Origin of the sequence: Streptomyces sp. 4F14, assembly GCF_048159485.1 — a bacterium.
Lineage (GTDB): Bacteria > Actinomycetota > Actinomycetes > Streptomycetales > Streptomycetaceae > Streptomyces.
Genome location: NZ_JBLRVY010000017.1, coordinates 1 through 57,671 on the forward strand (window position 1 = coordinate 1; position 57,671 = coordinate 57,671).

Below are 57,671 nucleotides of genomic sequence, written 5' to 3' on the forward strand. Positions count from 1 at the left end.
AGGACGGTCACGACGACGTCCACGACCAGTGCTGGAAGTACGACAACGCCCGTCTGGTCCTGAACGGGAAGTCGAGCCGGCTGGTCAAGGTCTCCGAGAACGACGACGACAAGAGCAGCGTCTGGCGGATGGAGAACGACGACGCGTCCAGGGTGACGCGCACGCTCGGCGCGGACAACAGCGACAGCGACGGCGAGCACTGGACGGTCGTCACGGGTGACGGGACGACGTACGAGTTCGGTCTCAACAAGCTTCCGGGTGCCGACACGGAGCGCACCAACTCCGTTGCCACGGTCGCGGTGTTCGGCGACGACGAGAAGGAGCCCGGCTACGACAAGGGGAGCACCTTCGCGGACCGGTCGCTGGTGCAGGGCTGGCGCTGGAACCTCGACTACGTCAAGGACCCGCGGGGCAACGCGGCCACGTACTGGTACACGAAGGAGTCGAACTACTACAAGAAGAACAAGTCGACGACGGCCAACTCCTTCTACACGCGCGGTGGTTACCTCGACCGCATCGAGTACGGCCTGCGCGCCGACGCGCTGTTCACCGACAAGGCCGATGCCCGGGTCACCTTCGGGTACGCCGAGCGCTGCACCGCCTCGGACTGCTCCAGCCTGACCAAGGACACCGCCGACAACTGGCCGGACGTCCCCTTCGACGCGATCTGCGCGAAGGACGCCGACGACTGCAACTCGACCGGGCCGTCGTTCTTCTCCCGCAAGCGCCTCACCGGCATCGCCACGTCCTCGTACAACGCCACCACTGGCGGCTACGACCCTGTCGACTCCTGGGATTTCACGGGGAAGTACTTGAAGGCAGAAGACCTGGCCGACCCGTCCGACCGGGTTCTCACGCTGACGTCCCTGAAGCGGACCGGCAAGGCGGGTGACAGCAGCATCGGGCTCACCCCGATCGGCTTCACCTACGGGATGCTGCCCAACCGTGTCGATGCCGTCGATGACATCCTGCCGCTGTCCCGGCCGCGTATCTCCACCGTCACTTCGGAGACCGGTGCGATCACGACGGTCACGCTCTCCGGGGAGGAATGTGTCCGCAGCGAGGTCCTGAGCGCCGCCCCGGACACCAACACCCGCTCCTGCTACCCCCAGTTCTGGCACCCCAACGGGGTCAAGGACGCGCAGATCGACTGGTTCCACAAGTACCGGGTGCTGGCCGTGACCGTGTCGGACCCGGCCGCGAAGAACGAGACCGTCGAGAACGCCTACTCCTACAGTGGCGCCGCCTGGCACCACAGTGACGACCCCTTCACCCCGAAGGACGAGCGGACCTGGTCGGACTGGCGCGGCTACCGTCAGGTGACCGCCTGGACCGGCGCAAAGAACGTCACTCGCTCCCGCACTGTCTCCCTCTACTTCCAGGGCATGGACGGCGACAAGAACCAGACCGGTCCCGCCGACTCAGTCTCCCTCGCGCCGCTGGCGGAACCGGCGCTCGGCGTGGCCACGGTCACTGACAAGGACGAGTACGCCGGCCAGCTGCGCCAGCAGGTCACCTACGACGGCAACACGGCGATCTCGGCGTCGGCGAACGACCCGTGGTCGAAGCAGACCGCCGCCCAGGACGCACCTGACGCGGCAACTCACGTCGCTCGCTACGTCCGCACCGAGAGGACGCACAACTACACGTATCTGACGGCCCCCAAGACGTGGCGCGAGAGCCAGACCGCGACCACCTTCGACAGTTACGGCATGCCGGTCACGAGTGAGGACTCCGGCCAGATCGGCAAGACCGGCGACGAGACCTGCACCCGCACCTGGTACGCCCGCGGGGGTGACTTCACGTCCCTGGTCTCCCGCGCTCGCACGGTCGGCCGCACCTGCGCGACGGCGGACAGCGGACTGAGCCTCCCCGCGTCGATGAGCCCGACCGCCCCCGCGCGCGGTGACGTCCTGGCGGACGTGGCCACCGTCTACGACACGGCGAACGCGACCACCTGGGCCGCCGACCAGACCCCCACCAAGGGCCTGCCGACCTGGACCGGCCGCGCCACCGGCTACCCCGCCACGGGCGACCGCGCCCCCTCCGGCTGGCAGAAGCTCTCCGCCACCACGTACGACACCCTGGGCCGCCCCGTCAGCGTCAGCGACGCGTCCGCGAACCCGGCCAGCACCATCGCCTACACCCCCGCTGCCGCCGGCCCGCTGACCCAGACGGTCACCGCGAATGCGAAGCAGTACAAGACCACCAGCTTCCTCGACCCGCGCCGCGGACTCGCCCTGCGCGTCTACGACCCCAACTCGAAGAAGACAGAGAGCACGTACGACGCCCTCGGCCGCCTCACCCAGGTGTGGCAGCCCAATCGGGCGACGGGTCAGGCCCCGAACTTCAAGTTCGCGTACAAACTCAACACCAGCACGCCCTCCTGGGTGTCCACATCGACCCTGAAACGGGACGGCGAGACCTACAACACCAGTTACACCCTGTACGACTCCCTCCTGCGCCCCCTCCAGGCTCAGTCGCCGACCCCGCTGGGCGGTCGCCTGGTGACGGACACGCGGTACGACACCCGCGGTCTCGCCTACGAGTCGTACGCGGAGGCATTCGACTCCAAAACCTCACCCGACGGCACATACAAGCGTGTCGAATACGGCGGATCGCCTGTCCAGACGCAGACCATATTCGATGGCGCGGGCCGTGCGACCGGCAGCACCCTGTACGTCTTCGGCGTCAAGAAGTGGGCGACGACGACGGGTTACACCGGTGACTCGGTCGCCACGACCGGACTCGACGGTGGTTCGGCCAAGCGCGTGATCACCGACGTACGTGGCCAGGCGACGGAAACCCGCACCTACGCCGGCCCGAGTCCCGCCGACGCGGCGTACGGCACGGGCCCGGGAACCTCGTACACCACGACGAAGACGGGCTACGAGCTCGACGGCAAGCAGAAGACGCTCACCGGACCCGACAACACGACCTGGTCGTACACCTACGACCTGTTCGGCCGCCAGGCCAAGGTCTCCGACCCGGACAAGGGGATCTCGATTGTCGAGTTCGACGTCCTCGACCGCCCCGCGAAGGCGACGGACTCCACCAGCACGTCCGTCCTGACCGGGTACGACGAGCTGGGCCGCGTCACCGGCACCTGGAAGAACACCCGGACCGACGCCAACCAGCTCACCGGCTACACCTACGACACCCTCCTGAAGGGTCTGCCGACGTCCTCCACCCGTTACGTCGGCGGCAAGACGGGCTCGGCGTACACCCAGACGGTCACGGCCTACGACACCCTCGGCCGCGCCACCAACACCAAGCTCCAACTCCCCTCCACCGACCCGTTCGTGACGGCCAAGCAGCCTGACACGCTCGCCTTCGAATCGCACTACAGCCTCGACGGCACCCTCCAGCAGACGAAGGAACCCGCCCTCGGCGGACTGCCGTCCGAGAACATCGACTACGGCTACGACGACCTGGGGAACCTCAAGTCCGTCGGCGGTGCCACCGGCTATCTCCTGGACGCCTCCTACTCCGCGACCTCCCAGCCGCAACAGCTCACCCTCGGCACCGGAGGCAGCGGCAGCAAGGGCGTCTACGTCACCAACATCTACGAGGAAGGCACCGGCCGCCTGACCCGCAGCAACGTCACGGACCAGACCCACCCGTACATGTTGCAGGACCTCAACTACACCTACGACCAGACCGGCAACGTCACCAAGATCAGCGACCCGACCCTCCTGGGCGGCAGCAGCACCGCCGACAACCAGTGCTTCGTCTACGACGGCTACCAGCGCCTCACCGAAGCCTGGACCCCGACCTCGCAGAACTGCACGGACAACCGCAGCGCCGCCAGCCTGTCGGGCCCGGCCCCGTACTGGTCGAGCTACACCTACAACACCGCCGGCCAGCGCACCAGCGAGACCGTCCACAAGAGCACCGGCGACGCCAAGACGACGTACTGCTACACCAAGACCGCCCAGCCACACACCCTGAGCGGCACGACCACGGGCACGGACTGCGCCGCGCCGCAGAAGACGTACCAGTACGACACCACCGGCAACACGGTGACACGGCCCGGAAAGAGCGGAACCCAGGCCCTGACCTGGACCCCCGAAGGCAAGCTCAACAAACTCACCGAGAACAGCGTCGCGACCGACTACCTCTACTCGGCCGACAACACCCTTCTCATCCGCGCCACCCAGAACGGTGAACGCGTCCTCTACGCCGGCGCCACCGAACTTCACCTCCGCGCCGACGGCACGGTGTGGGCACAGCGCATGTACGCCGGCCACGCTCTCCGTTCGAACGAGACCGGCACCAACAAACTCACCTACCTCACCAGCGACCACCACGGCACCTCCTCCCTCTCCCTCAACCCCGACACCGCCCAGACCTTCACCAAGCGCTACACCACCCCCTTCGGCGCCGACCGCGGCACCCCCCTCTTCGGCCCCTGGCCCAACGACAAGGGCTTCCTCGGCAAGACCCGCGACGCCACTACAGGGCTCACGCATATCGGGGCCCGCCAGTACGACCCCGTAATCGGCCAGTTCATCAGCGTCGATCCGATCCTGGATCCGGCCAACCCGCAGACCCTCAACGGCTACAGCTACGCCGCCAACAACCCCGTCACCTTCAGCGACCCCACCGGCCTCTGGCTCGACGACGGCACCGGCCGCAACGAACCCCGCCCCGACGGCAAGGGAGGCGGCCGAAACCCGAAACCGGGCATCCCTGCCGGCGGAACCGGGAAGAACGGCTGCTACTACACCTGTGCTCCTGCCTACACCCCCGGAGTCGGCAGCGGCGCGCACTCCGGCGTCACAACTGGCTCTGGGAATACAGGAACCCCGGGCACGGGCGGAATCATCCTCGGCTGCAACAGCAGAACCCAGACCTGCCAGACAACAGTCGGACAGGACCCTTACTGGGACGAGGTATCGGGTGCCGGGTCCTCTCATTTCGAGTGGTCATGGTCGGCCGTGAAGGAAATCGGTCTTGCAGGTTGCAGTTGGGTTCCCGGCCTGGGCGCTGGTTGTGATGCCTATGACTTGAAACGGTCATGGGATGAGGGTGATACCTTCGGGGTGATCGCCGGAGGCATTGGATTTCTGCCAGGTGGTGACATATTCAAAGCGCCCAAACAGCTGGACAACATCGGAGATGCGGGCAAAACCGTAAAAAAGGTTGCCAGTGCCTGCAAATGTTTTCTCGCCGGAACTGATGTCCTTTTGGCTGACGGCAAGGCCAGGGATATCGAGGACGTAGAACTTGGTGACAAGGTCCTGGCGACCGACCCTGAGACTGGCGAAACCGGCCCTCGCGAAGTCACCCGCCTCATCCGAACCGAGGGCGACAAGTACTTTAACGAACTCTCCATCGCCACCCCGGACGGCATCGAACACCTCACTGCCACCCACGAACACCCTTTCTGGTCCCCCTCCGAGTTGGACTGGGTCCCTGCACGACAGCTCGAGCCGGGAATGACACTGCGTACGGATGGCGGCTCCACCGTCATTGTGACCAAGAACAAGAGTTTCACCAAGCAGGCACGCACCTACAACCTCACTGTCGACGACCTGCACACGTACTATGTACTGGCAGGAGGGACCGCGGTACTCGTTCACAATTCGACACCGTGTGGTCCGTCAGTGGGGCCAGGTGCCGACTTGGCTAATCTGAATGGGTCTGAAAGGGCGCGAATTCAGAATGCTGCGAACAGAATTGGCCATCCAATCTCTGTAGTTGGTAGCCGTGCTTCTGGAACGGCAGGTCCGGAGTCTGACTGGGATTACGTGATTACGGGAATTAACAGTCGGACGAAGCATTCGGTCTCTAGTTCAATCCCTATGGCTGATGTCACACTTGGGGTCGGCCGAAGGCAAGACATCTTTACTGATGTAGAAGTTGACAAATCGTCGCCATATATCACCTTTTATCCGCAAGGGTGAATTGGTGCAACCTTTGGCATGATTGTCTAGCGTGATCGGTGGCGGCTGGATCCATGGCCGCCACCGGTCCTGTTGTCTGACGATGGTGAGATGGGAAGGGTAGGTTATGGACAAGGGTTCTGAGCGCGTCTCCTCGTGGGGGCGATTCCTGTATGAGCGTCAACGAGATCCGATTTTGTGGGCGGGGGGAGTGCTTCAAGGTGTTGCGGATGTCTTGGGGCTCGATGGTTCGCCGCATATCCAATCCGTGTTGCGTTTGGTCTCAGAAAGGAGTGAATGGTGGGGTGCCCGTGCAATTTTCGATCAAATTCGCCAGTATCGACTGAATGAAGGGAACTCCCTTGCGATTGGCGAGGATCAGTTGCTGAGGCTCGCGGAAATAGTGGCGAAGCTCGCGCATAATGCATCCGGAGAGACTCCTCTATTTGACCGCGAGGCTGGCTGGCAGATTGGTCCGATTGTTTACCGTATCGCTTCGGAAGTGCCGGAGGTTGCGCATCGCGCCCTCTTGGCTTCCGTCTTGGGGGGATGGCCCGTCGAGGAATGACGGAGCTTTGTTTGGGCGGGTCGATGCTGACGGATTGGGTATTGGTCTGCTTCGATGGCATAGTGTAACGCTGTTGGTTATCGTTCACCGCAATGGCGTAATCCCGCTCCGTGAACCGCATCCGCAGCTCCTGCTTGAAGGGACCTTTGGGTGAGCCTGGAGTGTTCAGGGAGCGACTGTTCGTTGTCGAAGAGAGGCAGTAGAGGCCGCAGAAGGGGTGCGCGGTGTAGGACCTTTCGGAGCTTCACCACCATACGGTCCAGAGATTCCCCGTCCGCGTCGACCGAAGAACAACTCCCCGGTGTATGGCGCGATCCTGCTCATCTGGAACGTTAGATCGGCGGCGTTCCGTACAGTTCGCGAACCGTGTGGTAGCGATCGGAGGGGCGTCGGGTGGTTCGGGCCGCCATCTGCGGACTTGGAGGGGGTGCGGCAGGCGAACCGTCGACGAAGAAAATATCATCCCCCGTGTCGGAAGCCCAGGAATCGGAGGTCTTCATCGGTAATTGTGAAGAGTTCTCCGCTATGGCCGAGCTGGTCTTATTGTTGATTTCGTGCCGTCTTCTTCTGTGTTGAACGATGTGGCGATAATTTATTCTTGGGAGCGGAGAAGCGTTGTCGTTGGGCTAGGGGTGAGGAAGAATTGGTACGTCGTGGAATTTTCTCCATTCGATCAGTTACTCGATGTGAGGGGTGAAGTGGGAGCGGCAGGTGCGTGGGGTGTCGGCGCGCGGATCGGGATGTTCTGTGGCGGGGTGACCTCGGTCGTTTCGGCGGTTGTCATCGGGAGGGTATGGGCCGCCTGTGATGTCGGGGTCGGTGCATCGGCGAATTCGTTCGCGCTGGTGATTGTTGTGCCTGCCGTCTGGGTGGCCGTGGCTCTCTCGTGGGTGTTCGTCTTCGGAGTGGCCGGCAGGCTTCATCGCGGTGCGGCATGGGCGGCAGGGGCGGCGCTCAACACGTGGCTTCTCTGGTTCACGGTCGTATGGCTGGGGATCCTGGACTCCTACCCCGACCCCGTCTGCCCCGGAAACGTCCCACCCTGGTGGCCCGCCCTCATCCCCGTGTAGCTCGAAGGTATACCTCCGCCACCACCATCAACTCCGCCCCCATCGCCGCGACTTGCTCCCCGGGCACCACCCTCCCCTCCACATCGGACTCCCGCCCCTCAAGCTCCACCGCCACCACCTCGTCCACCCCCAGCACCGGACTCTCCCACCCCGAGAACCGCACCCGAAGCCCCTGCTCGAAGGCCCCCGGCAGATGCCACAGGAACAGTTGGTCGTCGCCGAAGAGGAGATAGCGGAGGCCCTCAAGAGGGTCAAGGCGCTCCCGGTACAGGACCTTCCGCAGCTCGACCGTCATATGGCCCAGGGATTCCGCGTCGACATCCATCCGCCCGAAGAACAACTCCCCGGTGTACGGCGCGCTCTCGCCCACCCGGAACGTCAACTCGGCGGCGCTGCCGTACAGTTCCCGGGCCGTCCGATACAGCTCGGACGTCGGCTGCACCCGGACCACCGTCTGCTCCCCGCCCGTTCCCAGCCGCACGGCGTAGACGGTGTCGAGCCCCAGCAGCAACCAGTCGCTCACCACTGCAACGCCCCATCAGGATCAGGCGACTTGGGAAGCCGCCGGCAGGCGAACGCGGCGATGAACACATCGTCCGGCGCGGTGTCGGAGGCGACGGCGGAGGACGCGGTCATCTCGTACTCCTGGTCGCGGATGGCGAGTTGGGATCCGTAGGAGAGGACTTGGATCTTCACGAGCTTCTTGCGGCGGGTGCGGACGGCGAAGACGGCGCCGGGGGCGAGGTCGGTGCCGGGGATGGGGGCGTCGCGGTAGCGCAGGCGGTCGAGGGCGCGTCCGTCGAGGCCGTCGTAGTCGACGGCACCGAGGAGGACGAGGCCGGTGTCGGCGCCGGGCGCGAGGCGCGCACCGCTGCCGTCGCCGGTCCACTCCCAGCGGATGGACGCCTCGTCCATGCCGACTTCGAGCCGCCAGGTGTCGAAGTCGAAGGTGGTCATGGGCGGCCAGGTGTTCTCGGAGGCGGCGGCGGGGGAGTAGGTGTGGGCCTCCCGGGTCAGATGGACGTTGCGGGCGAGCGCGATGGACTCCACGTACGAAGGGCAGCGCCCCTGGGGCGGATCGCCGCCGTCGCTCAACTCCCGTACCCCGGAGGAGAATCGCCAGGCACGGGACCCGAACAGGTCCATCGGCGGATCCAGCCAGGGCCGTACGACGGACACCACCCGGTACTCGAAGGCGAGTTGGAAGACGGACGTGTCGGTGGCGCGGTGCCCGAGCGCGGCGGAGAAGGCGGCCGGCGCCTGGTCCGCGAGGGTGAGGAAGAGCTCGCGGGTGAGCCGGACCTCGGTCCAGGGGGTGTCGAGGGCGGCGGCGGGGGAATAGTAGGTCGGCGCGTAGAGAAGGCCGTTGGGGGCGGTGGAGAACTGCCCGGGCGCGTTGGGGTTGAAGGCGTCGCGGTGGCGTTTCCAGGTGGCGGACGGGGACTTGGACGCCAGCTCGGAGGACTCGCGCAGCGCGTCCTCGACCTCGGCCTTGCGGCCCGCCGTCTGCCACGCGTCCAGTGCGTCGTCCCGCTTCTGCCGCAGGTCGGGTTCCTCGATCCGGGCCCAACGGTCGTGCGCGGCGGGGTCGGTGGACATCCGGGCCGCGTCCTCGGCCCGGCGGTACTCGCGGTCGGCGTCCGTCCAGTTCTGCCGGGTGGCGCGGTAGGCGCGCAGCGCGGCGGAGGGCGCGGGATCGCCGGTCGAGGGGTCGGGGTCGTAGAGGTAGTCGATCGCCGTGTCGTACCGGGTGCGTTCCTCGGGGGTGAGGGAGCTGCGCGCCAGGTCGGCGGCGAGGACCTCGCCGTACACGTCCCACAGATGCGGAGTGACCGGCGGGGTCCAAATCGGGTGGGTGGGGATGCGGTTGGCGAGTTCGGAGAACTCCGCGAGGACGGCGGCCCGCCGGGCGTCGAGGCCGCCTTCGAGACGGAACTCGGCGTCCTTGTAGACGAGCGGGGTGACCGGGAGGGAGACCAGGTGGTCGGCGTCGGTCAACTGGCGCCAGAAATGGGCGCCGAGACCGAAGAGGGACGCCGCGTCCACGGGGGACGCGGCCCACACGTCCAACTCGGCCATCAGACCAGGGAGTCCGGGTCGATGCCGTCGAGCAGGTTCGGTGTCTTGCCCAGCAGGTGGTTGACGAAACCGATGATCTGCATGCCGGGGATGGTGATCGTGGAGCCGTCGTTCTCGTAGTGGTAGCGCCGGTCGGACTCCTGGTGGCTGTAGCTGCCCCGCGCGCTGAACGGCCCGAAGCCCACGCTGGCGCTCGCCGAGAACGAACTGTCGTGCGTGCGCAGGGCGGAGGCGAACGACGCCGAGCGGATCGCGACGTCCTTCACGAAGATCGCCTGGAGCGGGTAGCCGATGAACCGGCCCTGCGGCGGCCTGCCCCCGTCGGACGGCATCTGGTCGTAGTTCCAGCCGTGCCCCTTGCGCAGATCCCAGCCCCGGTTCTCCAGGAACTCCGGGTAGAACCACGGCCGTACGATCTGCACCTGCGCGAGTTTGAACGACATCGCGAAGTCGTCCACCGCGTAATTGGAGTCGTACGTCGTCGAGTTGGACTTCACCCCGGCGTTCGCGCTCCAGAACCCGAATCCGAAGCCCCCGCCCGCCGACCACGACGTGTTCTCGGTGTGCTGATGGGAGTCGACCTGGGTGTGGTAGATGGAGTAGTCGGTCCAGCCGCTCGCCGTCGCGAAGTCCCCGGGGACGACGGTCGTGTAGTAGAACTGCTGGCCCGGACCGGCCGCGCCGGTGACCGTGCCCTGGTCGTAGAAGAACTCCAGGTTGCGCTTCCACAGGAGCATCGACTTCTCGGTGGTCTGGTCGACGAACGCGTGGATGGCCTCGACTTCGTTCTTGTAGCCGCCGGTTGTCCAGTTGTCCATCGCGGCGGCCACCTGCATCCCGTACAGCTGCGCGTTGTTGGACCAGTCGGCGACGGCCTGCATGCCCGCCTCGCCGGTCGCGGTCTGCGCGGCCGTCCGCTTCGCGTTGTACAGCATCGCGGCCTGGATGTACGCCTGCATCCCGGCGTTGTACGCCTTCTGCATCGGCGAGTCCTCGGTGACCTGCTTCTCCTCCTCGGTGATGATGTCCTTCACCGTCTTGGTGACCCGCAGCAGCCCGCGCATCCTGTCGAGCCGCTTCTGCTGCTCCGGCGTGAGCTGGTCGTCGATGACCTTCGAGAACTTGAGGATCTGCCCGTAGATCTCGCTGAGCCGCGCCCCGCTCGCGTTGCGCCACACCCCTTCCTGCCGGTCGGTGGAGTACGCGGAGGTCACGTCCGGGATGTAGTCGATCAACGACGCGAAGTTGAACGCCTGTTGGAGCAGCAGCCGCTGTTCCGCCACGTTCTGCCCCGACGCGATGCCCTCCGCCGCGAACCTGAAGTCAGCGGGCTCGTACGGCAGTCCGGGCATGCACCAGGTGATGAACGAGTCCTTCGCCGGCGGTACGGTCCCGTCACCGCCGGTCATGATGGAGTAGAGCTGGTTGCGGAAGAGGTTTCCGAGGTCGGCCAGTTTGTACGCCATGGCGTGTCCGCCCTTTCCGGGTTACCGGTGCGCCGCGATCGAGCGCATCGTGCTCGCCAGCACGTCGTAGTAGTTCGGGGCCGACGCGTACCCCGCCGAGGCGACCGCCCGCGCGAACGCGTACGGATCGTCGGTGTGCTCGAAGGCCGGTGCGTAACGGCCGTTGTCGCGCAGGAAGTTGCCGTGCGCGGAGAACGACTCCTCGGGGGACGCGTACACCCGGAACCAGTCGCGCACGTCGTAGTCGTACTTGCCGTCGGCCCGGGGCGTCACCGAGATGACCTCCGGGAACGGCACGTCCGGACGGCTCAACACCTCATGTGTACGGACGAGTTGACGCGTCTCGGATGGATCGGACGCCTTCGCCTTCACGCCGAAGAAGTTGTTGCCCGGCGCCTTCTCGCCCCACCCGGACTCCAACGCGGCCTGCCCCAGCGTCACCAGCGCCGGCACTCCGGTCGCCGTCTCACTGGCGTCCGCGTAACCCCCGTACCGGGCAACGAAGTCACCCACCTTCGAGGGCGCGGACGCCGCCGCCGACCAGACCGCGTCGTACGGCCCGACCAGGCCCGCCCACTGCTCCGACACGGTCTGCGGGACGCCGTCCTGCCGTTTGGTCGCCCAGTCGACACTTACGTACTGCGTGCCCTTGAAGAAGTAGGCATGCCCGTTACCGGGGTTGAGCGCGCCGTCGAGACCGGTGCCGACCCAGGAGGGGTCGACGCCGGACCAGCCGTCGGCGATCGCCTTGGGGTAGCCGGGGTCCTGCCGGTCGCCCGGCAGGTCGTAACGGGCGTACTGCGCACCGCAGAAGAAGTAGAGCTTCCCGTCGCCCCAGTTCATGACGGCGTCGATCGTCTCGAACGCGAGCCCCGCCCAGTTCCCGCTGATCGGCAGCGGATAGTCGGCCTCGACCTCGCGCGTCTCGTACGGGATCCGGACGTACTCGGTGCCCCGGAACACGTACAGATACCCCTGCCCGAGGTCCACGGCCCCGTCGATCCCCTCCTCCCAGCCGGGCGGCAACCCCGCCCAGGTGTCGGTGAGTTGCTGGTCGAAGTCGGGGTCGGCGGAGTCCGCGTCGATGTTGAAGGTCCGCACCGTCGAGCCGGTGAGGAAGTACGCCTCGGGGATGCCGCCCATGCCGCGCCCTTTCGTCGGTAGGTTGTGCACTCATTTCTAATGACATGCGCGAGGTGAGCGCTTGAGGTGCTGGTCCCGTTCCTGTCCCGTCCCTCTGGGGTCTCGGTCCCTGCATGTCTGTCCCGCCGGCCGTCACCTCCTGTCCCCTCCGGCGTTCTCGTTCGAGTGAATGCGAAAGGCCGGTGCCCCCCGACGAGGACACCGGCCGTCTACGGCGTTCAGGCCGCCAACTCGGCCTCCACCTCAGCCCTCTTGGTGCCGTCCCGCATCACCAGCACCGCCACCACGGCCGCCACCAGCACCCCCGCCGCACTCACCGTGAACGTCGTGCCCATCGAGTCCGTGAACGCCTCCCGCGCGGCGGCCAGCACCCCGGGCTCGGTGGCGCCCGCGATCGACTGCCGGGCCGCCTCCGGTGCCTCCTTCGGCATCCGCTCCGTGTACCCGCTGGTCAGCAGCGAGCCGAGGATCGCGATCCCCAGCGCCGTACCCGCCTGCTGGATCGTGTCGTTGAGCGCGGAGCCGACGCCCGCCTTGTCGGCCGGGATGGTCCCCATCAGCGCGGCGACCGCGGCCGGCATCGCGAGCCCGGCGCCGAGCCCGAGAAGTCCCAGCGAAACGGCGGGAGTTGTGAACCCGCTGCCCGCGTCGACCGTCGTCATCAGCGCGAAGCACGCCACCATCACCAGCATCCCCGCGAAGATCACGAACCGGTTCCCGTACCGCGCCGACAGCTTCACGCCCACCCCGTTGCCGACGAGGGCCGCGACCGCCAGCGGCAGGAACGCGAGCCCCGCCTCGACCGGCGAGTAGCCGAGCACGAACTGGAGGTACTGCGTCAGCACCAGCAGCAGACCGCCGTTGCCGATCTGGACGAGCGCCAGCGAGAGCGAACCACCCGTGAAATTACGGTGCTTGAAGAGGACCAGCGGGACCATCGGGGAGGCGGTGACGTTCTCCCACACGACGAACCCGGCGAGGGCGAGCACCGCGACGGCCACGGTGAGCGCCGAACGCCCTTCGAAGGCACCGTGCTTGGGGATCTCGATGATCCACCACACCAGCGCGGTCATCCCGACCGCCGACAGCACGGCGCCGATCGGGTCCGCCTTCTGCCAAGGCGCCCTGGACTCCGGCATCAACGTCACCCCGGCGACCAACGCCAGTGCCACGACGGGGACGTTGAGGAAGAAGATCGAGTGCCAGGAGAAGTGGTCGATCAGGACACCGCCGAGGACCGGGCTGCCGACCAGGCCCAGCATCGACACCGACCCCCACGCGGCCATCGCCTTCGGCCGCTCCTCCTCGTCGAAGACCGTGATCAGGATCGACAGCGTCGACGGCATGATCAGCGCCCCGCCGACCCCCATCGCGATCCGAACGGCGATGACCTCGGCGGGAGTTGTGCAGAACGCCGCCGCCAGCGAGGCCGCCCCGAACAGCACCAGGCCGATCAGCATCACCCGGCGCCGCCCGAACCGGTCGCCGAGGCTGCCGGAGGTGAGCAGGAGGCCCGCGAAGACCAGGATGTAGGAGTCGAGGATCCACTGCGTGTCCTGCGCGCTCGCCCCGATGTCCGAGGTCATCGACGGCACGGCCACGGTCAGCGCCATGCTGTCGATCGTCAGCACGACCGTGCTCAGGCAGAGCACGACCAGAATCCACCAGCGCCGCGCGCTCCTGACGTGTCCGTCCATCGGGTTCCCTCCCTTGCGAACGCCGTGCGCCTGGTGCGTACGGTGTTCTCGCCGTCGTTGCGCACACTGTACGCCGCGCGGAACGGTGTGCGCAAGGCTGTGGTGATCGCCACAGCCTTGATCGATTCGGAGGTATGTGAAACCTCAAGAATTCCAGGTAAGAATGCGGTATGAACGATCGGAAAGCGGTTTCCGGTTCGCCCCCCACTCAACCCCTGCCACCCCCACCCCTGCTCCCCACCGACCGCACTGTCCTCGGCCTGGCCCCCGAGTTCGCGCGCTGGCAGGCCGAGAAACCGGTTGTCCGCGTCCGCCTCCCCGACGGCAACCAGCCCTGGCTGGTGACCCGGTACGCCGACGCCCGCACCGTCCTCGCCCACCCCGCGTTCAGCGCCGACGACACCCGCCCCGGCTTCCCCGGCACCCGTGCCAAGGCCAGACCGCGCGGACCCGGACAGTTCCAGCTCATGGACGCCCCTGACCACACCCGTCTGCGCCGAGCCCTCATCCCCGAGTTCGCCCACCGCCGCATCCAGAGTCTGCGCGGACAACTCCAGCGGATCGCCGACGAGTTGATCGACGCCATGACCGCCGACGGCACGACGGACGCCGACCTCGTCGCCGCCTACGCGCTGCCCATCCCCATGCTCACCATCTGCCGCCTGCTCGGAGTGCCGTACGAGGACAGCGCGTTCTTCGAGGCGAAGTACCGCGTCGTCACCAGCCTCGACACCGAGCCCGCCGAAGCCCTCGCCGCCCGGGGCGAGTTGTACGGCTACCTCCGTGAACTCCTCGACAGGCGGCTCTCCGAGCCCGCCGACGACCTCGTCTCGCGGCTCGCCGCACGCGAGGAGATCGCGCCCGAGGAAGCCGTCGGGATGCTGTCGCTGGTGCTCGCCGCCGGCCACGACACCACCGCCAACATGCTCTCCATGGCGGTCATTTCACTGCTCCGGGACCCCGCCGGGCTCGCCGCCCTCCAGGCGGACCCCGCGCGCTGGCCGGACGCGGTGGAGGAACTCCTGCGCCAACTCTCCGTCATCCACGCCGGGTTGCGCCGCGTCGCCGTCGAGGACACCGAGGTCGGCGGGGTGCTGATCCGCGCGGGGGAGGGTGTCGTCGTATCGCTCCAGATCGCCAACCGCGACCCCGCCGCCTTCCGGGGTGTCACCGACACCCTCGACCTCGCCCGCGGGTCCCGCCACCACCTCGCCTTCGGGCACGGCCCCCACCAGTGCATCGGCCAGTCCCTCGCCCGCGTCGAACTCCACGCCGGGCTCTCCACGTTGTTCCGCAGGCTGCCCGGCCTGCGGCTCGCGGCGCCGGCCGAGAGCCTCGAACTCTCCCGCAGCGCGGTGCACGGCGTCCGCACGCTCCCCGTCTCCTGGTGACCTCCCCGAGCCTGACGATCCGTCACCAGGCAGTGCCATCAAGGCAGTTGGTCAACCCCCCTACATTCAGGAGTGCTTCAGCCATGAATGACGTCCAGCTGAACGAGACCGTCCGCAGGAACTCACGTCCCACCGTGAACGCCTGGCTCTCCTCGTTCGTCGAACGCCACGGCGGGTTCGTCGGCAGCGTGCACCTCGCCGAGCCCGCCGAGGAGGGCGAGATCGTCCTCGTCGCCGCGCACAACCTGCCGCCGGGGGTGGTCAACGGCGCCGCCGTCGTCGTCATCGGCAAGGGCATGGCCGGGGTGACCGCCGAACGCAAGGAGGCGATCGGCCTCGCCGACCTCCAGACCGACACCAGCGGCGTCGCCCGCCCGCCGGCCCGCCTCTCCGGCTCCAAGGGCTCCGTCACCCTCCCCGTCTTCGACCCCGGCACCCCCGGCAGACTCCTCGCCGTCGTCGGCCTCGGCTTCTCGGAGATCCGCGAGTTCACGGCCGACGAGATCGAGAGGTACGGCAAGGACGCGGCGACCGTACTGGACGCGGTGTGAGGTGACCGCCGGGCGGTGAGGCGGGCCGGAACCTGCCCAGCCTCCGGCGAACTCGGCGCCCCTCTCCTTCGGAGGGGCGCCGAGCCCGTTCACGGCACCGAACGCCCCCTCCCGCCCCGGCACACATCCCCCCACCTCAGTCGCCGCCACCCCCCACCCGAGTTGCTGAAGCGACGACACCCGCCACATGTGACTCATTTCACACCGCTACTTGGCCGATCGCAGACGCTTGAGCGTTGAAGAACCCCCGCTAAAGTCGACCGACACGGGTGTCCCCGCACGGCCCCGCCGACGGGCACACGCCCCGCGCGGCCACGCCCAGTTCCCGCGCAGCGCCTCGCACCATCCCGCACGACCTCCGCACCAACACCCGCACGGCGTTCGAAATCCCGGGCAGGCCGCAGCAGTCGGCGGCCATGTCACCGACACTCGAAGCAGCCAGGAGGTCCCCCGACCATGCCTCTGCGCCATCTCACCCCCCATGACCAGCGGCTCTTCATGCTCTACGGCACCGGCCCCACCGCCTTCGTGCCGGACCCGCTGATCCACCGGGCCGTCGCCCGGCACGCGCGCACCACCCCGCACGCCCTCGCCGCCGAACACCGGGGCGGCACCCTCACGTACGCCCAACTCGACACGCTGGCCGAGTCGTTGGCGGCCCGCCTGCACGCGGAGGGCGTCCGCCCCGGCGACCACGTCGGCCTCTTCGTACGCCGCTCCCTGCCGATGCTCGTCGGCCTGCTCGGCATCCTCAAGGCGGGCGCCGCCTACGTCCCCCAGGACGTCGGCCTCGCACCGCCCGCCCAACTCGCCCACGTCGTCCGCACCGCCCGCACCCGGGTGATCCTGACCCTCGCCGAACACGCGCACCGCGTCCCGCGCCCGCCCGGTCACCAACTCATCGACCTGGACGAGCCGTTGGTGCCCGCGAGAGTCCAACTCCCGCCGCCCGGGCCGGACGACGGCTGCTACGTCCTGTTCACCTCCGGCACCACCGGCCGCCCCAACGGCGTCAAGGTCACCCACCGCAACGTCGCCAACATCCTGCTCACCGAACCCGGCTCCCTCGGCATCGGCCCCGGCGACCGCGTCGCCCAACTCCTCAACATCGCCTTCGACATGGCGGCCTGGGAGATCCTCGGCTGCCTCGCGCACGGCGCCACCCTGGTGATCCGCGACCGCGACATCGCCGCCACCGCCCGCACGGCGACCGTCCTGATCGCCACCCCGACGGTCCTGTCCGGCATCGACCCGGCCGACTGCCCGAGGGTGCGCGCGGTCGCGGTCGCCGGAGAACCCTGCCCCCGCCCGCTCGCCGACGCCTGGGCGAGCCGGTCCGCGTTCTTCAACTGCTGCGGCCCGACCGAGACGACGATCGTCAACACCATGTCCCGGCACGACCCGAGGAACCCGCTCCTGACGATCGGCCGCCCCACCCCCAACAACACGGTGTACGTCCTGGACGCGGAGCGCCGCCCCCTGCCCATCGGCGAGGTCGGCGAGATGTGGGCCGGCGGCGACTGCGTCTCGGCGGGCTACCTCACCGACGACCCCAACAACCGCTTGAACAGCGAGCGTTACGCCCCCGACCCGTTCCTCGGCGGCGGCCGGCGCATGTTCCGCACCCGCGACCTCGGCCGCTGGACCCCGGACGGCCGCCTCGAACACCTCGGCCGCACCGACGACCAGGTGAAGGTGCGCGGCTTCCGCGTCGAACTCGACTCCGTCTCCTCGGTGCTGGAGCAGGTGCCGGGCGTGGTGCGCGCGGTCACGCTCAAGCGCGACGACCGCTCGCTGGTCTCCTTCGTCTGCCCGGCGGACGTCGACCCCGGCACGGCCCGCCGCGCGGTCGCCGACGCGCTGCCGTACTACTGCGTACCCGAGACTGTCATGCCCCTGACATCGTTACCGGAGACCGACCGGGGCAAGATCGACAAACCGGCGCTCCTCCAACTCGCCCTGGACCGCCCGGCGGTGGCCCGATGACGACGGAACTGAGCCGCACCAGCACCCCCCTCCCGCCCCGCACCTCCCTGCCGCGCCGCCTCCTGAAGCACCCCCGGCTGATGCACTACAACCGGCTCGCGGCAACGGTCTTCCTGGTGAACGCGGTCTGCCTGTACGCGAGTTGGCCGGTCACCGAGCAGGGCATGGCACACGCCGTCCTCGCCAACCTCACGCTGGCGATCCTCATCCGCCAGCAGTACGTCATCAACTTCCTCTTCCGGACGGCGACTTCCGCCCCGGTCAGTTGGCCGCTGCGGGCCCGCTGGACGCTGGGCAAGGTCTACCACTTCGGCGGACTGCACGTGGGCGGCGCGCTCGCGGGCACGGCGTGGTTCGCCGCGTTGACGTTCACCACCGACAACACAGCGGTCCTGACCGTGAGTTGGGTGCTGCTCACCCTGCTCCTGGTCATCGTCGCGACCGCGCTGCCGCCCTTCAGGTCCCGGCACCACGACCACTTCGAGAAGATCCACCGCTTCGGCGGCTGGGGCGCCCTCGCCCTCTTCTGGACGCACACCCTCCTCACGGCGACCGGACCCGTCGAACCGGCGGTCCTCGCCCTCGCCACGTTCAGCGTCGCGCTGCCCTGGCTGCGGCTGCGCAAGGTCGACGTACGGGTCGAACGGCCTTCCAAACACGTGGTGCTGGCCCGCTTCGACTACGGCGAGACCCCCTTCGCCGGTTCGTCCACGGCCGTCAGCCGCAGCCCGCTCACGGAGTGGCACTCCTTCGCGAACGTCCCCTCACCGGGCAGTCCGGGCTTCCGCCTGACCATCTCGCGGGCGGGCGACTGGACCGGGAAGTTCATCGACGACCGTCCGACGAAGGTGTGGGTCAAGGGAATTACCACTGCGGGCGTCGCCAACATCGAAGTCCTCTTCAGCAAGGTGGTGTACGTCGCCACCGGCAGCGGCATCGGCCCCTGCCTGCCCCACCTCCTCGCCGCCGAGGTCCCCTCCCGCCTCGTCTGGGCCACCCGCGACCCCCGCGTCACCTACGGCGACGCCCTCGTCGACGAGATCCTCGCCGTCCAGCCCGACGCGGTCGTCTGGGACACCTCCCGCCACGGCAAACCCGACATGGTCGCCCTCGCGTACGCCGCCTACCGCGACTTCGGGGCCGAGGCGGTCATCTGCATCTCCAACAAGAAACTCACCTGGCAGGTCGTCCACGGCCTCGAACAGCGCGGCATACCCGCCTACGGCGCGATCTGGGACTCGTAGAAAGGATGGTGACGATGCGTCACATCAAGACCGAGCGGTACGAGGGTGTCGTGCTCGTCCGCCTGCACCGGCCGCACGTCCTCAACGCGCTCAGCTCCGAGCTGCTCGCCGAACTCCTCGACACCGTCCGCCCGTTGGAGTCCGATGAGGAGGTCGGCTGCGTCGTCCTCACCGGCTCCGAGCGGGCCTTCGCGGCGGGCGCCGACATCAGGGAGATGGCCGGCAAGAGCGCCGCCGACATGCTGGCGGAGGACTACTTCGGGGCGTGGGAGGAGTTCGCCGACCTCCGCGTCCCGAAGATCGCCGCCGTCAACGGCGTAGCCCTGGGCGGGGGTTGCGAACTCGCCATGATGTGCGACCTGGTCATCGCGGGGGAGTCGGCGCGGTTCGGCCAGCCCGAGATCAGGCTCGGCGTCGTCCCCGGCATCGGCGGCACCCAGCGGCTCACCCGGCTCGTCGGCCGCGCCAAGGCGATGGACCTGGTCCTCACCGGCCGCACGATGGACGCCCGCGAGGCGGAGTGCGCCGGACTGGTCTCCCGGGTGGTGTCCGACGACCGCGTGCTCCCGGAGGCACTGGAGGCCGCCGCCACCGTCGCCTCGTACGGCCGCCTCGCCGTGCGCACCGCGCGCGACTGCGTCGACCGGGCGCTGGAGACCGGCCTGCGCGACGGCGTCCGCTACGAACGCCGGGCGTTCCACGGCCTGTTCGCGACCCACGACCGGGCCGAGGGCATGTCGGCGTTCCTGGAGAAACGCCCGCCGCGCTTCACCGGGCGCTAGCGAGCGCCCGCGTGATCCCCGGTTCCCGCGGTCCCAGGAACCGGGGATCCGGCGTGAACACCGCGTCCAGCGCCGCCTTGCCGGCCGCGAACACCTCGCGGGCACCGCCGTACAGCCACGTCGCGTCGTGCTTCTCGGCGACGCCGACGCCGTACGACTCGATGCCCGCCGCCTCGCACAGAGCGACGGCGCGGCGGATGTGGAAGCCCTGGCTGATCAGGACCGCGCTGTCGACGCCGAAGATCTTCTTGGCGCGCACGCAGGAGTCCCACGTGTCGAAACCCGCGTAGTCGCTCACCACGTGGTCGTCGGGGACACCGTGGCGCGTCAGGTACGCGCGCATCGCGTCCGGCTCGTCGTAGTCCTCGCGGCTGTTGTCGCCGGTCACCAGGACGACCTTGACGCGGCCCGCGCGGTACAGGTCCGCCGCCGCGTTCAGCCTGCCGCGCAGGTACGGCGACGGCTCGCCGTTCCACAGGCCCGCGCCGAAGACCACGGCGACGTCCCGGCGCGGGGCGTCCGCCGTCGTGCCGTACCGGCCGGACGTCGACACGAACAGCCACGTCGACGGCAGCAGCGCCAGCACGCACACCGCGACCACGGTCTGTACGAGTCGGCGCTGACCGGCGCGCGTACGCGGAAGCCGTGGTCGACGCAGCGACACCCTCCGCATGGACACCCCTCCCCGGCACCTCCCCAGGCACCTGTCACCAGGCAAGACGGGCTGAGTGGCACATTGGTTCAGCCACCCGCCCATGTCGATCACGCCCCGCCCTTTTCGACGCTCCCCGGACCCGCCCAGCCCCGGCACCCCGTCCCACCCCCGGACCCCGGCCCGCCCCCGGACCCCGGCCCGCCCCCGCACCCCGACCCACCCCCGAACCCCGCCCCGCCCGCCGCGCGCCCCTCACACCACCCCCACCCCCGCCGTGAACCCCCGGAAAACACCCGTGACGGTCACGCAACCGCCCCGCAACGCCCCCGCGCGAGGATCGCCCCATGTCCAGCCAGCTCAGCCGCCTCCGCCGGCGCCCCGCCCAGCCCGCCCTGGTGGTCGTCGCCCACGGCAGCCGCGACCCGCGCGCGTTGCGTACCGTCGGCACCCTCCTGGACCGCGTCCGCGCGCAGCGCCCCGGACTGGACGTCCACCTGGGCCACATCGAGCTGAACGAACCGCTGCTCACCGACACGCTCGCGCGCGTGGACACGCGGGACGTCGTCCTGGTCCCCCTCCTGCTGGGCCGGGGCTACCACATCAAGCGCGACATCCCGGAGCTGGCGGCACCGACCCACCCGCACGCGCGCGTGGCGGGCGCCCTGGGCCCGCACCCCCTCCTGGTGGATACCCTGGTGGCCCGCCTGGACGAGGCCGGCTGGCCGGGGGACGGGGACGCCGGCCACCGCGAGACCGCGATCGTCCTCGCGGCGGCGGGCTCCCGGGACCCCGACAACGCGGCCGACACCGAGCGCACCGCCCACCTCCTGTCGGCCCGCCTCGGCGTCCCGGTCGTGCCCGCGTACGCCTCGACCGCCGAACCGGCCGTCCCGAGGGCGATCGCCGGCCTGCGGGCGCGGGGCTACGCGCGCGTGGCCGTCGCCTCGTACTTCACCGCCCCCGGCCGCTTCGCCACGGAGTGCGCCCAGGCGGCGCCCTGGCTCGTCTCGGCCCCCCTGGGCGCGCACGAGGCGATGGCACGGCTCGTCCTGGCCCGCTACGACGAGACCGCGACGGCGAACGGCAGCAGCAACGCGGCCTGACCCGAGGGGTGCGAGCGAATTGTCAGTGCCTGCCCGTACTGTCGAACCATGGAAGGCACCGACCCGAGCACAGCCCCCACCACCGGCCACGCCCCCGCGGCCCCCGCCGCGACCACCCCCGCCTACCCCCCGTCCGCCGCCGACCGCTGGGCTCCCGAACCCGACAAGCGCCCCGGCCGCACCGCCTTCCAGCGCGACCGCGCCCGCCTCCTGCACTCCTCGGCCCTGCGCAGACTCGCGGGCAAGACCCAGGTCGTCACCCCCGGCACCCAGGGCCCGGTGTGGGACGCCAGCCCCCGCACCCGCCTCACGCACTCCCTGGAGTGCGCCCAGGTCGGCCGGGAGCTCGGCGCGGCCCTCGGCTGCGACCCCGACCTCGTCGAGGCGGCCTGCCTGGCGCACGACCTCGGCCACCCGCCCTTCGGCCACAACGGCGAACAGGCGCTGAACGACTTCGCGAAGGACTGCGGCGGCTTCGAGGGCAACGCCCAGTCCCTGCGCCTGCTCACCCGCATCGAGCCGAAGCGCTTCACCGAGGACGGCTCGGTCGGCCTGAACCTGACCCGCGCCACGCTGGACGCGGCGACGAAGTACCCCTGGCCCAGAGGCGAGCACCCCACGGACCCGAAGTCCCCCAAGTTCGGCGTGTACGACGACGACCGCCCGGTCTTCGACTGGATCCGCAAGGAGTCGCCCGGCACGCGCGCGTGCTTCGAGGCCCAGGTCATGGACTGGTCGGACGACGTGGCGTACTCGGTGCACGACGTGGAGGACGGCCTGCACGCGGGCCACATCGACCCGGCCTGCCTGTCCGCGCGCGCGGACCGCGAGGAGATCTTCCGCGTCGCCATCGGCCGCTACGTCCCCGGGGACACGGATCCGGCCGAACTCGCCGAGGCCCTGGACCGCCTCCTGGCCGAGGAGTGGTGGCCGCACGGCTACGACGGCTCGGCGGTCGCCCAGGCCCGCCTGAAGGACGCCACGAGCCAGCTGATCGGCCGCTTCTGCCTGGCCGCCGAGGGCGCCACCCGCGCGAGGTACGGCAGCGGCCGCCTCACGCGCTACGCCGCCGAACTCGTCGTCCCGCGCGGGACCCGCCTGGAGTGCGCCGTCCTCAAGGCGGTCGCCGACCGGTACGTCATGCAGCGCGCCGAACAGGAGCGCCTGCGCGCCGACCAGCGGATCGTCATCACGGAACTCGCGCAGGCGCTCACCGCGCGGGCGCCGTACGGACTGGACCCGCAGTTCCACGCGCTGTTCGTCAAGGCCGACGACGACCACGCCCGCGAACGGGTGATCGTGGACCAGATCGCGTCCCTCACCGACGCGTCCGCGAGGGCCCTGCACGCACGGCTGACGGGCCGCCCCTGAGATCGCCCCGCCGGGGTACTACCCCTTCCCCCCGAACGTTGCGTGCGGGACGCTCGCATGTGGCGACACCCTTACGAGGAGGCATCAAGTGGTCGACGCGGATCAGACGTTCGTCATCGTCGGAGGTGGCCTGGCCGGTGCCAAGGCGGCCGAGACGCTCCGTGCGGAGGGCTTCACCGGGCGCGTGATACTGATCGGCGACGAGCGCGACCACCCCTACGAGCGCCCCCCGCTCTCCAAGGGCTACCTCCTCGGCAAGGACGACCGCGACAGCGTCTTCGTCCACGAACCCGCCTGGTACGCGCAGAACGACATCGAGCTGCACCTCGGCCAGACGGTCACCGCGATCGACCGCGCCAAGAAGACCGTCCGCCTCGGCGACGGCACCCTGATCGCGTACGACAAGCTCCTCCTCGCGACCGGCGCCGAACCGCGCCGCCTGGACGTCCCCGGCACCGGCCTCGCGGGCGTCCACCACCTGCGCCGCCTGGCCCACGCCGAGCGCCTCAGGGGCGTCCTCGCCGCCCTCGGCCGCGACAACGGCCACCTGGTGATCGCGGGCGCCGGCTGGATCGGCCTGGAGGTCGCCGCGGCGGCCCGTACGTACGGCGCCGAGGTCACCGTCGTCGAACCCGAGCCGACACCCCTGCACGGCGTCCTGGGCCCCGAGCTGGGCCAGCTCTTCGCCGACCTGCACGCCGAGCACGGCGTCCGCTTCCACTTCGGCGCCCGCCTCACCGAGATCACCGGCCAGGACGGCATGGTCCTCGCGGTGCGCACCGACGACGGCGAGGAGCACCCGGCGCACGACGTCCTCGCGGCGATCGGCGCGGCCCCGCGCACCGGCCTCGCCGAAGCGGCCGGCCTCACCCTCGCCGACCGCGCGCACGGCGGCGGCATCGAGGTCGACGCGAGCCTGCGCACCTCCGACCCGGACATCTACGCCGCCGGTGACGTCGCCGCGTTCCCGTTCGCCGACGCGCGCCTGCGCGTGGAGCACTGGGCCAACGCCCTCAACGGCGGCCCGGCGGCCGCGCGCGCGATGCTCGGTAAGGACGTCACCTACGACCGGGTGCCGTACTTCTTCTCCGACCAGTACGACCTGGGCATGGAGTACAGCGGCTGGGCGCCGCCGGGGTCGTACGACCAGGTCGTCATCCGGGGAGACGCCGGGAAACGGGAGTTCATCGCGTTCTGGCTGAGCGAGGGCCGGGTCCTCGCCGGGATGAACGTGAACGTGTGGGATGTCACAGAGCACATCCAGCGGCTCATCCAGAACGGCGCCCCGGTCGACCCGGACGCTCTCGCGAACCCCGCCACACCACTGGACTCCCTGGTCGCCTGAGCCCGTACGGGGGCCGCCTCGGCACAGGAGTGTCGGTCGGCCCCCGTAGAATTCCCGCGTGGCAGGACGGATCAACGACGAGGACGTGAAGGCGGTACGGGACGCGGTCCCGATCGACGCCGTGGTCTCCGAGTACCTGCAACTGCGCAGCGCGGGCGGCGGCAACCTCAAGGGCCTGTGCCCCTTCCACGACGAGAAGTCCCCGTCGTTCCAGGTCAGCCCCAGCAAGGGCCTCTTCCACTGCTTCGGCTGCCAGGAGGGCGGCGACACCATCACGTTCGTGATGAAGGTCGACCACCTCACCTTCTCCGAGTCGGTGGAGCGCCTCGCCGCGCGCGCGGGCATCACCCTCAGGTACGAGGAGGGCGGCTACAACCCCACCCACCAGCGCGGCGAGCGCATCCGCCTGGTCGAGGCCCACAAGATCGCCGCCGAGTGGTACGCCGAACAGCTCGCCACCAGCCCCGAGGCCGACACCGGCCGGATGTTCCTCGCCGAGCGCGGCTTCGACCAGGCCGCCGCCGTACACTTCGGCGTCGGCTACAGCCCCCAGGGCTGGGACCACCTCACCCGCTTCCTGCGCGGCAAGGGCTTCAGCGACCGCGAACTCACCCTCTCCGGCCTCTCCCAGGAGGGCCGCCGGGGCCCCATCGACCGCTTCCGGGGCCGCCTGATGTGGCCCATCCGCGACATCGGCGGCGACGTCGTCGGCTTCGGCGCCCGCAAGCTGTACGAGGCGGACACCGGCCCCAAGTACCTGAACACGCCGGACACCCCGATCTACAAGAAGTCCCAGGTCCTGTACGGCATCGACCTCGCCAAGCAGTCGATCGCCAAGTCCAGCCGCGCGGTCGTCGTCGAGGGCTACACGGACGTCATGGCCTGCCACCTCGCGGGCGTCCCGACCGCGATCGCGACCTGCGGCACGGCCTTCGGCGGCGAGCACATCAAGATCCTGCGCCGCCTCCTGATGGACAACGGCAGCGCGCGCGTCATCTTCACCTTCGACGGCGACGCGGCGGGCCAGAAGGCCGCCCTGCGCGCCTTCGAGGACGACCAGAAGTTCGCCGCCGAGACGTACATCGCGATCGCCCCCGACGGCATGGACCCCTGCGAGCTGCGCCTCGCCAAGGGCGACGCGGCGGTCGCCGACCTCGTCGAACCCCGCACGCCGCTCTTCGAGTTCGCGCTGCGCCAGATCGTCGCCCGCTACGACCTCGACACGCCGGGCGGCCGCGCCGCCGCGCTCGACGAGGCCGCCCCCGTCGTCGCCCGCATCAAGAACAGCGGCGCCCAGCACGAGGTCGCCGTCCAGCTCGCCGGCCTCCTCGGCATCCTCGACACCCAGTTCGTCGTCAAGCGGGTCGCCCAGCTCGCCCGCTGGGCCAAGGGCAAGGGCGAGGCCCCCGCACCCGCGGGCCGCCGCCCGCAGTCGTACGAGGAGACCCCCCGCCCCGCCGTGAAGGGCCCCGCCCTCCAACTGCGCAACCCCGTCTACGCCACCGAGCGCGAACTCATCAAACTCGCCCTCCAGCGCCCCGAGTTGGTCGCCCCGGCCTTCGACGCGTACGGCGTGGACGAGTTCACCTGCGTCCCCTACGCCGCCGTCCGGCAGGCCATCCTCGACGCGGGCGGCGCCGAGTACGGCATCGAGGACGCGCAGGACTACCTGATGTGTGTGCGCGAGGTCGCCCCCGACGACACGGTCCGCGCGATGGTCACGGAACTCGCCGTCGAGGCGATCATGCGCCGCACCGTCGACGACGTGTACGCGGGCGCCCAGCTCGTCACCGTCCGCCGCCGCGCCGTCGAGCGCCGCATCCGCGACATCCAGTCCCAGCTGACCCGCCTCGCCACCGCCGGCGACCCGGCCCAACTGGCCGCCGTGCAGAACGAGTTGTGGGTCCTCCAGGAGTACGACCGGGCGCTACAGGCGCAGGGAGTCGCCGCCCTCTGAGGCGAACGTCGGCGCCACCGCCCGCAGCAGCCGCCGGACGAACTCGCCCTCGGCGTCGGCGAACTGCGGGAACTCGGCGACGAAGTGGCCCCATTCGACGTACCGCAGGGCCTTCGCGACGTCCTCGTGGCGCACGTCGTGCCGGGGGTGGGCCGGCCACTCGCCGCCCGCCTCGAACACCGCGTGCAGCAACGCGTAGGGCAGCGGGTGCCGTTCGGCGAGCAGGACCGCGTCGTACAGGTCCTTGCCCTGGGAGTACATGTCGAGGGTCAGCCACAGCAGCTTCCACGCCAGCGACAGTTCCGGGGTCGCCCCCAACAGGACGGCCCCGCCCGGGAGTTCGACCGGCACGGGCTCCTGCGGCAGCCGCTCCCCGAACACGAAGTCGAGCTGGACGTGCCCGCCCGGCAGCCCCGGCGCCGTCCACGGCAGGACCAGCCGCCGCCCCGGCACCCGCTCGTACGTCCAGATGTCCTCCGCAACCGCCCCCGCCGCGTCGAAGCCCTGTGCGGCCTCCTCGGCGGCTCTCGCGATGCCGTCGAGCATCCCGGCCGTCCGGGGGTCGTCGAGGCCCCAGGAGTGCGGTACGACGACGAAATCGAGGTCACCCGGCTCACGCGCCGCCTCGCCGAACCAGGCCGCCATCAGCATGCTGCCGCGCAGGACGAGCGAGTCCGCCCACTCCGAGTCGCCGATCACCCGCAGCACCGTCTCCAGCGCCCGCCGCCGCGCCGCCCGCCACGCGTCCGTGCGCGCCGGGTCGGCGAAGGCGGGGTCGGCGGCGCGGTAGGCGTCCCGGAACTGCTTCATCGACGGGTCGAAGACCAGCTTCTGCGCGACGCCCTCCCCGGGGACGGTCCGCAGCGTGGGCGGCAGATCGACGTACCGCGAGTCCCCGTCCGGCGTCATGCCAACCACCCCTCGTCCAAGGACTCGTCGCTGTCGTACAGCACGAACTCCCGCTCCACGGACAACACATCACGACCGGCGAGCGCGTCCAGCAGTTTTCCCAGGGCGAGTCGGGCGCCGTCCGCGTCGGTGCCCCGGCAGCGCTGCGTCACGAACCGCTCGCCCTCCCGCCGCACGTTGCGCGACAGGTGCGCCCCGAACGGCACGACCAGCGCGGCGAGTTCACCGAGGCCGGTCCCCTCGGCGAGCCGCAGCTTCACATGGTGCTCGAAGTAACGCCCGTCCCCGCAGGGCCCGTTCGGCACCTCGGGAGCCCACGGCACCGTCTCGACCTTCACCCGGACCGGCACGAACCCCGCCGCCCGCAACGTGCCCGCCACCTCCCGCGCACGGGCACGCTGCGCGGCGTACGTGTCACCCCGCAGCGTCAGCATCGGCTGCAACGGCGTCCGCCCCCGCGCGAGTTCGATCACCGTCAGTTTCAGGCCCGCGGCACCCGCCCACGCGCGCAGGCGCTCCAGGTCGGGGCGGTCGACGGTGAGGTGGGTTTCGTACAGGAGTGCGGGCACCGGGCGATTCTTCCAGGTCGGCACGGGCGGGTCACCGGCCGGTCACGTCCCGGACTCAAAAAGTCACCGCACGCCCCTCGTGGCGGTGATGTGTCGTACCCCACACTGGGTGGCGGTGCCTGAGTACTCGGAGCGCGGCCGATCCGTCCCCCACGGAGCCCCCACTCACGCCGACGCTCATCGCGTACGGGACGGACAGCGGCGAGGCCGTCCACTCCGCCCCCGAAGTACCGCTGCCGTCCCCCTGGCAGCGATCACCCTGGAGGTCGCCCCCGTGCAGACCCAGACGCTCACCCAGACCGACGTCAGTACCGAAGCGGAGTCCGACGCCGAGGCCGACGCGCTGGCCGCGGTGCCCGCGCAGGGCGTCGCCGCGCGCCATCCCGAGGCGGGGCCGCCGCCGGAGGGGATCGACGAACCCCCCGAGCGGATCCGCCCCGCCGACACCGGCGGGCCCTCCTCCGACCTGTTCCGGCAGTACCTGCGCGAGATCGGCCGCATCCCGCTGCTGACCGCCGCCGAGGAGGTCGAGCTCGCCCGGCGCGTGGAGGCCGGGCTGTTCGCCGAGGAGAAACTCCTCAACACCCCTGACCTGGACAGCCAGTTGGCCCTGGACCTGGACCGGCTCGTCGTCATGGGCCGGATGGCGAAACGGCGCCTCATCGAGGCGAACCTGCGGCTCGTCGTCTCCGTCGCCAAGCGGTACGTCGGCCGCGGCCTCACCATGCTCGACCTCGTCCAGGAGGGCAACCTCGGCCTCATCCGGGCCGTCGAGAAGTTCGACTACGCGCGCGGCTACAAGTTCTCCACGTACGCCACCTGGTGGATCCGCCAGGCCATGTCCCGGGCCCTCGCCGACCAGGCCCGCACCATCCGCGTCCCCGTCCACGTCGTCGAACTCATCAACCGCGTCGTGCGCGTCCAGCGCCGCATGCTCCAGGAGCGCGGCTACGAGCCGACGGCGGAGGAGGTGGCCGCCCAGCTCGACCTCGCCCCCGAACGCGTCGGCGAGGTCCTGCGACTCGCCCAGGAGCCCGTCTCCCTCCACGCACCCGTGGGCGAGGAGGACGACGTGGCCCTGGGCGACCTCATCGAGGACGGCGACGCGGCGAGCCCCGTGGAGTCCGCCGCGTTCCTGCTGCTGCGCGAGCACCTGGAAGCCGTGCTGTCGACGCTGGGGGAGCGCGAACGCAAGGTCGTCCAGCTCCGCTACGGCCTCGCCGACGGCCGCCCGCGCACCCTGGAGGAGATCGGCCGGATCTTCGGCGTCACGCGCGAGCGGATACGGCAGATCGAGTCCAAGACCCTCAACAAGCTCCGGGACCACGCGTTCGCGGACCAGCTGAGGGGCTACCTGGACTGAGGCGGGGTGCCGTACCCCCAAGGCGGCACCCCCAACCCCCGTACGGATCAGTCGACCTCCGCGACCGCCTCCGCGAACTGCGCCTTGTACAGCCGCGCATACGCCCCGCCCGACGCCAGCAGCTCGCTGTGCGAGCCCTGTTCGACGATCGACCCGCTCTCCATGACGAGGATCGTGTCCGCGTCCCGGATCGTCGACAGCCGGTGCGCGATGACGAACGACGTCCGCCCGTGCGCCAGTTTGGCCATCGCCTTCTGGATCAGCACCTCCGTACGGGTGTCCACCGAGGACGTCGCCTCGTCGAGGACCAGGATCACCGGGTCGGACAGGAACGCCCGCGCGATGGTGATGAGCTGCTTCTCACCGGCGCTGACCCCGCTGCCCTCGTCGTCGATGACGGTGTCGTACCCGTCGGGCAGCGTCCGCACGAACCGGTCCGCGTGCGCCGCGCGCGCCGCCTCCTCGATCTCCCCGCGCGTGACGTCCCGGGAGGCGCCGTACGCGATGTTCTCCGCGATCGTCCCGCCGAACAGCCACGTGTCCTGGAGGACCATCCCGATGCCCGCGCGCAGGTCGTCGCGGGACATGCGGGCGATGTCGACGCCGTCGAGGGTGATGCGCCCGCCGGAGACGTCGTAGAACCGCATCAGGAGGTTGACCAGGGTCGTCTTGCCTGCGCCGGTCGGGCCGACGATGGCGACCGTGTGGCCGGGTTCCACGACCAGGGACAGGTCCTCGATGAGCGGCTTGTCGGCGTCGTACCGGAAGGAGACCCCCTCCAGCGCGACCCGCCCGCGCAGCTCGGCCGGCCGCTCGGAGTCCGCCGCGTCCGCCTCCTGCTCCTCGGCGTCGAGGAGTTCGAAGATCCGCTCGGCCGACGCCACCCCGGACTGCACCAGGTTCGCCATCGACGCGACCTGCGTGAGCGGCATCGAGAACTGGCGCGAGTACTGGATGAACGCCTGCACGTCCCCGATGGACAGCGACCCGGACGCCACCCGCAGCCCGCCGACGACCGCCACCAGCACGTAGTTGATGTTGGACACGAACATCATCAGCGGCTGCATGATCCCGCTGTTGAACTGCGCCTTGAAGCCCGCCTCGTACAGCGCGTCGTTCTGCTCGGCGAACTGCTGCGCCGACTCCCGCTGCCGCCCGAACACCTTCACCAGGGTGTGCCCGGTGTACATCTCCTCGATGTGCGCGTTCAGCTGGCCGGTCGTCCGCCACTGCTGCACGAAGTGCGGCTGCGAGCGCTTCCCGACGCGCGTCGCGACCACCGCCGACAGCGGCACCGTCACCAGCGCGACCAGCGCCAGCAGCCACGACACCCAGAACATCATCGCGAGCACCCCGATGATGGTCAGCACCGAGTTGATGAGCTGCCCCATGGACTGCTGGAGCGTCTGCCCGATGTTGTCGATGTCGTTGGTCGCCCGCGACAGCACCTCACCGCGCTGCCGTTTGTCGAAGTACGACAGGGGCAGGCGCGACAGCTTCGTCTGCACGTCCTCCCGCATCCGGAACACCGTCCGGTTCACGGCCCGGTTGACGAGCCGCGTCGCGACCGCCATCAGCAGACCGGCGACCACGAACACGCCGACGGCGATCCCGAGGACCTCGCCCACGGACCCGAAGTCGATGCCCTTGCCGGGCGTGAAGTCCGTCGACCTGAGCATGTCCGCGACGGACGACTGCCCGTTGTCGCGCATCCCCTGGAGGACCTGTTCCTTGGACTCACCGGCCGGCATCTGCCGCCCGATGATCCCCGCGAACACCAGGTCGGTCGCCTTCCCGAGGATCTTCGGGCCGACGACGTTCAGCCCCACGCTGATCACGACGCACACCAGCAGCGCGTAGACCGTGAGGCGCTCCGGCTTGAAGTACCCGATCAGCCGCTTGCCGGACACCTTGAAGTCCAGCGACCGGCTGTCGGGTCCCGCACCGGCCATCATGCGTGCCGCAGGCCCGGCCATCAGGCAGCCTCCGCTTCCGTGAGCTGGGAGAGCACGATCTCCCGGTAGGTCTCGTTCTCCGCCATCAGCTCGTGATGGGTGCCCGTCCCGACGACCCGGCCCTCGTCCAGGACGACGATCCGGTCCGCGTCCCGGATGGTCGCCACGCGCTGCGCGACGATCACCACCGTCGCCTCAGCCGTCTCACGCGCGAGCGCCGCCCGCAGCGCGGCGTCCGTCGCGTAGTCGAGCGCCGAGAACGAGTCGTCGAACAGGTAGATCTCCGGCCGCTGCACCAGCGTGCGCGCGATGGACAGCCGCTGCCGCTGGCCGCCCGACACGTTCGTCCCGCCCTGCGCGATCGGCGCGTTCAGCCCGCCTTCGAGCCGCTCCACGAACTCCTTGGCCTGCGCCACCTCCAGCGCGTGCCACAGTTCCTCGTCCGTCGCGTCCGGATTGCCGTAGCGCAGGTTCGTCGCGACCGTCCCGGCGAACAGGTACGGCTTCTGCGGGACCAGGCTCACCGCCTTCGCCAGCAGTTCCGGCTCGATCTCGGCGACCGGCACGCCGTCCACCAGGACCTCGCCGTCCGTCACGTCGAACAGCCGGGGCACCAGGCCCAGGAGCGTGGACTTGCCGCTGCCCGTCGAGCCGATCACGGCCGTCGTCTCGCCCGGCAGCGCCACCAGGTCCACCGCCTTCAGCACCGGCTCCTCCGCGCCCGGATAGCGGAAACCCGCCCCCCGCAGCTCCAGATGCCCGTGCCGCCGCAGCTCCCGTACGGGCGCGAGCGGCGGAACCACGCTCGACGACGTCTGAAGCACCTCCTGGATCCGCTCCGCGCACACCTCCGCGCGCGGGATCATCATGAACATGAACGTGGCCATCATCACGGCCATCACGATCTGCATCAGATACGCGAGGAACGCCGTCAGATCACCGATCTGCATCTGCCCGCCGTCGATCCGATGGGCCCCGAACCAGACCACCGCGATCGACGACAGGTTCACCACCGTCATGACGATCGGGAACATCAGCGCCAGCAGGTTCCCCGCCTTGACGGACACGTCCGTCAGATCCGTGTTGGCCTCACGGAACCGCTCCTCCTCGTACCCGTCCCGCACGAACGCGCGGATCACCCGGTTGCCGGAGATCTGCTCCCGCAGCACCCGGTTGACCGTGTCCAGCCGCACCTGCATCGACCGGAACAACGGCCGCAGCTTCAGCACGATCAGCGTCACACAGACGCCCAGCAGCGGGACCACGGCCACCAGGACCGCCGACAGCGGTACGTCCAGACCGAGCGCCAGCACGATCCCGCCGACACACATGATCGGCGCGGACACCATCAGGGTGAACGTCATCAGCACCAGCATCTGGACCTGCTGCACGTCGTTCGTCGTCCGGGTGATCAGCGACGGCGCCCCGAACTGGCCCACCTCGCGCGAGGAGAACGACTGCACCCGGTCGAACACCGCCGCGCGCAGGTCCCGCCCCAGCGCCGACGCCGTCCGCGCGCCGTAGTACACGGCACCGATGTTCGTCACGACCTGCGCCAGCGAGATGCCGACCATCAGGGCGCCGTAGGACAGGATGTAACCGGTGTCGCCGTTGACGACACCGTGGTCGATGATGTCGGCGTTCAGCGTGGGCAGGTAGAGGGTCGCGCAGGTCTGGAGCAGTTGCAGCAGCACCAGCAGACCGATGGGTTTTCGGTAGGGCCTGAGATAGGTCCGCAGAAGTCGTATGAGCACGCTACGTCTCTCGGCAGAGGGTGGATGGGGTCCGACGGAAGGGGCCTCTTGGTTGCCCCTGGCCCCTATCGTCGGACACTCCACCCGCGTTACCTCAACCGATTAACCCATCAGGTGGCCTTCTTGAGCTGACAGCGCAACCGGGAACTCGGACGTCTTCCGGCGCGTTGGAACTTATGGGAACGCGCTTTGAAGGCGTGCCCCGCCTCAGCGGAGCGTCAGTGCAGGGCCCCGGGATGGATCTGCTCCCGCACCGACACGAACTGCTGGCGCACGGCCTGGCCCACCGCGAGATCCTCGCCCGGGTCGAGCACCTGCGCCGCCGCTCCCTGCCAGGCCGGAGGCGTCCGCGGGTCCAGCGTCCCCTGCGACACCCCCAGCGCCCACGCCGCCTGCCGAGCCGCCCCGATCGCCGCGTAGTCCGCCGGCTGCGGTACGACCACCTGGGCCCCGAACAGCGAAGGAGCCGCCGCTTGCACCGCCGGCAGCTCGGCCGCCGCGCCGAGCAGGAAGATCCGCCGCACCTCGACCCCGCGCCCGCGCAGCACGTCCAGCGCGTCCGCGAGCCCGCACAGCATCCCCTCGAACGCGGCCCGCGCCAGGTGCTCAGGCTTCATCGACTCCCGGCGCAGCCCCGTGATCGTCCCCGCCGTGTGCGGCAGATTCGGCGTCCGCTCACCCTCCAGGTACGGCAGCATCACCAGCCCGTGCGACCCCGGCGTCGACTGCGTCGCCAGCTCCGAGAGCGTCTCCAGATCCTTCACCCCGAGCAGTTCGGCGGTCCCGCGCAGGGTGCGTACGGCGTTCAGGGTCGTGACGACCGGCAGGTGCATGCCGGTCGCGTCCGCGAGCGACGTGATCATCCCCGAGCTGTCGACCAGCGCCTCCCGGTGCACCGCCATCACCGAGCCCGAGGCGCCCAGCGACACCACCGCGTCCCCGAGCCCCAGGCCCAGACCGAAGGCCGCGGCCATCGTCTCGCCGGTCCCCGCCGAGATCAACAGCCCCTCCGGCGTCGTACCCGCCGCCTCCGACGGCCCGATGACGTCCGGAAGCATCACCTGATGGCCGAGCGCCAGCTCCACCAGATCGGGGCGGTAACCGCCGGACGCCGCCGACCAGTAGCCCGTACCCGAGGCACCGCCCCGGTCCGTCGTACGGCGGGCCGGGCGGCCCAGGAGCTGCCACACCAGCCAGTCGTGCGCCTGGAGCAGGACGGCGGTGCGCGCGGCGGCCTCCGGGTCGCTCTTCGCGAGCCAGCGCAGCTTCGTCACCGGATGCGCGGACTGCGGGACCGCGCCCACCGCCTGCGCCCACGCGCCGCGCCCGCCCAGCGCGTCCACCAGGTCGGCCGCCGCGACCTGCGCGCGCTTGTCGCCGCCCGTCATCGCCGGGCGGACCGTGTTGCCCTGCGCGTCCAGGGGGATCACCGCGTTCTGCTGCGCGCTCACGCCGATCGCCTGCACGCCCTCCAGGAGACCGCCGCCCGCCGCCTCGCCCAGGGACAGCAGCCAGGACTGCGGGTCGACGTCGCTCGGCCGGCCGCCGCCCTCCGGAGCGTCCACCGGGTGCGGGGCGTAACCCTGCCTGAGCACGGCGCCCGTGTCCGTGTCACAGACGACGATGCGAGTGAAATCGGGCGCACTGTCCAGCCCGGCGACTATCCCCATGGGGCAAATTCTGCCGCAGCGCCGCGCCGGCTCAGGCCGGTGAGGTGTGCGCGAGGTGCGGGGAGTCCTCGGGCGCGGGTACGTCGTCGCTGGTCGCGCCGGTCCGCGGCGCTCAGGTGTTACTCGTGCCCCACTCGTCGTCCTCCACCGCCGCGCCTCGTTCACGCAGGGTGCGGACGCGGGTGGCGACCGAGTCGGGGAAGCGGGTGCTGACCTTCTCGAAGGTGCGGCCCGCGAACTGGCGGCCCTGCTGGGCGGCCGATTCCGCCGTGTTGCGGACCGCCGGGTTCTGCGCGAGGGCGCGGGCGGATTTCTTCAGCTGCTCGTAGCGTTCACGTCCGGCACGGGTGCCGAGGACGTAACCCACGGCGAGTCCGGCGGCGAACGTCAGCCGGTAGCGCATGACGGCGACCCTTCCCTGGTGTCGGCGGGGATACCGATTGGCGAAGCACCCCCCTGCTTGCGCTAATGTATGTGTCGCAGCGAGCGGGCGCCCTCTGGCAAGTACCCAGGTGGCCACGATCGATGCGACGAGGCATTCCCCTGTAGCTCAATTGGCAGAGCAGCCGGCTGTTAACCGGCAGGTTACTGGTTCGAGTCCAGTCGGGGGAGCTCGGTCCCCTGTAGCTCAATTGGCAGAGCAGCCGGCTGTTAACCGGCAGGTTACTGGTTCGAGTCCAGTCGGGGGAGCATGCTGAACGAGGACCCCGATGGGGTCCTTTTTCATGTCCGGTGGAACCGGACGCGTGCCCGGCGGGGTCCTCCCCGGCATGAAGGCGAGGTCAGCAGGTGTGCGAAGCCGGGCATCCGGAGCGGGAGATCGTATGACCGGCTATGCTGCGGCAGACGGCGCGCACACTTGTACGCGACACGCCGTTATGGGGCGGTAGCTCAGCCGGTTAGAGCAGCGGACTCATAATCCGTCGGCCGTGGGTTCGAGTCCCACCCGCCCCACCGTTCGCTACGCGAGCAGAACCGTTCTGACTAGGCACTTTCCCGGTCGGGGTGAGAGTCTGAGGGTCCTGGTGACCCCGTGGTGATCACGATTTCATGATCGTCTGGACAAATCCCGGACGCCGATTCCGGTCAAGTCGGGCATGGCGCTTATGGGGTATTTCGTGTCGGCGATGGGTGGGCCTCTGTCGGCTCGCCCCGCAGTGAGAAGCGGGCCCATGCGAACGTCATGACATCCGGCGCACCTCCCTCGCGTGGTCTGTTTGTGATCGATGGTCGCGCTGGATGTTGGTGATGTATCTTGGATGCATACATCGTGGATGTTGGAGGTGTCCGATGTCCGTCACACAGATTGATCTCGACGACGAGGCACTGGCCGAGGCCATGCGGCTGATGGGTGTCACGACGAAGAAGGAGACCGTCAACGCGGCCCTTCGGGACTATGTGGCGCGGTTCAAGCGGCTTGAGGCTGCGGAGAAGTTGGCCGCGCGGGGTGCGCGTGGTGAGTTTGAGCAGGCCGCGGCGGCGCGTGACGCGGAGAAGCGTGCGCGACGCGAGGCGTTCGAGTGATCACGTATCTGGTGGACACCTCGGCTCTGTGGCATCTGTTCCGTACCCCAGGTGCGCTGCGCCCCTGGGAGGGACACATCGCCGCCGGGGTGTTCCACCTCTGTGAGCCGACACGAACCGAATTCCTCTACTCGGCGACCAGCCCGGCCCACCGGGACGAGCTCGCGGAGGAGTTGGACGCGCTCTGCTTGCTCTCTCCCGTTCCGAAGAACGCCTGGCGTTGGGTCGAAACCGCCCAGTACAAACTGACCCAGAGGGGCCGGCATCGGGCGGCGGGAGCGATCGACCTGTTGGTGTGTGCGACAGCTGTACAGCATGGGCACACCGTCCTCCACGTGGACAATGACTTCGCGACGGTGGCCGGAGTCCTCAAGGAAGTTCAGCAGCGAGACGCACGAGCCTGATCTCCAGAGGCAGGAACACCTCTGTTGGCTTCTGACCTCGGTGATCGATGTCTCCGCGGTGCATCATTACGACCTATCCCCGCATGCGCGAGGCCGACAGCTTCGGCGCACCGAACGAGCCCGCCACCTACGAGGTATTCCGCGCGTACCGCTGCCCGTTGTCGGCCCCGCGCTCCCCCTTACACGTCCGGCCCCAGCGCCCCCGCGTACCCCGTCGCCGTGAGGTTGACGTGGTCCCCGGAGTCGGCTCCGGTGCTCAGGATCAGCGCGGGCGGGTCCGCTGTGCTCGCCGCGTCCGGTACCCCCACCGCCGCCTCCGTGTCGGCGTAACTCACCGTGGGCGTGTTCGCGTCGAACTGGTCCGTGACCCAGGTGTTGGTGCCGACCCGGTTCGCGTCGGCCGCCGCCGTGCAGCGGCTGTACCCGGCGCAGGGCGTGAGGGTGGTGTAGACGACCTTGACGCCCCAGCCCCTGAGTTGGGTGCGCAGCACGTCGTACGCGGCTTCGAGGTCCGTCTCGGTGGTGCCGGAGACGATGTCCTGGAGCCCTTCGTCCACGAGGACCGTGGAGAGGCCGGGCAGGTCGAGGACGTCCCGGTCGAGGCGGGTGAGGACGGCCGGGCCACCCTGCCCGATGCCGGAGCCGACGACGCCGTACGCCGTGCCGGTGAGGAGGTCCGGGAGACGCTGGGCCGTGGAGACCGCCTTGTTGGCCGTGACGAAGGGGTCGACGAGGTTGTCGCCGAGGACCGCGACGGTCGGCCGGTTTCCGTCGGTGACGACGTCGATGCCGGTGAGGACGTCCGTGAACGAGCCCCAGGCGGTCCCCGTCCCGCTGAACGCCGTGGACGCCGTGTCGGCGGTGTGGTCGCCGGAGCCGACGGTGCTGACGTACGTGGTCGTCGCCGCGGCCCAACTGTGCTGGACGAGATAGGGGACGTCGTTCGCCAGGTGCAGGCTGACCATGACGCGCTTGCCGGGTGTGGCCGCGTAGCTCACCGGGTCGCTGTAGACCTCGCCGCCGACCGGGACGGTCACCGACTTGCCGCCGCCGAAGGTGAGATCGGCCGGTGTCGCGGTGGGGGTGGCGCCGGAGGACTGGGTGGCGAGGGTGGTGTGGTCGATGGTCAGCGGGGAGCGGCCGAGCGCGTTGGAGAGCCGGACGCGGATGCTCGACCCGGCGATGCTCGGTGCGGCGGTGACGCGGAACGTCTGGTTCTTGTAGTCGGTGGTCTCGTAGTTGAACGCGCCTTCGTCCGGCGCGCTCCAGGCCCCGGTCCACTTGGCGCCGCCCGGCGCGGCCGTCGTGTCGCGGACCGCCATGCCGAAGACGTGCAGCCCCGGTACGTCGACGCGGGCCGTGTCGGTGAGCGCGGCACCGGCCTTGAGCGGGACGGCGAAGGCGTAGATGTTCGTGGAGCGGGTCTCCTGGGTGCCGTCGGCGTGGTTGCGGTGGGGGAGGGTGACCGCCGCGAGGGACGGGGCGCCGTAGACCCGGTCGGGGACGGTCAGGCGGTACGGCTGTGCGGCGGTGCCGTCGGCGTAGGTGATCTTTCCGGTCGGGCCGCCCGTCAGACAGTCCTCGTACTGGCCGTTGCCGAGCGTGCAGGCGGTGCCGCCGACGGAGGTGCCGTCGGGCACGGCGGGGCTGGTGACGTCGTCGTCGGCGCGCTGTGAGCCGACGAACCCGTACGTCGAGGATGCGAGGAACGCCAATGCCCGTCCGCTGCAGCCCAGTTGGACGGTCTGGTTCGCCGCGAGGACGTTGTCGCCACTCGTCGAGCCGAAGTCGGGGAGGGTGAACGTGGCGCCGTCCACGGTGACCTTGCCGCCCGGCTGCCAGCCGGCCGCCTTGAGGTCCTGGAGGGAGAAGGTGGCGCCGTTGCCGTCCCCGTCACCGGCCGTGCGGTGGGCGTCGTCGGTGACGGCGGTGTTGTCGAAGGCCGCCTGGAGGTTCGGGTACGTCGTGCCGGTGTGGCCGAGGGCGGTGAACTGGTACTGCTGCTGCGCCGAGACGTTCCCGGCGGCGTCGACCGCGTACACGTACAGGGTGTGGGTGCCGGGGGCGGGCGGGGTGACGGTGACGGTCGCCTTGTTGCCGGAGGCGGTGACGGTCTGGGCGGCCGGGGTGTTCGAGGTGGCGGGGCTGATGTCGAGGCGGTAGAGGAACTTGGCCGCGCTGTCGGTGCTGAGAGTGGAGCGGCCCGCCGTGCCCGCGGCCGTCGTGCCCGCTGCGTCCTCGCGGTAGAGGTTGTCGGCGCTGGTGACGGTCGGAGGGGCCGGGGCGCTCAGGTCGACCGTGAAGTGGCAGGTGGAGGAGGCGTCGCCGGTGTCCTTGCCGTCGCTCGCGGTGACGTTCCAGTTGACGACGTCCCCGCTCTTCAGCCCGCTCATGAACGTGGACGACAGCTGCTTGGGCGCGTTCGTCCCGCTCGCGACCGTCGCGCCGGCCGTCGTCGTCGCCGTCCCGCCGCCGATCCAGTACTTGTACGTCGCCGCGAGCGCGTCCTTGTCGCCGTCGCTCACCACGGAGTTGACAGTGGGCGGGGTCGTCGCGAGGGTCTTGCCGATCACCGGATACGGCGCCGTCGTGCCGCAACCCACCGAGTGCGTACCGAACTTGGCGGCGAGGCCGCTCGGCTTGGCCGGGACGTGGTTGTACTCGACGGACATCGAGGGGTTGTTGGCGAACCGCTTGAAGTAGTCGCCGTCGCCGCTGCCCTCCTGGCTGTTCACCAGGGCGAAGGTCCATCTGGACGCCTTCGCGGCGGCCGGCCTGGCGATGGTCGAGGTGACGGAGAAACCGCCGGAGGGCTCGCTGGAGCAGGCCGGGCCGAAGCTCTTGCCGCCCAAGTAGGACGACAGGGCGGGCCTGTTGGACCAGGTCGTGCCGGAGCCGATCGCGCCCGTGAGGTACAGCTTCACGTCCGAGGAGAGGCTGCAACTGGCGGAGTAGTTCTCCTTGGCGTCGACGGTCGCCGGGGTCGCCGTACTGCGTGGAGTCGAAGTTCTTCGCGGAAGGGCAGCCCTGCTGAGTCTCGATGTAGTGCTGCTTGGCGCCGGAGGCGAAGTGCGGGTTCCAGGTGGGGTCGATGTAGACGGGATAGTGGGTGGAGGCGCCGGTGAGGAGGGTCCGGTCGGGGTTGAGGGAGAGGGTGGAGCCGGTGACGTCGTCGGTGACGCGGGCGGTGCGGGCGCCGGGGGCCGGGCCGGTGACCGTGGCGGCCGTGCCCGAGTCGCCGGCCGGGGTGAGGCGCCGGGGCCTGACCGTGTTCGTGGTCGTCGAGTCCCACATCAGGGGCTGTGGCGCGCTGAACATCACCTGGCCGTTCGGCGTGGCGGCCTGGAGGTTGTCGTGGCCGTCGTCGCTGACGGTCAGCCCTGTCGCATGGGTGGCGAGCTGAAGCTTCGCCAGAGCGGGGTTCGCGGCGGCGGTCGCGGTCTTGACGACGATCAGCTCCGAGAAGCCGCCGGTCGTGTCGGCCGTGAGCCGCAGGTCGACGTCCTGGAGGACGTCCGGGTAGGTGATCGTCGGGCCCGACACCGTGGGCGTGGGGAGCGGAGTCGGCCAGGAGAAGGCGAGCCGGGTCTGTCCGGCGGTCATCGTGACGAGCGGGCCGGTGCCGCCGCCGGAGAAGGTGAGCGGCTCGGCGGAGGCGGCGGGGCTGTAGCCGTCGGTGCCGGCGCGGAGGGTGGCGTCGACCGGGACCCAGGCACCGTTCTGCCTGACCCGGGTCGGCAGCAGGCTGCCGGTCCAGGTGACCGTTCCCGACGGGTTGGCCTGCGCGGTGGAGGTCTCGGTGGTGAGCGCGTCGACGGTGACCGGGCTGCCGCTCGCGGACGCCTTCGCCTGGGCGGCGGCCAGCGCGGACTCCTGAGCTGCCGTCAGCCCCGAGTCGTCGGGTGGGATCTGGGTGCCGGCCGGGCCGTCGGGGCGGGTGGCGGTCAGCGGTGGAGCCGGGACGCCGGGCGAGGGGGCGCTGCTGTCGGCCGTGGCGGGGCCGCTGTCAGGCCCACCGCGATCAGTGGTGCGAGAAGCGCCAGGGGCACGGCTCTTCGGATGTCGGGCACTCCCCGGTCACCCTCTCCGACCCCTCCGGGCTCTGCCCCGCCGACCTGTGCGGCATCGGGTACCCCATCGGGGGTACGGGGACCGGCCCGAACAACCCCGTCAGCTACATCACCGACGGTCCTGTCGGCCCCGGCGGCCCCAACCACGCCACCCGCCACCACGGACGCTGCTCCGACGGCCACGCCTACGGGGCCAGCGGCGGGAACATCAGCGAGAAGAAACGACCCGCAGGCCGAGGCCGCTGCCGTGGCCCGCGCCAAGTCCACCGCGAACGCGGCGGCAGCGGCGGCGAAGAAGCAGGTCACCGGCCTCAAGCACCAGCTCCTCAACCTCGTCGCCGATGTCCTCGGCGTCACCGACGCCTACAACTGCTTCACCAAGGGCGACGTCATGGGCTGCTTCAACACGGCTCTCACGGCCGTCCCCTGGGGCAAAGCCTTCAAAGCCATCAAGGTCGGGGTGGAGGCATTCAAGATCTGGCGTCAGCTGGACCGGGCGTACGCGGCGGTGAAGGACGCGGAGGAGGCGGCCAGGATCGCCGAGGACGCGGCCCGCACGGAGCGGGCGATGGCCGACGCGGAACGGGCCGAGGGGGCCGGAGCCGACGCGGGGGAGGCCGCGAGCTGCGAGGTCCACAGCTTCACGCCGACGACGCCGGTCCGGTTGGCCGACGGTTCCGTCAAACCGATCAGCAAGCTCCGCCCTGGCGACAAGGTCCTGGCGACGGACCCCCAGACGGGCGTGACCTCACCCGAACCGGTCCAGAAGCTCATCGTCACCCGCACGGACCGTGACTTCACGATCCTGACCCTGTCCGTGACACCGGCCCGAGGCTCCCAACCCTCCGGCCACCCCTCGGACAAGCCCCCGACCCTGACGACCACCTGGCACCACCCCTTCTGGGACGCCGGCCGCCGGCGGTGGACCGACGCCCATGATCTGACCCGCGGCGCGAAGCTCCGCCAGCCCGACGGCTCGGTCGTTGTGGTGACGGGGGTGCGGAACGTCCATCGGGGCGGGGTCACTTATGACCTGACCGTTGGGAAGCTGCATACGTACTATGTGGTGGCGGGCAAGACGCCGGTTCTCGTTCACAATTGCGGTGGCGCTGAGGACGCAACTGAGATCGTTTCGAAGAAGGCGGACGAGTATCACGAAAGTCAGGGATCTCGGATGAGAGCCTTGTTGAGGCGCGTACTATTTACGGAAAGAACAATGAAAATCTGCGCGGCCCCAACGGTGAGCCGTATGAACAGCTGGACGCCATCAACGACAATGGCGAAATGGTGACTATTGATCACCGTGCGAATGGCCACTACTTCGCCGACAATAACACTTTCGCGAGGCCTCGTTATCACGGCCCAAGCGGAGAGCACTTCTTCTGCGGTGATCGAATATGGTAAATATCCCTCATGTCGAAGATGTCGGGAGCTTTTGGCGGCCGCCTCACCGATCAACTGCGGACGATGGGGACACTGCAGTTTCTGGGCTATGGCTCCCCGTGGAATCTGAAGATAGTCGAAGGCTTCTCGGGGAGATCGCGGAGGCTCTGTGAAATCACGCATGGCTGCTCATGGGTACCTGGTACGGGAAGCGAGGCGATGCGCTTCCGTCGGGATTTAAATCCCGGTACCCCGGGCTCCTTGCTCAGGAGGTTGCCCGAAATGAATCCGATGGCTCGCGCGGACTTGTGGCACTGTCGGAATGGTGCGTTGCGGACCCGTCTTCGGAGTACCTGCAGTGGGTTGCAAATAGCTGAGATGTCTGGACGCGGCTGTGTTCCCCTCGTTCCGCTCGACTTGCACCCTGAGGGCGGGTTTGCGTTTCTCGGGAGTAATCAGCAGCTAGCCGGCATTTCGCTGAAGAGTTCACGCAAGGCGCTTGAGCGGGGAGGCGGGCTAGCCCTCTGACCTCGGTGGTTCGGGCCGAGGTGCTGGTCGCGCGAACTCGCCAGATGTCGGCAGACGTGCGTACAAGCGCAAACGTGAAGCTCCGTCAGGCGTGCCGTGGTGGGGCTTCGGCGCTCCAGCAACGACGGGAAGAAGCTGCCGGTGCGGACCTTGGGGGTCGCCAGGTCCAGGTCCCCGGCCTGCGTGGTGAGCAGCTTCTCCCGGTGCCCGTCGCGCCAGGTCGTGCGGGTCTCGGCGTGCTCGCCGGGCTCCGCACCGATGTGGGCGGTGGCTTCGGCTTCGATGAGTTCTTGCGGGATCCGCTGGGCCAGGACCCTGACCAACTCGATTCCGTCCGCCGTACGCAGTGACTCCATCGGGCGGATTAAGTCATGCTGGGACAAGGCCATCGCGTCACCTCTCAACGAGCGTCACTACTCGCAGAGTTGCGCGATGGCCGTCCCATGACCAGGAAGTACGCGTAGATCGCCGCTACACCACCCCGTGGGACACCATCCTGACCGCGACACTCTGATCCAGGTCAGCCAGGCTGTCACCGCCCTCCAGGAAGAAGGCCCCGCACTGGGTCGGCCGCTGGTGGACACGATCAAGGGTTCGGCACTGCCCAACCTCAAGGAGCTCCGCCCTGGTCCGGCTGGTACCGGGCCGCGGTGCCCCGGGCGGAGCAGGCGTACGAAGAGCATCTGAAGCGAATTGGTGGAGAGGACGGGGAACGATGACTGATCACCTCAGGGACCCGCAGGCCGTCTCCTGGTACGACCTGGCCGAGGACTTCTCCCACGCAGGTTCAGGTCGCCGTGGCCATGGGCGTCACCCAGGCCCGTGTCTCGCGTATCGAGAAGGGGCAGTTGGAGCGCAGCGAGGTCGACACCCTGGCCGCCTGCGTCAAGGCGCTCGGCGGCAAGCTGAAGACCGTCGCCGACTTCGGCGATGAGACCTACGTCCTTGGCTGGGTGAACTGCCGCGGTGTCGGATGACGCTTTGGCACGTGGGTGGGTTCGGTTGGAGCATGCCGCGCGAAAGTCGGTGGTTGATGTTCGTCCGCTGTACCACTTGTCCTGGACAGGCTTCGGTGTTTCTCGTGCTCAGCGCGTCGGCACGGCGCCTGTCGTCCCGCGGGGTGCGAAGGGACTTGTCGGCAACCCGGAGCCGGGACCGGAGCGGCAGGTTCGCCGTCCACCAGGTCATCGGTCACTGACCGGTGTAAACAGGTCTAGACGATCGGCGAGCGGTTCGCGGACGGCGGCGCGGGGCGGTGAGACTCTGGCCGACGACAGTGTCGTGCCGGGCCAGGACCGCCTTGTCGGGGTCACGCCGATGCGGGCATCCAACGGCTGGCCGAGGGCATCGAGATCGCTCGGAGCGGCCGGTCGGCAGGGAAGCCGGGGCCTACTCCAGTTCCGCCGCGTGTCTCTTGAGGTCTTCGGCGAACGTGTCCCAGTCGGGTCCGAACGACAGGAGGTCCGCCGCCGCTTCTCGTAGCAGTTGCGGGTCGTCGGGGCGTTGCAGGCAGGCCAAGCGGTAGGCGAGATTCCGAGCCCAGGGCGGCAGGGCCGTCCAGTCCTCGTCGAGGATCTCCCCGAGCATGGCGAGGATCTCGTCGGCCGTCGCGAAGGTGAGCTTCTCGACGAACTCACGGGCAGCTTCGTTGACCTGCTGATGGTCCACGCCGTCGATCGCCTGGCTGAGACTCCTGGCCGCAGGGGTCGGATCGGGCATCTCTCGTTTCTCCTGACGGATTTCTTCCGGCGCCCCGAGGTGCCTGTGGACGATACGGGTGCTCAGACCCTAGTCGACGCCGGCGCCGGGGGCCGGGCGCTACGGGTTGAGCCAGTACGTGGACAGTTGGTAGGCGCCGTCGGGTCGTTGGATGACCCGGTAGCCGACATCGTGCCCGTCGATCCGCACCGACCTGTCGAGCGGGCCGGTGAATTCGGGGGTTCTGGCACGGGGGACGACTCCGCCGTCCCTCATGTACGCATACACGTCGGAGACGATCGCCTGTTCGATCTGGTCGGGTTTGAGGTTGGTGGTGCGTAGATCGTTCGTGGTTCCGTCCGGGCCGGTGTGGGCCCGGTCGTAGCCGTGGCCGGTGTTGAAGTGCCACTGGTCGTCGCCCACGGTGGCGGAGCGTTTGAGGTCCTGGCCCTCGCCTTTGGAGGTGTACTCGCCGATGGTCGGGCCGTCGCCGTTCGGGTACGGCGACAGGCCGAAGGGGTCGCAGACGGTGTGGGGGTTGGTCACGTAGGCGACCGGGTTCGGCGCTGGAGAGAGTCCCAGCGGGTCCGGAGACGTGTACCGGCCGGTTTCCGGGTCGTAGTGACGGAAGAGGTTGTAGTGGAGGCCGGTTTCCGGGTCGTAGTACTGGCCGGGGAAGCGCAGCGGGGTGTAGGCCGTGCTGGAGCGGGACCAGGCGGTGGTTCCCCAGAGGGTGGTGCGGGTGCGCCAGGCGATATGCCCGGACTCGTCGATCAGTTCCGTGGGGGTGCCGATCAGGTCGGTGGCCACGGCGAAGAAGCGCCGGTCGATCTCCTCCTGACGGGCGTCCGGGGTGAGGATGCGTTCGGTCTGCGCGAGAGGCACAAGGCCCCGGTGTTCCCAGGTGAGCGCCACCGGACGGGGCAAGTCGTCGGAAACGCTGGTCTGTTCGCAGAGAATCAGACCGTCCCAGGTGAACCGGATCTCCTCCGCCACGGCGTTGCCGTCCGCCGTCAGGCGTTGCTTGGTGGTACGTCGGCCCAGAGGGTCGTAGCGGTATCGCCAGCGGGTGCCGTCGGGGGTGATCACGGAGGTGAGACGGTCCTCGGCGTCCCATGTGTACCTCCAGGTGTCCGGTTTGCGGGAGAGCCGGATCTTCTGGCGCAGAGTGACGCGGCCGAGGGCGTCGTGCTCGAAGCGGATGTCACCCGCACGCGTGACGGTGGTGCCTGTGTAGGTGCGAGGGCCGGTGGCTTCGTGGCCGGGGTGTGCGTCGGGCCAGGCGGCTGCGGTCTGGTTGCCGCTCGCGTCGTAGGCGTACCGTTCGCTCCAGCCGGGTGCGTGGACGGCGGTGACCCGGCCGACCGGGTCGAGCTCGAAGGTGCGCTTCCCCGACAACCGGTCGGACGTCGCGGTGAGACGGCCGTCGGCGCGGTAGGCGTAAGTGCGCTCGTTGAGGGTGTGGGAACCGGCGGTGAGGTGCTGGGCGGACAGCCGGCCGGCCTCGTCCCAGGCGGAGGTCTGGGTGACGATGTCACCGAAGACGCGTTCCGCTTCGCGTCCGGCAGGGTCGTGCGTGAAGGTGATGTCGTGGCCCCCGGTGCTCACTCGGGTGGGGCGGCCCGCGGCATCGTAGGCGTAGCTCGTGACCAGTCCGGTGGGAGTGGTGCGACGAATCCGGCGGCCGACGGCGTCGTACGCGTGGTCGAGGGCGCGGCCGTCGACGAGTTCGGTCTTGAGCCGACCGCACCGGTCGTAGCTGCGCACCAGTTCGCTGTCAGGACTCGACGCCTGGATCAGGCGTCCGGCGCGATCGTAGGCGTGGACGGTGACTCGGTCCGCGGCCTCCTTGCGGATCAAACGGCCGAGTTCGTCGTAGGCGTACGCGGTCACGCCGCCGAGGTGATCGGTCCGGGTGGCGAGCTGTCCCGCCGCGTCGAGGCCGTAGGTGACGAGGCGGCCGTCGAAGTCGGTCTCGGAGACGGTGTTGCCTGCCGCGTCGTACTCGTAGGTCCAGGTCAGGCCTTGTGGGTCAGTGATGCGGGTGAGCCGCAGGCCGGCGTCGTGCTCGAATTCGTACCGTGCGCCGTCGGGCCGGATGCGGGCGGCGAGCAGGTCGAAGTGGGTGTACTCGAAGCGGGACACTCCGCCCGCCGCGTCGGTGTGGGTGAGGCAGTTGCCCTCGCCGTCGTAGGTCCATGACTCGGTGGCGCCGTCGGGTCCGGTGCGCCGGGCGAGCTGACCGTCCGCGTGCCACTCCAGGTGGGTGACGCCGCCTGCCGGATCGGTGACACGGACCGGTCTGCCGAGGGCGTCGCGTGTCAGGCGGGTGGTGCCGCCTGCCGGGTCGGTCACGTCCACCGGGCGGCCGGAGTCGTCGCAGCGTACGAGGGTGGTGGCACCCAGAGCGTCGGTGACGGAGGTGAGGAGACCGGACTCGTCGTATGCGTAGTGGGTGGTGCGGCCCGCCGGATCGGTGGCGGCCGTGCGGTTGCCGTGTGCGTCGAACTCCTGGAGCCACCGGGCGCCGTCCGGGTCATGACGCTCCACCGGCAGGCCGAACGGGCCGCGTACGACCCGGAGTTCGGTGCCGTCGGGGCGGGTGACGCCGGTGAGGCGGCCGTCCTCGTCGTGGGTGAAGGCGGTGGTGCGGCCCAGGGGGTCGGTGCGGGTGAGGAGGTTGCCGTGTGGGTCGTGGGTGTAGCGGGTGGTGTGGCCGAGAGGGTCGGTGGTGGCCAGGAGGTGGCAGCCGGGGCCGAAGACGTGGCGGGTCGTGTGTCCGTCGGGGGTGGTGAGGGTGGTGGTGCGGTGGCCTGTCGCGGGGTCGGGGTCGGTGTAGGCCAGGGTGATCCGGACGTGGCCGGCCTCGCCGCCCTCCGCGACGACGCGGTCGTGGTCGTCGTAGAGGTAGTCGTAGCGGCTCGCGTTGGAGTCGGTCCAGGCGATGACGCGGCGGCGGTCGTCGTAGGCGAACGTGGTGGTGGCGCCGGAGGGCTTGGTGACGGTGGTGAGGTCGCCGTCCTGGTAGCCGTAGCTCATCAGGGGTAGATCCGCGCCGTCCTCGCCCGCTCCGGCCAGGGACAGGGCGGTGATCAGGCCGTCGGTGCCGGACAGCTCCAGGCGTTGGCCCGCCGAGTGGACGAGGGCCAGCGGCAGGCCGTCCTCGGCGCGCTCGACGGTGACGGTGTGGTCGTTGCGTTCTTTGATGACGGACAGCCAGGCGGTGCCGTCGCCTCCCGGTTCGCTGCCGGGCGGGGCGGTGAAAAGGAAGGTCAGGCCGCTGTCGGGGTCGGTGAGCGTGTAGTCGCCGTCGGGGTCACGGGCCAGCAGCGTGCGGGCCCTGCCTGTTTCCGGTGTGATGGGGGCGCCGGGTACCGGGTGCGGGTAGGGGACGAGGAGTCCGTCGGCGGTGATGTGGACGACGCCGATGGCGTCGATCTCCAGGCGCTCGTCGGCGGTGGAGGTCCAGGAGGGGCCGAGGAAGCGGCCGACCGTGCAGCCGGACTCGGTGCGGCGGGTGAAGAGCAGCGGCAGGATGCCGGGGATCTCGACGTCGGTCTGGGGCAGGTACATCCGGCCCGTGGCCAGGTCCACCGGGTCGGTGCCGTCGGCGTGGCGCTCGACGTCGGGACGGCTGTGGGTGCCTTCCGGAGTCTCGTCGAGGAGGCGGCGGGCCTTCGCGAGGTCGGACGCCTCCTCGGCGACGCGCAGGCCCTTGACCGCGGCGCCGCCTCCGCCGGTGGCGATCGTGAGCGCGACGTCGGGCAGCAGGCGGCCGAACCCTTCCGTGGGGTCCTTCATGAAGTTGTCGATCATCTGCTTGCCGGTGCCCACGGGGTCGTTGGCGGCGACCAGCAGCCCTGCGGCCAGGCTGTTGAGGGACGTGCCGTACTCGGCCGGGTGGGTCAGGTTGTACGGGTCCATGGGGTTGACCGAGCGGGCGAAGTTCAGGATGCCGGCCGTGCCCTTGATCAGGCCGCCGGCTACGTGGTCGCCCATGATCTGCCACTCGTCGAGCCCGTCGGTCACCTGCTCGGCGTACGACGGCTTCTGCGGGGCCATGTCGCGGGCGGCGCGGATCGCCGTGCGCGCGGTCTCCGCCGCCGCGTTCCGCTGTCTGCGGGCCTCGGCGAGGATGTCCTGCGCGTCCTGCATCAGCTTCTTGCCGGGGTCGTCGAACGTCGCCGCGGGCCTGGCGGGGAGCGAGGACGGGTCGCGCTTGTCGGCGGGCTGGGCGTTGTAGCGGTCGACGGCGCTGTTGTAGTCGTCGACCTTCTTGCGGTGCGCGTCGGCCGCGTCCTCGGAGGCCCGGGTGCCTTCCTTCCACTTGTCGATCGCGGTCTGCGCCTGCCCCTGCGCCCAGGTGACGGTGGCGGCGAACGCGTCGATCGCGCCGAGGGCCTTCGCGCAGGCGTCGGCGGCGGCGTACCACTTGGGCGGCTGGGTGCTCACCGCGGTGCGCAGCGCGTCGGCGGCCTCGCCCTTGAGGCGGGAGGAGTCGAGTCCCTTGAGCCCGTCGCCGGTGGTGTCGAACGCCGTCTGGAAAGCCCGGAGTTTCGCGGCGGTGGCGTCGAGTCTGCCCGGACTGCCGTAGATCAGCTTCGTCTTGTCCTCGGTCTGCCCGAGATCCAGCTCGTCGACCTCGGCGCCCATCCGGTTCGCCACCGAGCGGGACTGCTCGCGCACCCAGTCCGCGCCCGATTCCCAGCCGACGTCATGCAGCCGGTCGGCGGTCCAGTTGCCCGCGTCCTCGACCCGGTTGCCGACCCACTCGACCCCGCCCTCGATCGCGTCCTCGACCGAGTCGGGCGTCAGGTCACTGATGAAGTCGCCGATACCCACGGTCAGTTGCCCCCGGACTCACCCTGCTGGGCGCGCTCTTGCGGGGACGGCCCGAAAGTGTCGTCCAGCGCCTGGTTCCACCGGTCGTCGGAAATACCCAGCGTGTCCTTGAGCACCTCCGACCGCTCGCCGCCCTGGCCCTCGGTGAGGAGGGTCCGGCCGGTGTCCTGCCACGTCTGCTTGATGTCCTGGCCGGCCTTGTCGAACGACTCGCCGCTCCAGTCGGGGTTCAGGTAGTCCGGGGTGAACACGTCGCCCCAGTTCTGCCGGGCGATCTCCTCCTCGGTGGCGTGCGGATTGCCGCCCATCAGGGCGTTGACGCCCACCTTCAACGAACCCGCCACGTACTGGTCGTTCTCCCACTGGGTGCCCGCCGCCAGGCCCAGGCGGTCCGCGAGCGCGCTGGCATCGCTCACCAGGGCCCGTACCCCCCACTCCCAGCGCTCGCAGAAGTCCTCGAAGTCGGCCGAGAGGCCGTGGTGTCCGGCCTCCATCCCCGTCATGGCCAGCTCCGAGAAGCCCTTGCCCAGCACCGAACCGGTGGGGCCGCCCAGATCACCGAGTGCGTCGATCGTCGCGCCCACGCCCTGCGTGAACTTCGCGACTGACGCCTTGCCGAATTGCAGGTCGGTCCCGTCACCGCCCATGGCCGCGCTCCTCCCGTGCCTTGCCGGAGTCGAGGGCGGAGCCGTCCGGGACGATGCCGGTCACCGGGGGGAAGAACATCGACCCGTCCTCGGTGGCGATGTCCACGGCGAGGCCGGCGGGTTCGTCCAGGGACGGCACGATCTCGTCGACGATGCGTGCGCCCAGCAGCGCCGCGTAGTCCATGGGCTGATCGCCGGGGCCATGGTGGAGAGCGAACCGGGCCAGTGCGGACTCGTCGGTGAACCCGCAGATCCATCGCACACCGCCCGATCGAGCCGACCAGAGGCCGCCGCCGGTCGTCGGCACGAGGAGGACCGAGCGCCGCATCTCGCCGACCAGGGCACGGGGGTCACCTACGCCCCTTCTCCGCTCGGCGATCTGCTCGGCGAGCGCTGTCCTTGCCTGCTCCATGGCCCGTTCCCCCCGTCGGCGACTTACGACACGGTAGATCAGGACGCTTGGCTGGATGAGGGTGGTTCTCGTGAAGATTTCCGAGGCGGACCGGCCTCGGAGTACGGAAGCCTCCGGCCGGTACCCGATGCTCGCGGGCAGGGCATGCCGGTAATGCTTGGCGTGACGTCGTCTCATGGTGAAGGTTCCTGAGTGTGGTCACGCAGCGTCACGGAGTGGGGGTGGTGCCATGCCTCGCCGGCAGGGCGCGAGGTTTGGAGCCGGTGTCGGGAGAACGGCTGTTCTCATGTCCGCGTGCGGTAGGCATCGGCGGGTGGTTCATGTTCACCCGAGCGGGGTGTGGTGGTGTGGCGGACGCTGCACCATTCTCGATCGAGCAGGACGGAGTGGGGCTCAGCAGGATCCAATCGGGGGTCTAAATCGGGCGCTTCGGTAAAGCCGCAGGTGAGAGGCGTCACCCGAATATGTTCGAGTCCCACCCGCCCCACCATTACTACGCGCGCAGAAACCTTGCGATCTGCGGGGACGTGATTTTTCGAAGGTGTGTGGCGTGCAGCAGGCGGCGCTCCCACGGCTGATGGCCGACTCGTCGTCGGCCGAAGCCTGGGTCCCGGTGGTCGCCCTGACTGCCACCCGCCGCGGTTGAGCGTCTGTGCGGCACCCCTGGCATCGGCTTGCCCGTCCGCTCAGCCGAGTTGGGTGAGGGTCGGGGCGCCGCCGGGCGCCGCCGCGTCGGCCGGGGGCAGGGCTGTGGCGTAGAGGCGGACGTCGCTGAGGAGGCCGTTCGCGTATTCGCCGTAGGTGCCCTGGTAGAGGCGGCGGCCGAACTGGAGGGGGCCGGCGGCGTTCCAGGGTGTGCCGGTGTAGGGCTTGGTGGCGGAGAGGTGGCCGTTGACGTAGAGGAGGAGTTGGCCGGCGTCGGCGTTGTGGACACCGACGAGGTGGGTCCACTTGCCGGCCACCGCCTTGGCGCCGTAGGCGGCGGTGAAGGCCGGGCCGGTGGTGTCGTCGTCGTGGCGGCCGAAGGCCCAGACACCGGCTCCGGAGGAGTAGTACAGCTGGAAGCCGTTGGCTGCGCCGACGGACGGGGCGTCGGACTGGGACACGAAGGTCGAGTTGGCACCCGAGAGGGAGTTCAGCTTGACCCAGGCCGAGACGGTGAAGCTGCCGCTGGTGTCGACGCCGGGGCCGGTCGTGGCGGCGTAGGCGGTGCTGCCGTTCAGGTTCAGGGCGGGGCCGCGGTCGGCGTCCGTGGTCCAGGAGGCGCCGCCGGTCAGGGTGGCGGGTGCGCCTCCGGTCGGGTCGGATGCGGTGGTGCCGGTGGCGTCGGTCAGGTTCCAGCGGTGGGTCGCCGTGTCCGTCACCGTGCCCAGGGAGACCGGGTCCGTGAAGGTGGCGGTCGTGCCCGACGGGGCGGCCCCCGGGTACTCGGTCAGCTGGCCGGCGGCGTCCGTGGCGTACAGGTCGGGCTTGCCGTCGGGGCCGCCGGTGGTGCTGTTGACGTCGCCGGGGGAGGCGACCGTCGGGTAGTCGTGCCCCCGCAGGACCACGGACAGGGCCGTGGCGGGGTGTGCGTTCCAGCCCGTGGTGGCGCTGCTCGTCCAGTTCTGGGCGGCGGAGTTGTTGCAGGTGTAGAGGCGGACCTGGGTGCCGTTCGTGGTGCTGGCGCCCGGGTTGTCCAGGCACTTGCCGGACTGGGGGTTGACCAGGCTGCCGGAGGTGCCGGTGGTCCACTTCTGGGAGCCGCTGCCGTTGCACGTGTAGAGCTGGAGCAGGGTGCCGTTGTCCGTGCCGCCGCCGGTGGCGTCGAGGCACTTGCCGAGGACGCGCAGGGAGCCGTCGTCGTGCGGGACCCACTGCTGGGCGGCGCTGCTGTTGCACGGATAGATCTGGATCTTGGTGTGGTCGGCGGTGTGGGAGCCCGCGTCGTCCAGGCAGAGCGTGCCGCCGGAGGCGGTTTTCACGGCGGAGGTCAGTGCGGTGCGGACCGGGGCGTGCAGCAGTTTGGGCAGGGTGGTGGAGGCGTCGATGTCGATGGGGAAGGTGTAGACGGTGCCGGATGTGTCGTCGCGGGCCCACAGGGTGGGGGTGCCGCCGGTGACCTTGCCGTTGCCGTTGTCGTCCACGGTGAACGTGCCGCCGACGCGGCCGGGGGCGATCAGGGTCAGGCCGGACCAGTCGCCGTCGCCCAGCAGCCGTGGATGGCCCAGGTGGTTGACGCCGTAGGTCTGGTAGAGCCAGAGCTTGTTGTTCTCCACCGTGACGACGGCAGGGTGGTCGGCGTTGCCGTACACGTCTCCGTCGACGACCAGTTGGGAGATGTTCCAGGGCTTGGACGGGTCGTAGCCCGCGTTCGCGCAGCGGTCGGCGGGTACGGCGTCGGTGGCCTCGCAGTCGTCCTTGGTGACGACGTCGTAGCGGCGGCCGACGAAGCCGGGGTAGGTGGACCAGGGTGTGCGCGGGAAGGCGCCGTCGTCCTTGGGGTCGAGGTCGTTCTTGACCACGTACAGCTGCTGGGTCTTGCGGTTGTAGGCGAGCAGGTCGTCGTGGGTGTCGCCGTGCAGGTTGCCGCGGTGGGCGATCAGGTAGTCGTTCCAGGTGCCGGTGGGGGCGCCGGTGGCCGTCGAGACGATGACCGGGCCTTTGACGGCGGGCGGTGTGCCGTCGACCGGGCCGTCCTGCGCGGGTGCGGGCGCCTGTGCGGGGTCGCTGTTGCCGGGGATCAGTTCCAGGTCACCGGTGCTGGTGGTGGCGAGCAGGTCGGGGCTGCCGTCGCCGGTGATGTCGCCGGGGGTGATTTTCGTCCGGGGGTTCCAGGGGGCGGTGAAGGTGTAACTCGCCGGGTTCTGGGAGAGGTTGCCGGCCCGGTCGACCGCGCCGACGTACAGGGTGTGTACGCCCCAGTCGGTGACCGGGATGGTGACCGTGCCGGAGGCGGTGGTGCCGCTGGTGGACGCCACCTTGGCGGTGTGGCCGGTGGTGGCGGTGGGCTGGCTGTCGAGCTGCCACAGGAAGTGGTCGATGCCGCTGGCCTTGCAGCCGGCCGGGTCGCAGGTGTCGGCCGGGGTGTTGTCGGCGGCGGAGACGGCGAAGTCGGCGGTGACGCCGCTGCCCGCGTAGGTGTCGCCGGCGCCGCTGCCGACCGGCGGGAAGTGCGGGTTGTCGGCGACCGTCGGGGTCTGCGGCGGGGTGAAGTCGGTGTCGAACCAGCAGTGGTCGCTGACCGCCGACTTCAGCTTGATGGAGGAGTTGTCCTGGGCGTAGACGTCCCAGGCGTACTCGTGGCCGTCCTTGAGGGTGAATCCGATCGGTGCGTCGGCGTCCTGGCCGGAGGCGACCATGCCGCTGTCGGGTGTGCCCTTGTCCACGGGGTTTCCGGCGGAGTCCAGGTCGGTGCGGTCCCAGACGTGGTAGTGCGCCTCGGCGTGCTCACCGGAGATGTGGGTCGTGACGGTGGAGTGCAGCTGGATGTTGCTGCCCGCGTCGCTGTAGGTCGTCGCGCCGATCCAGCCGGTCGCCGTGCTGCCGGTGACGCAGTCGCCGTCGGCGCCGAGCGGCTTGGGCGTGGTGCGCGGCCTGGTGGGGACGTCCGGCGGGATGTCGAAGTTCGTGGTGAGCGTGAGGACCTGGGACATGCGCAGGTAGTCGAGGTTGGAGCTGGTCCTGGACTCGTTGCCGAACAGGCCGATGGTCCAGGTGCCCTTGTTGCCCTTGGCGATCTTCTGGATCTGGTCGTCGACGCGGAAGGAGGCGGTGCTGTTGGAGCAGTTGCTGTTGCCGTTGGCTCCGCTGGGGACGGTGGTCTTCACGGCCGGGTAGCCGTTGTCGTCGAGAGTGTCGGGCTGGTGGTTCCAGTCGGTGTTCTCGTTGATGGCGCCGGTGGTGTGCAGGGTGACCGGCTGGTCGTGGGAGCAGTCGACGCTGGCCGCGTAGGTGGTGCTGACCTTGACCTCGGCCTTGATGACGGTCATGGACGGGTCCAGGCCGGCCGTGCCGACCGCGTAGTACGACCGCTCCAGGCCGGCCCCGCAGGCACCGCCCCACTGCTGGTAGCCGACGCCCTCGCCATTGGTCTGCGGCTTGTTGTACTGGGGTGCGTCGGAGCAGGCCGAGCTGGAGTACACCTCGTCGAAGGCGCCGGACTTGCTGGTCACCGGGTTCTCGAACGGGTCGATGTAGACGGGGTAGCGCGTGCCGGGGTCGTCGAGCACCGAGGCGTCGGGGGCGAGCGTGATGCCGGTCGTGGTGGTGGTCATCGGTACCTGGCCGACCTGGGCGCCGGGGCCGGGACCGGCCACGGAGGAGGCGGCGGGGGCGTCCGCGACGGCCGTCCGGACGAACGAGGCCGGCCTCACCGACGTCGTCGTGCTGGAGTCCCACATCAAGGGCGGCGGGCTGGTGTACGACACCGAGCCGTCCGGCGCCTTCGCTGTCATGCCGCCCGCCGAAGTGGCCGCGAGATCAAGGCCGTTGGTGTCCGTCGCCACCGCCAGCCTGCGGACCCGGGGGTCGGCCGCGGCTTGGGCGTCATGCACGACCAGCACATCGCTGAAGCCGCCCTGGTCCGTCACCGTCACCGACAGATCGACCCCGGGCAGCACTGACGGGTACAGCGCCGTATCCCCGCTGACCTGCGGCGCGGGCAGCGCGAACGGCATGGTCAGGCTCATGCTGTGCCCGGCCGGGTCGGTGAGCGTGGCCAGCGGGCCGCTGCCGCCACCGGACAGGCGTACTCCGCTGGGCGTGGCCCTGGGGGAGTACGTACCGTCGGCGCCCGTCACGAGCGTTCCGTCGACCGGCACCCACGTGCCGCCCTGCCGCACCCGCGCCGGCAGCACGGACGAGGTCGTGGTGAAGGAACCGTCCGGCTCGGCGGTCACCGTGTCGGTCTCACTCGTCAGCGCGTCGACCGGTACGGACGTACCGTCGGTGACCGCCTTCGCCTGGGCGGCGAGCAACGGGTCCGAGGTGTCGGCGGGTTCATCGGCGGCGACCGCACTGGCCGGCACGGCGAGCGCGGTCAGCAGCAGCGCGGCGAGAGCGGAGAACACCGCCGGTCTGCGGGCGGATGACGGCAGCACGGGACAACTCCTTCGCACGACGGACAGGGCAGACATGAGATCTGCGACCATCGGCGCCCGTGATGTTCGCTCCCCCGGCACAGAACGTACACAGGAAAAGACAAAAGCAATCACAGGGTTGTCATGGCATTGGCAAAGAGCATTGAGGTTTGCCCCATGTCGTTCCTAGCCTCCCAACTTGGATCACGCCGACCACGTGACCTTTCAGCCAACGGACCGCCAAGTCCGTTCCATTCGGGGGCAGGTCTCACGTGGGTGTGCGAAGAACGCTGACACTGGTCTCCGCCTTGCTCGTGACGATGGCGTTGCTGGTGACGGGCGCCGCCGCGCAGAACCGCGTCGGGCCGTACGTCTTCCACGGCGACTTCTGGAAGCCGAAGCCGCTGCCGCGGACGCCGGCCGTGGGAGACCACGAGCTGGGCGGGCCGAGGACGGTCCACCCCCGTGGTTACCGTCCGCTGGCCCGCTACAAGACCGCGGCCAAACCCGCCTGGCCGCACGCCGGTTCGCGGACGGTGGCCCTGGGCCGCAAGCCGGTGAAGGCGGGTTCGCTCCCGGTGTGGCTGACGTCGGCGGGCAAGGCGTCTTCCACCCCTGTCCGTGTCCAACTCGCCTCCCACGCCCAGGCGTTGAGGGCGGGTGCCGACACCGGGCTGCTGGTCGGGCTCGGTCGCACAACGTCTCCTGCCGCCAAGGTCGGCGTGGTCGTCGACTACTCCTCCGTCGCCAAGGCATACGGCGGCGGCTACGGCTCCCGCCTCACCCTCACCCGCCTTCCGGCCTGCGCCCTGACGACGCCCGAGCGTGCCGACTGCCGTACCCGCACACCCCTGAAGTCCGTCAACCGGACCACGGCGAATCAGCTCACCGCGACCACCACCGCGGATTCGGCAATCGCCGTCACCTCCGGCAGCCGGGGCTCGCAGGGCGACTACTCGGCCACCTCACTCACTCCGGAGGGCAGTTGGCAGGCCACGGGTACGGGCGCGTACACGTACTCCTACCCGATCGACATGCCGGCCGGCGTCGGGGACACCGGCCCCTCGGTCGCCCTGTCGTACGACTCGCAGTCCGTGGACGGCGAGACCTCGGCCCGCAACTCGCAGGCATCCTGGATCGGCGACGGCTGGAACTACCAGCCGGGCTTCGTCGAGCGGCAGTACCGCTCCTGCGGCTCTCTCCTCGACTCCGACGGCAAGAAGCTCCTCAAGGGCTCGGGCGACGAGTGCTGGGGCGGAGCCAACGCGACCGTCTCCTTCGGCTCGCACTCCGGCGTCCTGGTCCCCACCGCGTCCTCCGGAGCGCCCGGTGAGATCCGGGAGTTCAGGCTCCGGGGCGACGACGGCACCGTCGTCCAGGAACTGTCCGGCGCCGTCAACGGCCTGCACGACGGCACCTATTTCCGGGTCCTGACCACGGACGGCACCGCCGCCTACTTCGGTGCCGACCACGCGCCGAACGGCCCCGGCGCCAAGGGCTCGGTCTCCGGTGGCTTCGACGACTCCACGCACGCCGCGTGGGGCCTGCCGGTGCTGCACCCTCGCTCCTCCGACCCCTGCCACAGCGACACCGACGGCAAGAAGTCCCGCTGCGACAAGCCCGAGGGCTGGCGCTGGAACCTCGACTTCGTCGTCTCGCCCAGCGGCTTCGTGCAGCGCTACGACTACGCGGCCGAGACCGGCTGGTACGACCTCGGCGGCGGCCAGGCGGCGGCCACCGACGACAAGGACGACACCGGAACGCTCACCTCCTACACCCGCGGCGGCACCCTCACCTCCATCTCGTACGGCTACACCCTGGACGACGAGCAGACCGGCCGCACCCCCTCCGCGCAGATCGCGTTCGCCTCCCAGCAGCGCTGCCAGACGACGTCGTCCTTCACCGACTGCTCGGCGGGCAACCTCGACGACAACACCGCCCCGCACTGGCCGGACGTCCCCTGGGACCTGCACTGCGACTCGACCGACAAGACCAAACTGCCGGACGACGCCACCAAGGTGCCCGCCGACGTGTGCATCGTGTCGTCGCCGACCTTCTGGTCCACGACCCGTCTGGACTCCATCACCACCAAGGTCCACGTCAAGGACGGCGCCACCGACACGCTCGTCCCGGTCGACTCCTACGACCTCGGGCAGGTCTACTCCGACGCGGGCGGCACGGTCGACCCGGTCACCGGCACCACCGTCGACCCCAAGGACGCGGGCTCGCTCCAAGCCGTGATGTGGCTCCAGTCCATCCGCCACACCGGCCAGGACACCTACGGCAACGGCAACAAGGACATCGCCCTCAACCAGGTCTCCTTCACCGGCACCGAGATCGACAACCGGGTGAACGACGACTCCCCGTCCGCGCCCCCGCTGTACCGGCCGCGCATCTCCAACGTTCAGACGGAGACCGGTGAGTCGATCACCGTCGAGTACAACCAGAACCCCTGTGCGGGCAAGTCCCTCGACATCAAGTCGGCCGACGCCAACACCAACTCCTGCTACCCCGTGTACTGGACGGTGCCCGGCGCCTCCAAGCCGATCGCCGACTGGTTCAACAAGACGACGGTGCACAGCGTCAC

38 protein-coding genes, 3 tRNA genes and 2 pseudogenes (1 of these 43 running past the window's edge) are annotated in these 57,671 nt (G+C 69.6%); 24 read left to right on the top strand and 19 right to left on the bottom strand.

Annotated features, from left to right (window positions below; all coding sequences use genetic code 11):
• The 3 genes from ACLZOT_RS27425 to ACLZOT_RS27435 all read left to right on the top strand — a co-directional run.
• On the top strand, positions 1-5,909 hold a 5,909-nt coding region (locus ACLZOT_RS27425), incomplete at its 5' end, for a polymorphic toxin-type HINT domain-containing protein (protein ID WP_416971756.1).
• Between the two features lie 106 nt (positions 5,910-6,015).
• Positions 6,016-6,456, top strand: a complete 441-nt coding sequence (locus ACLZOT_RS27430; RefSeq protein ID WP_416971757.1) for a hypothetical protein — start codon at positions 6,016-6,018, stop codon at positions 6,454-6,456.
• 554 nt (positions 6,457-7,010) lie between these two features.
• A complete protein-coding gene (locus ACLZOT_RS27435) occupies positions 7,011-7,526 on the top strand; it encodes a hypothetical protein (protein ID WP_416971758.1) in 516 nt (171 codons plus the stop codon).
• On the opposite strand, the gene ACLZOT_RS27440 is transcribed toward ACLZOT_RS27435, so the two are convergent.
• The 5 genes from ACLZOT_RS27440 to ACLZOT_RS27460 all read right to left on the bottom strand — a co-directional run bounded on the left by ACLZOT_RS27440 (position 7,513) and on the right by ACLZOT_RS27460 (position 13,911).
• Positions 7,513-8,049, bottom strand: coding sequence for a hypothetical protein (locus ACLZOT_RS27440; protein WP_416971759.1), 537 nt, complete (start codon positions 8,047-8,049; stop codon positions 7,513-7,515). The genes ACLZOT_RS27435 and ACLZOT_RS27440 overlap by 14 nt on opposite strands.
• Positions 8,046-9,605: a hypothetical protein gene (locus ACLZOT_RS27445; protein WP_416971760.1), complete on the bottom strand. Its 1,560-nt coding sequence runs from the start codon at positions 9,603-9,605 to the stop codon at positions 8,046-8,048. The genes ACLZOT_RS27440 and ACLZOT_RS27445 overlap by 4 nt, the downstream gene beginning before the upstream one ends.
• Positions 9,605-11,071: a hypothetical protein gene (locus ACLZOT_RS27450; RefSeq protein ID WP_416971761.1), complete on the bottom strand. Its 1,467-nt coding sequence runs from the start codon at positions 11,069-11,071 to the stop codon at positions 9,605-9,607. Before ACLZOT_RS27450 ends, ACLZOT_RS27445 begins: the two co-directional genes overlap by 1 nt.
• Positions 11,072-11,092: 21 nt before the next feature.
• The gene (locus ACLZOT_RS27455) at positions 11,093-12,214 is read right to left on the bottom strand and encodes a hemopexin repeat-containing protein (RefSeq protein ID WP_416971762.1); all 1,122 of its coding nucleotides are present in this window, start codon (positions 12,212-12,214) and stop codon (positions 11,093-11,095) included.
• A 218-nt stretch (positions 12,215-12,432) separates the two neighbouring features.
• Positions 12,433-13,911, bottom strand: a complete 1,479-nt coding sequence (locus ACLZOT_RS27460) for an MFS transporter (RefSeq protein WP_416971763.1) — start codon at positions 13,909-13,911, stop codon at positions 12,433-12,435.
• Positions 13,912-14,081: 170 nt separating this feature from the next.
• Between ACLZOT_RS27460 and ACLZOT_RS27465 the strand changes: the two genes are divergently transcribed.
• From ACLZOT_RS27465 to ACLZOT_RS27485, 5 genes are all read left to right on the top strand, one after another.
• Entirely contained in the window at positions 14,082-15,302 is a 1,221-nt protein-coding gene (locus ACLZOT_RS27465; protein ID WP_416971764.1) for a cytochrome P450, read from the top strand.
• Between the two features lie 83 nt (positions 15,303-15,385).
• A complete protein-coding gene (locus ACLZOT_RS27470) occupies positions 15,386-15,853 on the top strand; it encodes a hypothetical protein (protein ID WP_416971765.1) in 468 nt (155 codons plus the stop codon).
• A gap of 456 nt (positions 15,854-16,309) precedes the next feature.
• The gene (locus ACLZOT_RS27475) at positions 16,310-17,839 is read left to right on the top strand and encodes an amino acid adenylation domain-containing protein (RefSeq protein WP_416971766.1); all 1,530 of its coding nucleotides are present in this window, start codon (positions 16,310-16,312) and stop codon (positions 17,837-17,839) included.
• A complete protein-coding gene (locus ACLZOT_RS27480) occupies positions 17,836-19,083 on the top strand; it encodes a hypothetical protein (RefSeq protein WP_416971767.1) in 1,248 nt (415 codons plus the stop codon). The genes ACLZOT_RS27475 and ACLZOT_RS27480 overlap by 4 nt, the downstream gene beginning before the upstream one ends.
• 14 nt (positions 19,084-19,097) lie before the next feature.
• Positions 19,098-19,865: an enoyl-CoA hydratase-related protein gene (locus ACLZOT_RS27485; protein ID WP_416971768.1), complete on the top strand. Its 768-nt coding sequence runs from the start codon at positions 19,098-19,100 to the stop codon at positions 19,863-19,865.
• Here the strand turns inward: ACLZOT_RS27485 and ACLZOT_RS27490 are convergent.
• A complete protein-coding gene (locus ACLZOT_RS27490; protein WP_416971769.1) occupies positions 19,852-20,538 on the bottom strand; it encodes a SanA/YdcF family protein in 687 nt (228 codons plus the stop codon). The genes ACLZOT_RS27485 and ACLZOT_RS27490 overlap by 14 nt on opposite strands.
• Before the next feature lie 326 nt (positions 20,539-20,864).
• Between ACLZOT_RS27490 and ACLZOT_RS27495 the strand changes: the two genes are divergently transcribed.
• From ACLZOT_RS27495 to dnaG, 4 genes are all read left to right on the top strand, one after another.
• Positions 20,865-21,623: a sirohydrochlorin chelatase gene (locus ACLZOT_RS27495; RefSeq protein WP_416971770.1), complete on the top strand. Its 759-nt coding sequence runs from the start codon at positions 20,865-20,867 to the stop codon at positions 21,621-21,623.
• 48 nt (positions 21,624-21,671) lie between these two features.
• Positions 21,672-22,994 carry a deoxyguanosinetriphosphate triphosphohydrolase gene (locus ACLZOT_RS27500; RefSeq protein WP_416971771.1) on the top strand — a complete coding sequence of 441 codons (1,323 nt, stop codon included), beginning with the start codon at positions 21,672-21,674 and terminating at the stop codon, positions 22,992-22,994.
• Positions 22,995-23,082: 88 nt separating this feature from the next.
• On the top strand, positions 23,083-24,339 hold the full coding sequence (locus ACLZOT_RS27505) for an NAD(P)/FAD-dependent oxidoreductase (protein ID WP_416971772.1): 1,257 nt from the start codon (positions 23,083-23,085) through the stop codon (positions 24,337-24,339).
• A gap of 58 nt (positions 24,340-24,397) precedes the next feature.
• Positions 24,398-26,296 (top strand): DNA primase, encoded by a 1,899-nt coding sequence (gene dnaG / locus ACLZOT_RS27510; protein WP_416971773.1) that lies wholly within the window; start codon positions 24,398-24,400, stop codon positions 26,294-26,296.
• Here the strand turns inward: dnaG and ACLZOT_RS27515 are convergent.
• On the bottom strand, positions 26,267-27,205 hold the full coding sequence (locus ACLZOT_RS27515) for a nucleotidyl transferase AbiEii/AbiGii toxin family protein (RefSeq protein WP_416971774.1): 939 nt from the start codon (positions 27,203-27,205) through the stop codon (positions 26,267-26,269). The two genes, dnaG and ACLZOT_RS27515, sit on opposite strands and share 30 nt — an antisense overlap.
• Complete coding sequence (locus ACLZOT_RS27520) at positions 27,202-27,774, bottom strand: hypothetical protein (protein ID WP_416971775.1); 573 nt, start codon at positions 27,772-27,774, stop codon at positions 27,202-27,204. Before ACLZOT_RS27520 ends, ACLZOT_RS27515 begins: the two co-directional genes overlap by 4 nt.
• Positions 27,775-27,889: 115 nt before the next feature.
• Here ACLZOT_RS27520 and ACLZOT_RS27525 point away from each other — a divergent pair.
• A pseudogene (locus tag ACLZOT_RS27525) lies at positions 27,890-29,137 on the top strand (RNA polymerase sigma factor).
• A 47-nt stretch (positions 29,138-29,184) separates the two neighbouring features.
• Here the strand turns inward: ACLZOT_RS27525 and ACLZOT_RS27530 are convergent.
• From ACLZOT_RS27530 to ACLZOT_RS27545, 4 genes are all read right to left on the bottom strand, one after another.
• Positions 29,185-31,113, bottom strand: coding sequence for an ABC transporter ATP-binding protein (locus ACLZOT_RS27530; RefSeq protein ID WP_416971776.1), 1,929 nt, complete (start codon positions 31,111-31,113; stop codon positions 29,185-29,187).
• A complete protein-coding gene (locus ACLZOT_RS27535; protein WP_416971777.1) occupies positions 31,113-32,846 on the bottom strand; it encodes an ABC transporter ATP-binding protein in 1,734 nt (577 codons plus the stop codon). Before ACLZOT_RS27535 ends, ACLZOT_RS27530 begins: the two co-directional genes overlap by 1 nt.
• Positions 32,847-33,064: 218 nt before the next feature.
• Positions 33,065-34,516 carry a xylulokinase gene (locus ACLZOT_RS27540; protein ID WP_416971778.1) on the bottom strand — a complete coding sequence of 484 codons (1,452 nt, stop codon included), beginning with the start codon at positions 34,514-34,516 and terminating at the stop codon, positions 33,065-33,067.
• A 112-nt stretch (positions 34,517-34,628) separates the two neighbouring features.
• Entirely contained in the window at positions 34,629-34,919 is a 291-nt protein-coding gene (locus tag ACLZOT_RS27545) for a YtxH domain-containing protein (RefSeq protein ID WP_416971779.1), read from the bottom strand.
• Between the two features lie 136 nt (positions 34,920-35,055).
• Between ACLZOT_RS27545 and ACLZOT_RS27550 the strand changes: the two genes are divergently transcribed.
• The 5 genes from ACLZOT_RS27550 (at position 35,056) to ACLZOT_RS27570 (ending at position 36,444) form a co-directional block, all read left to right on the top strand.
• Positions 35,056-35,128 (top strand) — tRNA-Asn (locus ACLZOT_RS27550).
• Between the two features lie 5 nt (positions 35,129-35,133).
• Positions 35,134-35,206 (top strand) — tRNA-Asn (locus ACLZOT_RS27555).
• A 190-nt stretch (positions 35,207-35,396) separates the two neighbouring features.
• Positions 35,397-35,470 (top strand) — tRNA-Ile (locus ACLZOT_RS27560).
• Positions 35,471-35,806: 336 nt separating this feature from the next.
• Positions 35,807-36,040, top strand: coding sequence for a type II toxin-antitoxin system VapB family antitoxin (locus tag ACLZOT_RS27565; RefSeq protein ID WP_416971780.1), 234 nt, complete (start codon positions 35,807-35,809; stop codon positions 36,038-36,040).
• Complete coding sequence (locus tag ACLZOT_RS27570; RefSeq protein ID WP_416971781.1) at positions 36,037-36,444, top strand: PIN domain nuclease; 408 nt, start codon at positions 36,037-36,039, stop codon at positions 36,442-36,444. The genes ACLZOT_RS27565 and ACLZOT_RS27570 overlap by 4 nt, the downstream gene beginning before the upstream one ends.
• A 179-nt stretch (positions 36,445-36,623) precedes the next feature.
• Here ACLZOT_RS27570 and ACLZOT_RS27575 read toward each other — a convergent pair whose 3' ends face one another.
• Positions 36,624-39,368 (bottom strand): hypothetical protein, encoded by a 2,745-nt coding sequence (locus ACLZOT_RS27575; protein ID WP_416971782.1) that lies wholly within the window; start codon positions 39,366-39,368, stop codon positions 36,624-36,626.
• A 197-nt stretch (positions 39,369-39,565) separates the two neighbouring features.
• Here ACLZOT_RS27575 and ACLZOT_RS27580 point away from each other — a divergent pair, with 197 nt between their 5' ends.
• The 4 genes from ACLZOT_RS27580 (at position 39,566) to ACLZOT_RS27595 (ending at position 41,805) form a co-directional block, all read left to right on the top strand.
• Complete coding sequence (locus tag ACLZOT_RS27580; protein WP_416971783.1) at positions 39,566-39,847, top strand: hypothetical protein; 282 nt, start codon at positions 39,566-39,568, stop codon at positions 39,845-39,847.
• A gap of 120 nt (positions 39,848-39,967) precedes the next feature.
• Positions 39,968-40,114 carry a hypothetical protein gene (locus ACLZOT_RS27585; RefSeq protein WP_416971784.1) on the top strand — a complete coding sequence of 49 codons (147 nt, stop codon included), beginning with the start codon at positions 39,968-39,970 and terminating at the stop codon, positions 40,112-40,114.
• 21 nt (positions 40,115-40,135) lie between these two features.
• Positions 40,136-40,321: a hypothetical protein gene (locus tag ACLZOT_RS27590; RefSeq protein ID WP_416971785.1), complete on the top strand. Its 186-nt coding sequence runs from the start codon at positions 40,136-40,138 to the stop codon at positions 40,319-40,321.
• A gap of 440 nt (positions 40,322-40,761) precedes the next feature.
• On the top strand, positions 40,762-41,805 hold the full coding sequence (locus ACLZOT_RS27595) for a polymorphic toxin-type HINT domain-containing protein (protein WP_416971786.1): 1,044 nt from the start codon (positions 40,762-40,764) through the stop codon (positions 41,803-41,805).
• A 676-nt stretch (positions 41,806-42,481) separates the two neighbouring features.
• Here the strand turns inward: ACLZOT_RS27595 and ACLZOT_RS27600 are convergent.
• Positions 42,482-42,814, bottom strand: a pseudogene (locus ACLZOT_RS27600) (transposase); the annotation flags it as partial.
• Positions 42,815-43,228: 414 nt separating this feature from the next.
• Here ACLZOT_RS27600 and ACLZOT_RS27605 point away from each other — a divergent pair.
• Positions 43,229-43,402, top strand: coding sequence for a hypothetical protein (locus ACLZOT_RS27605; protein WP_416971787.1), 174 nt, complete (start codon positions 43,229-43,231; stop codon positions 43,400-43,402).
• 412 nt (positions 43,403-43,814) lie between these two features.
• Here the strand turns inward: ACLZOT_RS27605 and ACLZOT_RS27610 are convergent, their stop codons facing one another.
• From ACLZOT_RS27610 to ACLZOT_RS27630, 5 genes are all read right to left on the bottom strand, one after another.
• On the bottom strand, positions 43,815-44,144 hold the full coding sequence (locus tag ACLZOT_RS27610; protein ID WP_416971788.1) for a hypothetical protein: 330 nt from the start codon (positions 44,142-44,144) through the stop codon (positions 43,815-43,817).
• Between the two features lie 99 nt (positions 44,145-44,243).
• Positions 44,244-48,965 carry a putative T7SS-secreted protein gene (locus ACLZOT_RS27615; RefSeq protein ID WP_416971789.1) on the bottom strand — a complete coding sequence of 1,574 codons (4,722 nt, stop codon included), beginning with the start codon at positions 48,963-48,965 and terminating at the stop codon, positions 44,244-44,246.
• 2 nt (positions 48,966-48,967) lie between these two features.
• Positions 48,968-49,612 carry a hypothetical protein gene (locus ACLZOT_RS27620; RefSeq protein WP_416971790.1) on the bottom strand — a complete coding sequence of 215 codons (645 nt, stop codon included), beginning with the start codon at positions 49,610-49,612 and terminating at the stop codon, positions 48,968-48,970.
• Entirely contained in the window at positions 49,602-50,024 is a 423-nt protein-coding gene (locus ACLZOT_RS27625) for a hypothetical protein (protein WP_416971791.1), read from the bottom strand. The genes ACLZOT_RS27620 and ACLZOT_RS27625 overlap by 11 nt, the downstream gene beginning before the upstream one ends.
• 686 nt (positions 50,025-50,710) lie before the next feature.
• Entirely contained in the window at positions 50,711-55,105 is a 4,395-nt protein-coding gene (locus tag ACLZOT_RS27630) for a LamG-like jellyroll fold domain-containing protein (RefSeq protein ID WP_416971792.1), read from the bottom strand.
• Between the two features lie 251 nt (positions 55,106-55,356).
• On the opposite strand from ACLZOT_RS27630, the gene ACLZOT_RS27635 reads away from it, so the two are divergent.
• A protein-coding gene (locus ACLZOT_RS27635; protein WP_416971793.1) for a ricin-type beta-trefoil lectin domain protein crosses the window boundary here: on the top strand, positions 55,357-57,671 show its start. It continues 5,914 nt past the right edge of the window; the window shows 2,315 of its 8,229 coding nt (coding positions 1-2,315); it begins with the start codon at positions 55,357-55,359; its stop codon lies off the right edge, out of view.

Excerpts from the sequence above, each read along its gene's own strand:
- ACLZOT_RS27465 (WP_416971764.1), top strand. The coding sequence starts at position 14,082 with ATGAACGATCGGAAAGCGGTTTCCGGTTCGCCCCCCACTCAACCCCTG.
- ACLZOT_RS27605 (WP_416971787.1), top strand. The coding sequence starts at position 43,229 with ATGGGCGTCACCCAGGCCCGTGTCTCGCGTATCGAGAAGGGGCAGTTG.
- ACLZOT_RS27530 (WP_416971776.1), bottom strand. The coding sequence starts at position 31,113 with ATGGCCGGGCCTGCGGCACGCATGATGGCCGGTGCGGGACCCGACAGC.
- ACLZOT_RS27620 (WP_416971790.1), bottom strand. The coding sequence starts at position 49,612 with ATGGGCGGTGACGGGACCGACCTGCAATTCGGCAAGGCGTCAGTCGCG.
- ACLZOT_RS27545 (WP_416971779.1), bottom strand. The coding sequence starts at position 34,919 with ATGCGCTACCGGCTGACGTTCGCCGCCGGACTCGCCGTGGGTTACGTC.
- ACLZOT_RS27470 (WP_416971765.1), top strand. The coding sequence starts at position 15,386 with ATGAATGACGTCCAGCTGAACGAGACCGTCCGCAGGAACTCACGTCCC.
- ACLZOT_RS27490 (WP_416971769.1), bottom strand. The coding sequence starts at position 20,538 with ATGCGGAGGGTGTCGCTGCGTCGACCACGGCTTCCGCGTACGCGCGCC.
- ACLZOT_RS27480 (WP_416971767.1), top strand. The coding sequence starts at position 17,836 with ATGACGACGGAACTGAGCCGCACCAGCACCCCCCTCCCGCCCCGCACC.
- ACLZOT_RS27430 (WP_416971757.1), top strand. The coding sequence starts at position 6,016 with ATGGACAAGGGTTCTGAGCGCGTCTCCTCGTGGGGGCGATTCCTGTAT.
- ACLZOT_RS27540 (WP_416971778.1), bottom strand. The coding sequence starts at position 34,516 with ATGGGGATAGTCGCCGGGCTGGACAGTGCGCCCGATTTCACTCGCATC.
- ACLZOT_RS27450 (WP_416971761.1), bottom strand. The coding sequence starts at position 11,071 with ATGGCGTACAAACTGGCCGACCTCGGAAACCTCTTCCGCAACCAGCTC.
- ACLZOT_RS27485 (WP_416971768.1), top strand. The coding sequence starts at position 19,098 with ATGCGTCACATCAAGACCGAGCGGTACGAGGGTGTCGTGCTCGTCCGC.
- ACLZOT_RS27495 (WP_416971770.1), top strand. The coding sequence starts at position 20,865 with ATGTCCAGCCAGCTCAGCCGCCTCCGCCGGCGCCCCGCCCAGCCCGCC.
- ACLZOT_RS27565 (WP_416971780.1), top strand. The coding sequence starts at position 35,807 with ATGTCCGTCACACAGATTGATCTCGACGACGAGGCACTGGCCGAGGCC.
- ACLZOT_RS27610 (WP_416971788.1), bottom strand. The coding sequence starts at position 44,144 with ATGCCCGATCCGACCCCTGCGGCCAGGAGTCTCAGCCAGGCGATCGAC.
- ACLZOT_RS27455 (WP_416971762.1), bottom strand. The coding sequence starts at position 12,214 with ATGGGCGGCATCCCCGAGGCGTACTTCCTCACCGGCTCGACGGTGCGG.
- ACLZOT_RS27460 (WP_416971763.1), bottom strand. The coding sequence starts at position 13,911 with ATGGACGGACACGTCAGGAGCGCGCGGCGCTGGTGGATTCTGGTCGTG.
- ACLZOT_RS27500 (WP_416971771.1), top strand. The coding sequence starts at position 21,672 with ATGGAAGGCACCGACCCGAGCACAGCCCCCACCACCGGCCACGCCCCC.
- ACLZOT_RS27515 (WP_416971774.1), bottom strand. The coding sequence starts at position 27,205 with ATGACGCCGGACGGGGACTCGCGGTACGTCGATCTGCCGCCCACGCTG.
- ACLZOT_RS27625 (WP_416971791.1), bottom strand. The coding sequence starts at position 50,024 with ATGGAGCAGGCAAGGACAGCGCTCGCCGAGCAGATCGCCGAGCGGAGA.
- ACLZOT_RS27445 (WP_416971760.1), bottom strand. The coding sequence starts at position 9,605 with ATGGCCGAGTTGGACGTGTGGGCCGCGTCCCCCGTGGACGCGGCGTCC.
- ACLZOT_RS27475 (WP_416971766.1), top strand. The coding sequence starts at position 16,310 with ATGCCTCTGCGCCATCTCACCCCCCATGACCAGCGGCTCTTCATGCTC.